The sequence below is a fragment of the Nocardioides islandensis genome, assembly GCF_015352455.1.
In the GTDB taxonomy this organism is placed as follows: domain Bacteria; phylum Actinomycetota; class Actinomycetes; order Propionibacteriales; family Nocardioidaceae; genus Nocardioides; species Nocardioides islandensis.
The window spans coordinates 335,637-391,709 of record NZ_JADKPN010000002.1; the positions used below are offsets into that span (position 1 = coordinate 335,637).

58 protein-coding genes (1 of these 58 cut by a window edge) are annotated in these 56,073 nt (G+C 71.5%); 22 read left to right on the forward strand and 36 right to left on the reverse strand.

Translation table 11 applies throughout. The features are described 5' to 3' along the window. Positions 1-431, forward strand: partial view of a hypothetical protein gene (locus ISU07_RS07120; protein ID WP_194706058.1) — the 3' portion only. The gene continues 226 nt to the left of window position 1, outside the view; 431 of the gene's 657 nt are visible here — the last part of the coding sequence; the start codon falls outside the window, past its left edge; it ends in the stop codon at positions 429-431. Positions 432-470: 39 nt separating this feature from the next. Here ISU07_RS07120 and ISU07_RS07125 read toward each other — a convergent pair whose 3' ends face one another. Continuing rightward, positions 471-671, reverse strand: coding sequence for a DUF5302 family protein (locus ISU07_RS07125; protein WP_194706059.1), 201 nt, complete (start codon positions 669-671; stop codon positions 471-473). 60 nt (positions 672-731) lie between these two features. Here ISU07_RS07125 and ISU07_RS07130 point away from each other — a divergent pair, with 60 nt between their 5' ends. Beyond that, positions 732-1,283 (forward strand): DUF6174 domain-containing protein, encoded by a 552-nt coding sequence (locus tag ISU07_RS07130; protein WP_194706060.1) that lies wholly within the window; start codon positions 732-734, stop codon positions 1,281-1,283. Between the two features lie 7 nt (positions 1,284-1,290). Here ISU07_RS07130 and ISU07_RS07135 read toward each other — a convergent pair whose 3' ends face one another. From ISU07_RS07135 to ISU07_RS07145, 3 genes are all read right to left on the reverse strand, one after another. Continuing rightward, positions 1,291-2,484, reverse strand: coding sequence for an acyl-CoA dehydrogenase family protein (locus ISU07_RS07135; protein WP_194706061.1), 1,194 nt, complete (start codon positions 2,482-2,484; stop codon positions 1,291-1,293). A 41-nt stretch (positions 2,485-2,525) separates the two neighbouring features. Then, positions 2,526-3,926, reverse strand: coding sequence for an exonuclease/endonuclease/phosphatase family protein (locus ISU07_RS07140; RefSeq protein WP_194706062.1), 1,401 nt, complete (start codon positions 3,924-3,926; stop codon positions 2,526-2,528). 153 nt (positions 3,927-4,079) lie between these two features. Further along, the gene (locus ISU07_RS07145) at positions 4,080-6,203 is read right to left on the reverse strand and encodes an acyltransferase family protein (RefSeq protein ID WP_194706063.1); all 2,124 of its coding nucleotides are present in this window, start codon (positions 6,201-6,203) and stop codon (positions 4,080-4,082) included. Positions 6,204-6,359: 156 nt separating this feature from the next. Here ISU07_RS07145 and ISU07_RS07150 point away from each other — a divergent pair, with 156 nt between their 5' ends. Beyond that, a complete protein-coding gene (locus ISU07_RS07150; RefSeq protein WP_194706064.1) occupies positions 6,360-7,415 on the forward strand; it encodes an endonuclease/exonuclease/phosphatase family protein in 1,056 nt (351 codons plus the stop codon). A 12-nt stretch (positions 7,416-7,427) separates the two neighbouring features. On the opposite strand, the gene ISU07_RS07155 is transcribed toward ISU07_RS07150, so the two are convergent. The 6 genes from ISU07_RS07155 to ISU07_RS07180 form a co-directional block, all read right to left on the reverse strand. Next, positions 7,428-8,447, reverse strand: coding sequence for a hypothetical protein (locus ISU07_RS07155; RefSeq protein ID WP_194706065.1), 1,020 nt, complete (start codon positions 8,445-8,447; stop codon positions 7,428-7,430). A gap of 10 nt (positions 8,448-8,457) precedes the next feature. After that, on the reverse strand, positions 8,458-8,682 hold the full coding sequence (locus ISU07_RS07160) for a DUF6752 domain-containing protein (protein ID WP_194706066.1): 225 nt from the start codon (positions 8,680-8,682) through the stop codon (positions 8,458-8,460). After that, positions 8,673-10,280, reverse strand: a complete 1,608-nt coding sequence (locus ISU07_RS07165) for an SAM-dependent methyltransferase (RefSeq protein ID WP_194706067.1) — start codon at positions 10,278-10,280, stop codon at positions 8,673-8,675. Before ISU07_RS07165 ends, ISU07_RS07160 begins: the two co-directional genes overlap by 10 nt. An 8-nt stretch (positions 10,281-10,288) precedes the next feature. Continuing rightward, complete coding sequence (locus ISU07_RS07170; RefSeq protein ID WP_194706068.1) at positions 10,289-11,683, reverse strand: phospholipase D-like domain-containing protein; 1,395 nt, start codon at positions 11,681-11,683, stop codon at positions 10,289-10,291. Positions 11,684-11,843: 160 nt separating this feature from the next. Continuing rightward, positions 11,844-12,206, reverse strand: a complete 363-nt coding sequence (locus ISU07_RS07175) for a hypothetical protein (protein WP_194706069.1) — start codon at positions 12,204-12,206, stop codon at positions 11,844-11,846. Then, the gene (locus tag ISU07_RS07180) at positions 12,166-13,329 is read right to left on the reverse strand and encodes a hypothetical protein (RefSeq protein ID WP_194706070.1); all 1,164 of its coding nucleotides are present in this window, start codon (positions 13,327-13,329) and stop codon (positions 12,166-12,168) included. The genes ISU07_RS07175 and ISU07_RS07180 overlap by 41 nt, the downstream gene beginning before the upstream one ends. Positions 13,330-13,369: 40 nt before the next feature. Between ISU07_RS07180 and ISU07_RS07185 the strand changes: the two genes are divergently transcribed. Together ISU07_RS07185 and ISU07_RS07190 are read left to right on the forward strand one after the other, a co-directional pair. Next, positions 13,370-14,617 carry a magnesium transporter MgtE N-terminal domain-containing protein gene (locus ISU07_RS07185; RefSeq protein ID WP_194706071.1) on the forward strand — a complete coding sequence of 416 codons (1,248 nt, stop codon included), beginning with the start codon at positions 13,370-13,372 and terminating at the stop codon, positions 14,615-14,617. After that, on the forward strand, positions 14,610-15,149 hold the full coding sequence (locus tag ISU07_RS07190; RefSeq protein ID WP_194706072.1) for a DUF1003 domain-containing protein: 540 nt from the start codon (positions 14,610-14,612) through the stop codon (positions 15,147-15,149). Before ISU07_RS07185 ends, ISU07_RS07190 begins: the two co-directional genes overlap by 8 nt. Here the strand turns inward: ISU07_RS07190 and ISU07_RS07195 are convergent. Both ISU07_RS07195 and ISU07_RS07200 read right to left on the reverse strand, forming a co-directional pair. Then, complete coding sequence (locus ISU07_RS07195) at positions 15,106-15,828, reverse strand: hypothetical protein (RefSeq protein ID WP_228521399.1); 723 nt, start codon at positions 15,826-15,828, stop codon at positions 15,106-15,108. The genes ISU07_RS07190 and ISU07_RS07195 overlap by 44 nt on opposite strands. A 5-nt stretch (positions 15,829-15,833) precedes the next feature. After that, a complete protein-coding gene (locus ISU07_RS07200; protein WP_228521400.1) occupies positions 15,834-16,535 on the reverse strand; it encodes a SatD family protein in 702 nt (233 codons plus the stop codon). 118 nt (positions 16,536-16,653) lie between these two features. Here ISU07_RS07200 and ISU07_RS07205 point away from each other — a divergent pair, with 118 nt between their 5' ends. The 4 genes from ISU07_RS07205 to ISU07_RS07220 are packed head-to-tail and all read left to right on the forward strand — an operon-like array spanning position 16,654 to position 18,615. Next, the gene (locus ISU07_RS07205; RefSeq protein ID WP_194706073.1) at positions 16,654-17,802 is read left to right on the forward strand and encodes an Mrp/NBP35 family ATP-binding protein; all 1,149 of its coding nucleotides are present in this window, start codon (positions 16,654-16,656) and stop codon (positions 17,800-17,802) included. A gap of 2 nt (positions 17,803-17,804) precedes the next feature. Beyond that, on the forward strand, positions 17,805-18,134 hold the full coding sequence (locus ISU07_RS07210) for a sec-independent translocase (protein WP_194706074.1): 330 nt from the start codon (positions 17,805-17,807) through the stop codon (positions 18,132-18,134). A gap of 23 nt (positions 18,135-18,157) precedes the next feature. Next, complete coding sequence (locus tag ISU07_RS07215; RefSeq protein WP_194706075.1) at positions 18,158-18,397, forward strand: hypothetical protein; 240 nt, start codon at positions 18,158-18,160, stop codon at positions 18,395-18,397. Further along, positions 18,397-18,615, forward strand: a complete 219-nt coding sequence (locus tag ISU07_RS07220) for a hypothetical protein (protein WP_194706076.1) — start codon at positions 18,397-18,399, stop codon at positions 18,613-18,615. Before ISU07_RS07215 ends, ISU07_RS07220 begins: the two co-directional genes overlap by 1 nt. Positions 18,616-18,623: 8 nt before the next feature. On the opposite strand, the gene ISU07_RS07225 is transcribed toward ISU07_RS07220, so the two are convergent. Further along, positions 18,624-19,166, reverse strand: coding sequence for a hypothetical protein (locus ISU07_RS07225; RefSeq protein WP_194706077.1), 543 nt, complete (start codon positions 19,164-19,166; stop codon positions 18,624-18,626). Positions 19,167-19,267: 101 nt separating this feature from the next. Between ISU07_RS07225 and ISU07_RS07230 the strand changes: the two genes are divergently transcribed. Genes ISU07_RS07230 through ISU07_RS07240 form a run of 3 tightly spaced genes read left to right on the forward strand, consistent with a single transcriptional unit; the run spans position 19,268 to position 20,879 of the window. Next, a complete protein-coding gene (locus ISU07_RS07230; RefSeq protein WP_228521401.1) occupies positions 19,268-19,906 on the forward strand; it encodes a LysM peptidoglycan-binding domain-containing protein in 639 nt (212 codons plus the stop codon). Next, positions 19,903-20,376, forward strand: coding sequence for an Rv3235 family protein (locus ISU07_RS07235; RefSeq protein WP_194706078.1), 474 nt, complete (start codon positions 19,903-19,905; stop codon positions 20,374-20,376). The genes ISU07_RS07230 and ISU07_RS07235 overlap by 4 nt, the downstream gene beginning before the upstream one ends. Before the next feature lie 14 nt (positions 20,377-20,390). Beyond that, a complete protein-coding gene (locus ISU07_RS07240) occupies positions 20,391-20,879 on the forward strand; it encodes an XdhC family protein (protein WP_194706079.1) in 489 nt (162 codons plus the stop codon). A gap of 57 nt (positions 20,880-20,936) precedes the next feature. Here ISU07_RS07240 and secA read toward each other — a convergent pair whose 3' ends face one another. Continuing rightward, positions 20,937-23,792 carry a preprotein translocase subunit SecA gene (gene secA, locus ISU07_RS07245; RefSeq protein ID WP_194706080.1) on the reverse strand — a complete coding sequence of 952 codons (2,856 nt, stop codon included), beginning with the start codon at positions 23,790-23,792 and terminating at the stop codon, positions 20,937-20,939. Between the two features lie 167 nt (positions 23,793-23,959). Here secA and ISU07_RS07250 point away from each other — a divergent pair, with 167 nt between their 5' ends. Then, entirely contained in the window at positions 23,960-24,565 is a 606-nt protein-coding gene (locus tag ISU07_RS07250) for a TetR/AcrR family transcriptional regulator (RefSeq protein WP_194706081.1), read from the forward strand. Next, entirely contained in the window at positions 24,565-25,683 is a 1,119-nt protein-coding gene (locus ISU07_RS07255) for a glycosyltransferase (RefSeq protein ID WP_194706082.1), read from the forward strand. Before ISU07_RS07250 ends, ISU07_RS07255 begins: the two co-directional genes overlap by 1 nt. Here ISU07_RS07255 and ISU07_RS07260 read toward each other — a convergent pair. The 13 genes from ISU07_RS07260 to ISU07_RS07320 form a co-directional block, all read right to left on the reverse strand. Next, positions 25,637-26,839 carry a winged helix-turn-helix domain-containing protein gene (locus tag ISU07_RS07260; RefSeq protein ID WP_323742476.1) on the reverse strand — a complete coding sequence of 401 codons (1,203 nt, stop codon included), beginning with the start codon at positions 26,837-26,839 and terminating at the stop codon, positions 25,637-25,639. The genes ISU07_RS07255 and ISU07_RS07260 overlap by 47 nt on opposite strands. Positions 26,840-26,888: 49 nt before the next feature. Then, positions 26,889-27,572 carry a response regulator transcription factor gene (locus ISU07_RS07265; RefSeq protein ID WP_323742477.1) on the reverse strand — a complete coding sequence of 228 codons (684 nt, stop codon included), beginning with the start codon at positions 27,570-27,572 and terminating at the stop codon, positions 26,889-26,891. Between the two features lie 90 nt (positions 27,573-27,662). Next, on the reverse strand, positions 27,663-28,274 hold the full coding sequence (gene hpf, locus ISU07_RS07270) for a ribosome hibernation-promoting factor, HPF/YfiA family (RefSeq protein WP_194706085.1): 612 nt from the start codon (positions 28,272-28,274) through the stop codon (positions 27,663-27,665). A 346-nt stretch (positions 28,275-28,620) separates the two neighbouring features. Then, the gene (locus ISU07_RS07275; protein ID WP_323742478.1) at positions 28,621-29,352 is read right to left on the reverse strand and encodes a ComF family protein; all 732 of its coding nucleotides are present in this window, start codon (positions 29,350-29,352) and stop codon (positions 28,621-28,623) included. 63 nt (positions 29,353-29,415) lie between these two features. Then, positions 29,416-31,155 carry an LpqB family beta-propeller domain-containing protein gene (locus ISU07_RS07280; RefSeq protein WP_194706086.1) on the reverse strand — a complete coding sequence of 580 codons (1,740 nt, stop codon included), beginning with the start codon at positions 31,153-31,155 and terminating at the stop codon, positions 29,416-29,418. Then, on the reverse strand, positions 31,155-32,759 hold the full coding sequence (mtrB, locus tag ISU07_RS07285) for an MtrAB system histidine kinase MtrB (RefSeq protein ID WP_194706087.1): 1,605 nt from the start codon (positions 32,757-32,759) through the stop codon (positions 31,155-31,157). The genes ISU07_RS07280 and mtrB overlap by 1 nt, the downstream gene beginning before the upstream one ends. A 16-nt stretch (positions 32,760-32,775) precedes the next feature. Next, the gene (gene mtrA / locus ISU07_RS07290) at positions 32,776-33,477 is read right to left on the reverse strand and encodes an MtrAB system response regulator MtrA (RefSeq protein ID WP_194706088.1); all 702 of its coding nucleotides are present in this window, start codon (positions 33,475-33,477) and stop codon (positions 32,776-32,778) included. Positions 33,478-33,580: 103 nt separating this feature from the next. After that, positions 33,581-35,026, reverse strand: coding sequence for an adenosylhomocysteinase (gene ahcY, locus ISU07_RS07295; RefSeq protein ID WP_194706089.1), 1,446 nt, complete (start codon positions 35,024-35,026; stop codon positions 33,581-33,583). 141 nt (positions 35,027-35,167) lie between these two features. Continuing rightward, positions 35,168-36,127, reverse strand: a complete 960-nt coding sequence (locus ISU07_RS07300) for a DUF808 domain-containing protein (RefSeq protein ID WP_194706090.1) — start codon at positions 36,125-36,127, stop codon at positions 35,168-35,170. Positions 36,128-36,177: 50 nt separating this feature from the next. Next, on the reverse strand, positions 36,178-37,209 hold the full coding sequence (locus ISU07_RS07305; protein WP_194706091.1) for an SIS domain-containing protein: 1,032 nt from the start codon (positions 37,207-37,209) through the stop codon (positions 36,178-36,180). Further along, positions 37,209-37,373, reverse strand: coding sequence for a Trm112 family protein (locus ISU07_RS07310; protein ID WP_194706092.1), 165 nt, complete (start codon positions 37,371-37,373; stop codon positions 37,209-37,211). Before ISU07_RS07310 ends, ISU07_RS07305 begins: the two co-directional genes overlap by 1 nt. Continuing rightward, entirely contained in the window at positions 37,370-38,740 is a 1,371-nt protein-coding gene (locus ISU07_RS07315; protein WP_194706093.1) for a phosphomannomutase/phosphoglucomutase, read from the reverse strand. Before ISU07_RS07315 ends, ISU07_RS07310 begins: the two co-directional genes overlap by 4 nt. Before the next feature lie 19 nt (positions 38,741-38,759). Beyond that, on the reverse strand, positions 38,760-39,119 hold the full coding sequence (locus ISU07_RS07320) for a DUF3499 domain-containing protein (protein ID WP_194706094.1): 360 nt from the start codon (positions 39,117-39,119) through the stop codon (positions 38,760-38,762). Between the two features lie 50 nt (positions 39,120-39,169). Between ISU07_RS07320 and ISU07_RS07325 the strand changes: the two genes are divergently transcribed. Further along, a complete protein-coding gene (locus ISU07_RS07325) occupies positions 39,170-39,607 on the forward strand; it encodes a metallopeptidase family protein (protein ID WP_228521402.1) in 438 nt (145 codons plus the stop codon). A gap of 14 nt (positions 39,608-39,621) precedes the next feature. On the opposite strand, the gene ISU07_RS07330 is transcribed toward ISU07_RS07325, so the two are convergent. The 4 genes from ISU07_RS07330 to ISU07_RS07345 all read right to left on the reverse strand — a co-directional run bounded on the left by ISU07_RS07330 (position 39,622) and on the right by ISU07_RS07345 (position 45,087). Then, positions 39,622-40,431: a TIGR02569 family protein gene (locus tag ISU07_RS07330; protein ID WP_194706095.1), complete on the reverse strand. Its 810-nt coding sequence runs from the start codon at positions 40,429-40,431 to the stop codon at positions 39,622-39,624. After that, positions 40,428-41,849 carry a DUF5719 family protein gene (locus tag ISU07_RS07335; protein ID WP_194706096.1) on the reverse strand — a complete coding sequence of 474 codons (1,422 nt, stop codon included), beginning with the start codon at positions 41,847-41,849 and terminating at the stop codon, positions 40,428-40,430. The genes ISU07_RS07330 and ISU07_RS07335 overlap by 4 nt, the downstream gene beginning before the upstream one ends. Beyond that, positions 41,846-44,734 (reverse strand): glycosyltransferase, encoded by a 2,889-nt coding sequence (locus ISU07_RS07340; protein ID WP_194706097.1) that lies wholly within the window; start codon positions 44,732-44,734, stop codon positions 41,846-41,848. The genes ISU07_RS07335 and ISU07_RS07340 overlap by 4 nt, the downstream gene beginning before the upstream one ends. A 98-nt stretch (positions 44,735-44,832) precedes the next feature. After that, positions 44,833-45,087 (reverse strand): WhiB family transcriptional regulator, encoded by a 255-nt coding sequence (locus tag ISU07_RS07345; protein ID WP_194706098.1) that lies wholly within the window; start codon positions 45,085-45,087, stop codon positions 44,833-44,835. Between the two features lie 189 nt (positions 45,088-45,276). Here ISU07_RS07345 and cofD point away from each other — a divergent pair, with 189 nt between their 5' ends. Genes cofD through ISU07_RS07365 form a run of 4 tightly spaced genes read left to right on the forward strand, consistent with a single transcriptional unit; the run spans position 45,277 to position 48,554 of the window. Beyond that, positions 45,277-46,323 (forward strand): 2-phospho-L-lactate transferase, encoded by a 1,047-nt coding sequence (cofD, locus tag ISU07_RS07350; protein WP_194706099.1) that lies wholly within the window; start codon positions 45,277-45,279, stop codon positions 46,321-46,323. Beyond that, complete coding sequence (gene cofE / locus ISU07_RS07355; protein WP_194706100.1) at positions 46,320-47,282, forward strand: coenzyme F420-0:L-glutamate ligase; 963 nt, start codon at positions 46,320-46,322, stop codon at positions 47,280-47,282. The genes cofD and cofE overlap by 4 nt, the downstream gene beginning before the upstream one ends. A gap of 58 nt (positions 47,283-47,340) precedes the next feature. Next, entirely contained in the window at positions 47,341-48,081 is a 741-nt protein-coding gene (locus tag ISU07_RS07360) for a DUF3105 domain-containing protein (protein WP_194706101.1), read from the forward strand. Beyond that, positions 48,081-48,554: an adenylyltransferase/cytidyltransferase family protein gene (locus ISU07_RS07365; RefSeq protein WP_194706102.1), complete on the forward strand. Its 474-nt coding sequence runs from the start codon at positions 48,081-48,083 to the stop codon at positions 48,552-48,554. Before ISU07_RS07360 ends, ISU07_RS07365 begins: the two co-directional genes overlap by 1 nt. Here the strand turns inward: ISU07_RS07365 and ISU07_RS07370 are convergent. Beyond that, complete coding sequence (locus tag ISU07_RS07370; RefSeq protein ID WP_194706103.1) at positions 48,532-48,981, reverse strand: DUF6326 family protein; 450 nt, start codon at positions 48,979-48,981, stop codon at positions 48,532-48,534. The genes ISU07_RS07365 and ISU07_RS07370 overlap by 23 nt on opposite strands. Before the next feature lie 159 nt (positions 48,982-49,140). On the opposite strand from ISU07_RS07370, the gene ISU07_RS07375 reads away from it, so the two are divergent. Together ISU07_RS07375 and ISU07_RS07380 are read left to right on the forward strand one after the other, a co-directional pair. Next, entirely contained in the window at positions 49,141-50,280 is a 1,140-nt protein-coding gene (locus ISU07_RS07375; RefSeq protein ID WP_194706104.1) for a sensor histidine kinase, read from the forward strand. Continuing rightward, on the forward strand, positions 50,277-50,933 hold the full coding sequence (locus ISU07_RS07380) for a response regulator (RefSeq protein WP_194706105.1): 657 nt from the start codon (positions 50,277-50,279) through the stop codon (positions 50,931-50,933). Before ISU07_RS07375 ends, ISU07_RS07380 begins: the two co-directional genes overlap by 4 nt. Before the next feature lie 66 nt (positions 50,934-50,999). Here the strand turns inward: ISU07_RS07380 and ISU07_RS07385 are convergent, their stop codons facing one another. The 3 genes from ISU07_RS07385 to ISU07_RS07395 form a co-directional block, all read right to left on the reverse strand. Then, complete coding sequence (locus ISU07_RS07385; RefSeq protein ID WP_194706106.1) at positions 51,000-51,374, reverse strand: hypothetical protein; 375 nt, start codon at positions 51,372-51,374, stop codon at positions 51,000-51,002. A 76-nt stretch (positions 51,375-51,450) separates the two neighbouring features. Continuing rightward, on the reverse strand, positions 51,451-51,843 hold the full coding sequence (locus ISU07_RS07390; RefSeq protein WP_194706107.1) for a YybH family protein: 393 nt from the start codon (positions 51,841-51,843) through the stop codon (positions 51,451-51,453). 141 nt (positions 51,844-51,984) lie between these two features. After that, entirely contained in the window at positions 51,985-53,673 is a 1,689-nt protein-coding gene (locus tag ISU07_RS07395; RefSeq protein WP_194706108.1) for an NAD-binding protein, read from the reverse strand. Between the two features lie 200 nt (positions 53,674-53,873). Here ISU07_RS07395 and ISU07_RS07400 point away from each other — a divergent pair, with 200 nt between their 5' ends. Further along, entirely contained in the window at positions 53,874-54,296 is a 423-nt protein-coding gene (locus ISU07_RS07400) for a DUF3237 domain-containing protein (RefSeq protein WP_194706109.1), read from the forward strand. A 102-nt stretch (positions 54,297-54,398) separates the two neighbouring features. Here the strand turns inward: ISU07_RS07400 and ISU07_RS07405 are convergent, their stop codons facing one another. Then, positions 54,399-55,415 carry a GNAT family N-acetyltransferase gene (locus tag ISU07_RS07405; RefSeq protein WP_194706110.1) on the reverse strand — a complete coding sequence of 339 codons (1,017 nt, stop codon included), beginning with the start codon at positions 55,413-55,415 and terminating at the stop codon, positions 54,399-54,401. Positions 55,416-56,073 lie beyond the last annotated feature (658 nt).

Genomic DNA, 56,073 nt, shown 5'->3' on the forward strand with positions numbered 1-56,073 from the left:
CGGCGTGGGAGACGATCCTGCGTGTCTTCCACGACGTGGCCGACGTAGCGGTGGAGCCTCAGGTGGTCATCCTCGACGACCAGGGCGCCTTCGTCGCGCGCGCCGACCTCGTGGTCCTCGCCACGGGCGACCTGCACGAGTACGACGGCGCGGTCCACAGTGAGTCCGGCCAACGCGCTCGAGACCTGCGTCGTTCCAGGCGACTGGCTGAGGTCGGCCGTGTGCGCCGAGGCTTCACTGCGTCGGATCTCGTCCGGCACCCTGCGGTCACCCTGCAGGAGCTCGACCGGATCCTTGGACGACCACACGATCCACAGCGGATCCAGGCGTGGACGACGTACTTGAACCAGTCCTGCCTCACCGCGGCCGGACGGATCCGCCTGCAGAACAGGTGGAACACATCACGCCATTGGTCACAAACGCCAGCCTGATCCCCCGTCCAGATGGCGTTTGGGACCAAACGCCAGGCCTCAGGACCCCCCGCCACCGGCCTTGCGACGGTGCATCTTGGGGGCGGCGCCGCCGGTGACCTCGGAGCCGTGGGCCTTCTCGCGCAGGGGGTTGTCGCCGCCCTTGCCCTTCGACCCGCCCTGCTTCTTGCGCTCGAGCGCCTCGCGCATCTTGGCCTTGATGTCCTCGTTGGCACCTGACTCGTCGCGGGACGCGGGCATCGTTCCTCCTCGAACGTGGCGGACTGTACGGCGCTTCCACCTTACGGGGCGGAACCGAGGGTGCGCCCCACGCGTCACACCGCCATGACCTCGCGCCGCGCCGTTCGGGCTCCCCTGGCCGTCATCGCCGCCCTCGCGGCGATCACCCTCTCGGCGTGCGGCGGTGACGCCGGCGACGTGGCCACCGACCCGGCGGCCGACGCACCGAGCACCAGGGCGACACCCTCGCCGTCCGGCCCGACCGAGGAGCCGAAGCCGGGGAGCCTGCCGGACTTCCCGTACACCGACTACTCCTACACGCTCCAGCAGCGCTGCTTCTGCGCCTTCGTCGACCAGAAGTACCAGGTCACCGTGGTCGGGGGCGAGGCCACCGAGGTCAGGTACGCGACGCCCGGCGAGGGCCACGAGGTCGGTGACGAGGTCCCGCAAGCCAGGTACCTGATGCTCTCGATCCAGGACATCATCGACCGCGGCAACGACAGCAAGGCTGCTCAGATCGAGGTCGACTGGCCCGCCGGCCAGCTGTACCCGACCAGCGTCTTCATCGACCAGGACAAGATGGTCGCCGACGAGGAGGTCACCTGGGTGATCTCCGACGTCCAGACGGCCTGACCGGTCCTCAGAGCTTGTAGTCCTCCAGCAGCCGGCGGCCGATGATCATCCGCTGGATGTCCGCCGTACCCTCCCCGATCAGGAGCATGGGCGCCTCGCGGTAGAGCCGCTCGATCTCGTACTCCTTGCTGAACCCGTACCCGCCGTGGATGCGGAAGGAGTCCTCGACGACCTGCGAGCAGTACTCGGACGCCAGGTACTTGGCCATCCCTGCCTCGAGGTCGTTGCGGGCGCCGGAGTCCTTCTTCCGCGCCGCGCGGACCATCATCTGGTGCGCGGCCTCGACCTTCGTGGCCATCTCGGCCAGCCGGAACAGCACCGCCTGGTGCTCGGCGATCTTCTTGCCGAAGGTCTCGCGCTGCTGGGCGTAGGCGACGCCGAGCTCGAAGGCCCGGTTGGCCACGCCGCACCCGCGGGCGGCGACGTTGACGCGGCCGACCTCGACGCCGTCCATCATCTGGTAGAAGCCCTGGCCGGGCTCGCCGCCGAGGACCTGCGACGCCGCGATCCGGTGGCCCTCGAACACCATCTCGGTGGTGTCGACGCCCTTGTAGCCCATCTTGTCGATCTTCCCGGGGATGGTGACGCCCTGGGCGGTCTCGCCGAACCCGGCCTCCTTCTCCACCAGGAAGGTCGTCATGTTCTTGTAGACCGAGTCCGCGCCTTCGTCCGTCTTCACGAGTACGGCGACCAGGTTGGCCGAGCCGCCGTTGGTCAGCCACATCTTCTGGCCGGTGATCTCGTAGGAACCGTCGTCACCGCGGACGGCCTTGGTCTTGATGGCCGCCACGTCGGAGCCGCACCCCGGCTCGGACATCGAGAACGCGCCACGCACCTCGCCGGTCGCCATCCGCGGCAGGTAGGACTGCTTCTGCTCCTCCGTGCCGTGCTGGAGCAGCATGTAGGCCACGATGAAGTGGGTGTTGATGATCCCGCTGACGCTCATCCAGCCGCGCGCGATCTCCTCGACGGCCAGCGCGTAGGTCAGCAGCGACTCGCCCAGCCCGCCGTACTCCTCGGGGATCATCAGCCCGAACAGTCCGAGCTCCTTGAGCCCCTCGACGATGTCGGTCGGGTACTCGTCCCGGTGCTCGAGCTCGGTCGCGACCGGCAGGATCTCCTTCTCGACGAACTGCCGGACCGCCTTGAGGATCTCGGTCTGGTCGTCGGTCAGTCCGTCGGTCTCACACAGGCGCGCCATGAGGCCGGACGCTATCCAGCAACGCCCGAGCGGGCTATGACCTAGATCTCCCGCCCGACCAGCAGGAAGAACCGGCGGAAGGCGCCGTCGTACGTCGCCTGGCTGGTCCACACCTTGGCGTTGGTCAGCGAGTGCGCCGTCGAGAACACGGCCGGCTGGTCGACGTCCATCCGGATGGCCGCGGTCACGCCGGACTGGCTCACCAGCAGCCGGGTCTGCGGGAGGTTGCCGCGCCGGTCGATCGCCTGGCACTCCTCGTCGCAGCCGACGGCCCAGTCCTTCTTCCAGACCTTGCTGCCGAGCACGTTCATCAGGTTGAGCTCCTGCTGCGTGGGGTTCGGGCGGCGGGTGAGGAACTGGACGTGCACCCCGCGGTCGATCGCCGCGCGCAGAGACCGGTACAGCGGCTTGTCGCCGAGCTTGGCCGTCGTCAGGTGGATCGAGGCGCCCTCGGCCGTGTTGTCGACGGCCTTCACCATCAGGTCGAGGACCGCGCGACGCGCGTCACGGGTGCCGCCGGGCTGGTTGGTGAAGTCGCCGGGCGTGAAGCTCACCGGCACCTCGATCGGCGCGTCGGTGAAGGCCAGGTCAGCGGTGACGGCGTCGTGGTCGGAGTACAGCTCCTGGTTGTACTGGCCCAGCACGCTGAACTGCGCGGCGGTCTTCAGGAAGATGTAGTCGATCGTGGCGCCGCGGTGGTCGCCGGTCGGGAAGTGCGTCCCGGTCACGTCATAGGTGGGGGTGAAGCCGTACGACGTCAGCAGCGTCCGCGGGTACTGCAGCGGGCCGTTGTAGTGGAAGTTCATGTCGCCCGCCATCAGCACCGGGCCGTACTGGGACAGCGTGTTGGCCAGCGCGCCCAGGTTGTTGATGCCGACCTCTTGCAGGCCGTGGGTGATCTCGCTGTCGGGGGCCAGGTGCGCGGAGATGATCGAGATGACGTGGCCGTCGATGCCCTGAAGGGTCACCCAGTTGGCGTAGCGGATGCCCCACTCGACCTTCTGGCCGGGGAGCTTGCCCTCCTTGTAGCTGACCGTGGTCGTCCCCTGGTTGATCGCCGTCCACTTGTCGGTGCGCCAGGCCACGGGGGTCTCGCCGGTGTACTGGCCGGGGGTCCGCCAGATCGCGTAGCCGGGGGGCGCCAGGAACACGTCGAAGCGGTAGGGCACCTCGTTGTAGGTGATGAAGTCGGGCTGGTTGCTGAGCACCGTGGCCGCGTCGGCCTGGAAGTTCAGCGCCGGCTGGCCGGAGAGCAGGTTGGCCTGGGTGATCCGGACGACGCCGGGCGCGGGGGGCGGGAGCGGCGCCGACATCGGCGCGACCGTGCGCGCCGCCGTGGCCTCCTTCGCCATCGACGGCGCGGCGACGCTGGTGCCGGCGAGTGCGGTCGCGAGGACGGCCACGCCGAGGGCGAGACGAGGGCTGCGGAAGTGGTCGAGCACGGGGAAGAACTTCCTGTCTGACAGGGGATTCTGCGGCCATTCGAGCTACTGGTGGGCTAATCCCACCAGTCACATCAGTCACACGCAATGCATTCCGGACAACTACAAACGTGTAATTCTCCTGGGGTTCCCACCCGCCGCCTGGGGTGGCGGTCAGGAGGTCAGACGCAGCTTGCGCGCGAGAGGTTCGGCCAGCTCCACGGCGTACTCCGGCGTCATGTGCTCGCTGTCGCGCATGGCGATGGTGCTCCCGATCACGGGCGGGCACATCAGCTCGAAGCAGAACCACGGCAGCGCGTTGACGAACTCGACGTCCTGCGAGGCCGCCGCCTGCTTGAAGTCCATCTGGATGGCGTGCGCGACCGGGCCGCGCCTGAACAGGCAGTCCTCGAGGGTGACGTCCCCGCCCTGCGACATGCAGACGCCGGGCTCGCGGGGCAGCTTGGGCGTGTTGCCCAGCACGACCAACCGGTCGGTGAACGGCTTCAGCTCGGCGAGCTCCTGGGCGAATCCGTCGGTCACCAACGAGCGGAACTCGTCGCGCTGGTCGAGGACGCCGACGGGGTCTCCGTCGGGTCCGACGATCGGCGACACGGCGCTGGTGGCCACCACGGTCAGGTCCGGGTGCAGCCGGCCGACGGTCTGGACGACCCAGTCCTTGAAGTCCTCGCAGTCCGACCAGGGCCGGAGGTTCTGCGGCTCCGCCTGGACGGCCCGGGTCGCCGAGCAGCCACTGAAGACCAGATAGTAGGTCGTGTAGCCCTGCTGCTGGCCGAGTGCCGTGAACGCCGGCGACCAGGCGCGGGCGTGCGAGTCGCCGACGAGCACGATCGTCTTGTCGGCATCGGTGTCGCCGTTCGCGCAGAGCCCCCGGGTGCCGGTGCGGTAGTCGCAGTCGCCCAGGGGCGCGGTGTCCTTGCGCAGCCCCAGCAGCGGCGGCGTGAGGTCGCTGGGGATCGGCGTGCCCGCCTCGGCGGCCTGCGCGGAGGCCTGCACGAGCGCGACGGCCGGGTCCTTGCTCAGGCGCTTCCCGTGGAAGTCGGCGGTCGTGATGGCCGGGTTGTCGCCGGAGACCCCCAGCTCGCGGTCGATCCACGCGCGGCCGGAGACGGCCATCACCAGCACCAGCGCGAGGCTGAGCGGGTACAGCGCGACACCGATCCGCGGTCGGGCCCAGAGCCGGCCGGTCCGGAACGGCGTCTCGACGTACCGGTAGGTGAGTGCGCTCAGCCCGACGATGAGCACCAGGCAGAGGAACAGGGTGTCCAGCGGGAGCCGGCGGTGGTGCAGGTGGTCCTCGGCGATCCGCAGGACCGGCCAGTGCCAGAGGTACAGCGAGTACGACCAGTCGCCGACCACCCGCGCCGGCGTGAGGGACATCAGCCGCGAGACGGCCCCCTGGTCGGTCGCTCCACCGGCGTACAGCAACGCGGCGGTGCCGAGCACCGGCAGCAGCGCCTGGTAGCCCGGGAAGCGGGTCTCCGGGGTGTACCAGAAGCAGGCGAGCAGGACGGCGCCGAGACCGACCAGGCCGAGGGCCTGGACCAGCCAGCGCGGCGCCCGTACCTGCCCGCGGGACATCAGCACCCCGAGGCCGGCGCCGACCCCGAGCTCCCAGGCCCGCGTCAGCGTCGAGAAGTACGCCGTGGTCGGGGACTGGTACGTCGCGTGCACCGACCATGCGAACGACAGCACGCTCAGCACGCCGATCATGAGCAGCGGCGTACGCCGTCCCCATCCATCGGCCAGGCGGCGTCCACGGGTGGCCGCCAGAGCGATCGCGCCGACCAGCAGCAGCGGCCAGACGAGGTAGAACTGCTCCTCCACCGACAGCGACCAGTAGTGCTGGAGCGGGGAGGCGGGCTCGCCCTTGGCGAAGTAGTCGGTGCCGACGACCGCGAACCGGATGTTGGCGCCGAAGGCGGCCGCCCAGATCGAGTCCTTGATGATCTCGACCGCCCGCACCAGGGGGAGGAAGAGGATCGAGGCGACCACGGTCGCCATCGCGACGAGGGCGGCGGCCGGCAGGATACGGCGCGCCCGGCGGGCGTAGAAGCCGAGCAGGGAGATGCGCCCGGTGCGGTCGGCCTCGCGCATCAGCAGCGAGGTGATCAGGAAGCCGGAGATCACGAAGAACACGTCGACGCCGACGAAACCGCCCGAGACGGTCCCGAAGCCGGCGTGCGCGAGGATCACTGTGCCGACCGCGAGGGCCCGCAGGCCCTGGATGTCGGGACGGAAGTGCCGTGCCGTCGACGAGCGGGTCTCGGAGGGCACGTCCCAGGGTAAAACGGCCCGGATCTCCCCGTTGAATCGTGGGGCTGGCGCGGCGCGGTTAGACTGCCGCGCATGCCCGGGCGGCACAGCGACCAAAGCCACCGCCGTGGGACCCCCGCAGTCAGGACCCTCCTCCCCCTGGTCACGGTCCTCCTCGTGTGCGTCACCACGGCTGTCGTGGTGACCGTCGGGATGCGCAACCAGTCGCAGGCGACCACCGACGCCACGCTGGACCTCGCCTCGCAGGTGCCACTCGCCCCGCCGACCAAGGACGTCAACCGCGGCGCCTCCGCGGCCCGCTCGTCCACGCTGATCTCCCGCGGCGCCGAGGCCGGCCGCGGGCGGGCCGGCAAGCAGCAGGCCGCCAGGCCGCAGCCCCAGAAGGTCGTGGGCGGCGGGCTGATCGTGCACAAGACCAAGGCCCAGATCAACGCGTCGCTACGCCGGGCTGCCGAGCGGGAGGCCGCACGGCAGACGATGACCTTCCAGATCGGGACGTTCAACGTGCTGGGGAGCCAGCACAGCACGCCGACCGGAGACCACCGCAAGTACCCGCCGGCGAGCGTCCGCTCGCCCCGCGCCGTGCAGCGGATCCGGTCCTTCGGCGTCGACATCCTCGGCACCCAGGAGCTCCAGCCCGACCAGCTCAACGCCATCCAGTCGATGACCGGGTACGCCGCCTACCCCGGATACGCCTTCGGCCCGCGTGAGACCGACAACACGATCTTCTACGACGACTCGCGGTTCGAGTTCGTGTCCGGCAGCTCCTTCACGATCCACTTCATGCACGCCGACCGGCCGCAGACCATCCTGCGGTTGCGCGACAAGCAGACCGGCCGCGAGTTCTACGTGCTGAACATGCACGCCTCCGCCGGCTTCGGCCCGTACGCCGTCACCCGGCGCGCGGGTCACTACATCGCGGCCAACACCGTCAACCGGCTGAAGGGCGAGGGCATCCCGATCTTCCTGACCGGCGACATGAACGACCGCGCCGAGTTCTTCTGCCGGGTCGCCCCGATGACCGGCATGGTGGCCGCGATCGGCGGCAGCATCTCCGGCGGCTGCCACCCGGCCGGTGCGCTCGCCGTCGACTGGGTGCTGGGCTGGGGCAACGTCAGCTTCAGCAACTACATCGAGGACCGCAGCACCATGCGGACGACGAGCGACCACTACTTCGTCTCGGCCACCGCCACCGTCGGCCCCATGAGCTGAGCAAGCCGGGCGTCAGTCACCCTGCTTGAGCTCGCGCACGTCCTCCAGCATCCGCGCGACCAGCCGCACGGCCACGTCGGCCACCTCCGCGTCTGTCACCGACGTCACCGAGCGTCGTTCCTCGAGCACGTCGGGCACCAGCAGGTCGGCCAGGTCGCCTCGAACGTCGAAGCCGTGCCGCTGCACGAACCGCACCGCCCGCCGCCCGCGCTCCCGGCACTCCTCGACCTGGTCGGGCTCCGGCCAGTACCGGTCGCCGCCGCGCGGGACCAGCCGCTCGTCGGCCAGGAAGGTGCGGATGTAGACGCCGCGGTCGAAGGCCCGCTCGAAGGACCCCAGGTGCTCGTTCACGCGCCGGAGCGTCTCGGCCTCGACGACGCCCATCGACTCGTTGGGGAACGACAGCGCCGTGTCGTACGCCGCGGGGTCGACGCCCAGCAGACCCGCGAAGGTCTCCCAGATCGCCTCGCGGCGCCCGCCCGTGTGCAGCGGCAGCACGTGCACCTGCTCGGGTGGCAGCGTCCGGGCCCAGCGCCGCAGCACCAGCCGCAGGTCGAGGGTGCGCCAGTTCCAGATGGCGCTCGGGCTCTTCGAGACCGTCCGGGCGTACTCCGGCAGCGGCACGGTGTTGCGGTTCTTCAGGCTCTCCTGCCAGCTGGCCGTGAACAGTCCCAGCGGCTCGCGGGCGGTGGCGACCAGGTGCACCTCGGCGGGTGCCAGGTCGGCGATCGTCCGGGCGGCCTGCTGCGCGGTCGCGGCGGCGAAGAACTCGTGGCTGACCAGCCCGTCCCCGTCCCAGTCCGCCAGCTCGCGGCGCAGCCGCGCCCAGGCCGTGCGGTGCCTCTCGGGGTGCTTGTCGAGGTTCGGGTCCTCCCGCACCACGCGCGACGCCCACAGGTGGTCGCGACGCTCCTCACCGGGCAGCAGCACCCCGTCGGCGCGCAGCCGGTCGCGGGAGGCCCAGAGGATCGTCTGGAGGTAGGTGGTCGCCGTCTTCGGCAGGCCGAGGTGGAGGAAGACGCGTCGCGCCACGGGCCGCGACCTAGAGGCTCTTCGAGAACTTCTCGATGGCCTCGTCGATGCGGGCCTGGTCGCGCGAGGCCAGCGGCACCAGCAGCTCCTGCACCACGTCGGCGACCTCGGCCAGCCGGACGTTGTGGCGCCGCAGCTCCAGCACGTCGGCCTCGAGGGCCTCGACCCGGCGGGCCAGCTCCTCGTCGCGGCCGAGCCGGCCCGTGAGTCGGCCCGCGACGTCCTTCAGTCCCATTGGGCCACCAATCGTCCTCGGCTGGAGCGACGCGACCCGGACGGCTGGCCGGCCTGCGAGCCGGCGCGTGCGGGGCGCTCCCTGGTCACCAGGATTCTGGCACCCTGCTCCTCCATCAAGCGAGCCACCTCCCCGACCGGCACCGGGTGCACCCGCTCGGGCGTGCGCCCGGGGGTCGACCACACGTCCAGGAAGAGCCGGCCGCCGCCGCGCAGGGCCATCGACGCGAAACGCGCGAGCGACTCCCGGCCGAACCGGTCGGTGGCGTCGGCGACGTGGCGGGCGATCATCACCTTCGGCCCGTCGACCCGCGCCATGCGGGCGCCCTCAGCCAGGACCGAGCGCCACTCGTCGAGGTTGAGCATCCGCACCTCGAGGTCCAGTCCCTCGGCGGCAGCGGCGTCCTGGACGGCGTGCGAGGCGGTGGGCACGTAGTCGTAGGCGTGCACGGTCAGGCCCTGACGAGCCAGCCAGAGGCTGTCGCCGCCGCGCCCGGCACCGACGTCGATGACGGTGCCTCCGCCCCGACCTGAGCCCTGGAGGCGTCGCTGGGCCTTCCGCGCCACCGGTGACGGCTTCTCGGACGGCAGGCGGCCGCGGTTGCCGCTGTAGGTGCGCTCCCAGGCCGCGCGGTTCGTGGCCGTGCCGCGGAACCACCCGTTCAGCTGGCGCACGGTGCGCGGGTCGGTCTCGAACTTGAAGGCCGGGTCGGGCACGGCCCACGTCGGGCCGTACGCCGCCTCGAGCCACGGCTCGGGGACGGCCGGGGACGGGAACGTCTGACCTTCCAGCGTGCAGGTCGTCAGCGGGTAGACCCACTCACGACGGAAGTCGGCCCCGATCTCGCCCATCTGGTAGAGCCGGCTGCCGGTGCCCGACGACGGGTCGGCGTCGTCGATGAAGCCCCCGAACACGTCGAGCCCACGCACCGCCCCGTCACCCTCCACGACGTCGACCCGGAAGGCCGCCCCGCTGTAGCGGTAGGTGCGGAAGCCGCGCTCGTGCACGGCGCGCTGGATCCGGAAGGACTCCCGCACCACGTCGACCGGCGTACCCGCCGCGCTGACGTAGGCGACGTCGGCATCCGAGTCGTGCCCCAGGAGCTTCTTCTCCCGCACGGCGCCGAGCAGGGTGCCGTACGCCAGGAACGGCTCGATGCCGGCCGACCGTACGGCGTCGAGCACCGTGTCGATGGCGCGCAGCAGCGGGAGGGTGTCCTCGGCGGTCCGGGTGTCGAACGTCGGGCTGATCCGGCCGGACTTGTCGAGGCTGATCGGCGCGCCCGACCGGCCGACGACCTGGATCCGGTCGGCGGACGTGCCGAACGACGTCTCGCGGTCGAACAGGACGCGGCCGCTGACGTGCTCGGTGATCCCCAGCCTCGTGTTCCCGTCGAGGAACTTGCGCAGGGCGCTCGGCCACTCGATGGACCGCAAGCCGCTCAGCCGTCCGGTGACCGACGCCCGCGTGTCACGCTCCAGCCAGAACGACCAGACCCTCCGTCCGTCGAACAGGACGTCGAGGGCCCTGTCGCCGAAGCCCCACAGCGCGATGCCGTCGGCATCGACGCGGCGTACCGAGACCGGAGTCGTGGGCAAGCCGTGACTCAGTCCATGTCGACGTGGGCGTACGGGTCGACCACGCCTCGCATCCGGCTCAGCATCGGCGGCTTGCTCTTCGGGAAGTTCTCGTACCAGTAGTCGATGAAGCGCTGGTACTTCATGGTGGTGGCGCGTCGCTTGATGATCCCGAAGTTCTCGTCGGAGACCGCGGCGAACCCGGACCAGTTGGACGACCCGTTCAGGGTCAGCCAGGCACCGGTGATCCCGCCCCAGACGCCGTTGATCGTCAGCGCCTTCAGGTGGAAGTAGTTGTCGAACTCGCCGTCACCGTCGAAGTCCTGCACGAGGTGCTTCTTCGGCACCACGCCACGGGCCGTCGGCTGGTTGAGGAACCGGAAGATGGCCACGCCCATGACGGTGTAGGCGATGCGCACGTCGCAGCCCTGCGCGTAGAGCTCCTTGAGCCGCGCGGCGATGGCCATGCCACGCTCGTTGCGCATCACGTCCGGAGCGGCGCGGATGACGGTGCGGCCGCCCTTGCCGGCGCCGTCGGTGGCGCCGAGGCACTGCACCTTGCTGAGCAGGTCCTGGACCGGGTCGCCGGTACGGCCGCCGGGGCCGACGAGGGGCGTGAACCCCCACAGGTCCTTGCCGGTGTCCTTCTCGACGAACTGCTGCGCGACCGGCTCGTCCTGCCACATCTCGTGGTAGGTGTGGACGCCGAACCGGTACAGCTGCTTGTTGTCGATCCAGGTGTAGAGGTCGTTCCACTGGTTCACCGCGCCCGCCACGGTGAGGTTCGCCGAGCCCTGCATGACGACGTTCTTGGCCTTGCCGGTCTTCGAGAAGAGATAGAACTTCGAGTGCGCGGCGCCCCCCTGCCCCCGGCACGAGTCGATGCAGGTCTTGGCGTAGCTGCGCCGCCGCTGCGGCAGCTTCTGGTTGTTGCGCTTGAGCGTCGCCTTCAGCCGCACGAAGCCGGGGTTGGGGATGTCCACCAGGTTCGTGTTGTCCATGAGAACGCGGACCTTCACGCCGCGGAGCTGGGCGCGGATCAGCGCGTCCACCGCCGTGCGGGACATGATGTTCCAGGACATGATCCGGATCCGCGACCTCGCAGGCGCGTGGTTGATCGCCGCGATGATCTTGCCGAAGACGCGGTTGCGGTCCTCGCGCCGGCCCAGTGCGGCGTTGAACACGACGCCCGGCGCGGGCGAGTAGCGCTTCGGCTTCTTGTCCGCGGCCAGGGCCCGTTCGTTGGTGACCAGGCTGTCGTCGAGGCTGCTCGTGGCCGGCCCGGTGAGCGAGGGCTCCTCGGCCGAGATGGTCGGCGTCCCCGACCTGGCGGGCGTGCCCGCGGGGTCGGCGTTGCTGGTGCCACCGAGAGCGAGCACACCGGCGACGAGCGCGAGCGCGATCAGGAACCGTGCAGGACGCACGAGCCACTCCTTCGAAGAAGATCGGTCGTTTCTTGGGGGCGGCGAGCCCCGTTCAACGGCGTGCCTCGATGCCTGGGAGGGCGGCTCAAGTGCCGAGTTGGCACTATAACTGGACAGCCGTCAAGCCCGACAAATCAGGCGACCGACCCCGTGGGCGGTGTCACGCCCGGCAGGAGCGCACCATCTTGAGGTAGCCCTTGTCCTTGTCCAGCGGGCCGCTGGCCTCGTAGATCTTCCCGCCGGCCACGCCGTAGAAGCGGTCCGCGTAGCGGACGATGTGCTGGCCCGAGGAGCAGGAGAGGTTGTCGGCCGCGACCTGGTCGCTGCCGTCGAGGCAGCCCTTGTAGCCGCCTGGGATCTTCTGGCCCGCGACCCAGACGCTGTCGCACGCGGGCCAGTCCGGCGCCTCGGACGTGGCCTCGGTGCTGGCCGGGGTGTCGCTCGGCGTGGCCGAGGAGCTGGTGGACGTGGTGTCGGCCGGGTCAGCGGCGGACGATCCGGAGTCGTCTCCGCAGGCGCTCACCAGCGCGAGTGGGACCACGAGCGCTGCCACGACTGTCGTCAGCATTCCCCGTGCCTTCATGGCTGGAGTCTACGTCGGCTTCGGCGACCCGGCGGAGGACGTCGTCGACGATCTGGTCCACCTCGGCGGGGTCCGGGACACCGGCGGGCACCTCGTCGGGCCGAGGGTCACCGGGTGCTCCGAGCACGGGCTCCAGGTCGGTCAGGTCGCCGTGCACGCGGTACCCCGCGGCCTCGACCTCGGCCCGCCAGGCCGCGGTCGCGGGGACGAACACGTCGGCCAGGTCGGCCGGCGTCCGGGCCGGCGTGCCCGGTCGTCCCGCGAGCCGGTCCTCGGCGAGGTCCCGCTTCACGTACCTCGCGTGCTGGCGCGGGGTCAGCCGCCCGGCGAGACCGCGGTTCACGGCCCGGAGCAGGGCGACCGACTCGACGGTCAGCGACGGGTTCGCCGGCGGGACGGCGCGCGGGTCGACCACGCCCGGCGGGATGCCGCAGGCGTCGGCGAACCGCTGCCACAGGACCTCAGGCGCGGCCCCGGGCGGCGGGGCCGGGACCAGGTGCACGCGCTCGGCGGGTACGGCCGTCGCCCAGCGACGCAGCGCCGCGGCGTGGTCCTGGGCGTGCCAGAAGTGCGGACGAACCGCTGGCGTCGAGCGGTCGTCGGCGCGGTACTGCTCGCGCTCGAAGTCCGCGAACGAGCCGACGTCGCCGAGCTTGACCTCCTCCTGCCAGTGCGCCGTCGCCTGCCGCCCGAGGTCGCGCGCGGTGACGACCACGTCGACGCGCATCCCCTCCAGCGGGGCGAGAGCCGCCGCGATCTCGTCCGGCTCCGCGCCGCCGAGGATCTCGTGGCTGATCACCGACACGCCGTCGTAGGACCGCACCCGGTCGCACAGCGCCTGCCAGGTTCCGGCGACGTCCTCCTCGGCCAGCCCGAACTTCTCGCGGCTCCCCCGCACCTCGACGGCACCCAGAAACATCGCCTGCGGCCTCACGAACGGGTACAGCACCCCGGCCTCGCGCAGCGCGTCGCGATGGCCGGCCAGCAGGGCCTGGAGGTACGTCGTGCCGGTCTTGGGCAGCCCGACGTGCAGCACCACTCGTGCGGCGTCTCGGGGCGTCATGCGCCCATCGTGGCACCGCGCCCGAGTAGCGTTCGCACACGTGAGCACCAGCCCGTCCCGCGTGTACGCCGCGCGGCTCGTCGGACTGCCGATCTTCGACCCACAGGGCGACCAGGTCGGCAAGGTGCGCGACCTGGTGGTGGCCATCCGGTCCGAGGGCAGCCAGCCGCGGGTGCTCGGCCTGGTGGCGGAGGTGTTCGGACGGCGCCGCATCTTCGTGCCGATGACGCGGGTGACCAACATCGACAGCGGGCAGGTCTACACGACCGGGTTGCTGAACATGCGCCGCTTCGAGCAGCGGCCCACCGAGACTCTGGTGGTCGGGCAGCTCTTCGACCGCACGGTCACGGTCAAGACGACCGGCGTCACCGGCACGATCTACGACGTCGCGATGGAGCAGGCCCGCACCCGCGACTGGGTGCTCAGCCGGATCGCCGTCCAGGAGCCCGCCAAGGGCCTGCGTCGCCGCGGGCAGACCCACGTCGCCGAGTGGGCCGAGGTCGAGGGCCTGAGCCGGCGCGAGCCCACCCAGGCCGCCACGCAGCTGATCCACGCCCTCAACGAGCTCCGCCCGGCCGACGCGGCGAGCGTGATCCACGACCTGCCGCTCGAGCGCCGTACCGCTGTCGTCGCCGCCCTGACCGACGAGCGCCTCGCCGACGTCCTCGAGGAGCTGCCCGAGGAGGACCAGGTCGAGATCCTCGGCTACCTGGAGGGAGAGCGGGCCGCCGACGTGCTCGAGGAGATGGACCCCGACGACGCGGCCGACCTGATCGCCGAGCTGCCGCCGGAGCGGGCCGAGGCGCTGCTCCTGCTGATGGAGCCGGAGGAGGCCGAGGACGTCAAGCGGCTGATGTCGTACGTCGAGAACACCGCCGGCGCGATGATGACCTCCGAGCCGGTGATCCTCGGTCCGGACGCCACGATCGCCGACGCCCTGGCCCACGTGCGCAACCCCGACCTGACCCCGGCGCTGGCCGCGCTGGTGTACGTCTGCCGCCCGCCGCTGGAGACGCCGACCGGGCGCTTCCTCGGCGTGGCGCACATCCAGCGCCTGCTGCGCGAACCTCCCTCGACGCTGGTGGCCGGCGCGCTGGACGACTCGATGGAGAACCTCCGCGTCGAGGCCACCATCGACGAGGTGGCCGCCCACCTCGCGACCTACAACCTGGTCGCGGCGCCGGTCGTCGACGAGGACGGTCACCTGCTGGGCGCGGTGACGGTCGACGACCTGCTCGACCACATGCTCCCCGAGAACTGGCGGGACCGGGCGGTGCGGCATGGCTGACGTGTCCCGCGCCTCGCGCCGCGCCCGGCTCGACACCCCCCGGGAGGCCCGTCGCCAGCTGGTCCGGCGGCCGACGTACGACTCCGACAGGTTCGGCGTCTTCGCCGAGCAGTTCGCCCGGTTCATGGGCACCGCCCAGTTCCTCATCTACATGACGCTGTTCGTGGCGGCCTGGCTGCTGTGGAACGTCCTGATGCCCCGGCGTCTGGTGTTCGACGACCCGCCGTTCATCGCGCTGACCCTGATGCTCAGCCTCCAGGCGTCGTACGCCGCTCCGTTGATCCTGCTCGCGCAGAACCGGCAGGAGGCCCGCGACCGGGTGGTCGCCGAGCAGGACCGGCAGGCCGACGCGCGGGCGCACGCCGACATGGAGTTCCTGGCGCGCGAGGTGGCGTCGCTGCGGATGGCCGTCGGCGAGGTCGCGACCCGCGACTTCCTCCGCTCCGAGCTGCGCTCGCTGCTGTCCGAGCTCGAGGAGCGGACGGACGTCAGCCCAGAAGAACCAGGCCAGCCAGAGGCACCAGCCAGCTGACGAACGATCCGACGAGGAAGTACTCCGTCAGCCGGTGCACCTTGTCCTGCTCGGCCGGCGAGGACAGCTCCGGCCAGCGGAGCAGGCCCTTCGCGGCCACCACGATCGCGGCGGCGGTGAGGTTGCCGGCCAGGCCGAGGCCGAGGATGAACAATCGCTCCAGCGGCCCGAGCAGCCGCCCGCCCTTGAGCGTGCGCGCCGGCCCGGACAGCCCGCCGGCGGCGTCGGGCCGCATCGTGCCGGTCGCCGACAGCACGAGGCGGACCAGCACGTTGCCGGTCGACAGCTGGACGAGCAGCACGCCCGCGAGCAGCAGCGCCCGGTCGGGCTCGAGCCCGGCGAGCACCGGGGCGTCCGCCTGTGCCAGCCAGTCGGCGTAGGGCCCGGCCGCGTCCGCGGCCTGGCCCGACAGCAGCACCACGACGACCAGCCCGGCGGCGAGCATCGCCAGGGGCACGACCGCCCGGTGCGCGCGGAAGCCGAGGGCGACGACCCGCTCCCACGCACAGGCGTACGCCGCCAGGACCAGCACCGCGAGCAGGTCCGGCCAGCCGGTGAGTCCGGCAAGCAGACCCAGGCCCAGGGTGACCGCGGCGGCGATGCCTCCCGGCACGAAGCGGGTGGGCCGCACCGAGTGGACCAGGTCGGCGCACCCGATCCCGACCAGCAGCAGGGCCAACCAGCTCAGTGGATCTCTCCCATCAGTCGTTCGCTCGCGACGAGCGCCGCGAGGCCGTCGTGGCGGACCCGCTGCGACACCGCGGAGGGCGAGACGTCCTCCTTCTCCGCGATCTCACGCTGGGTCCTCCCGGACAGCAGACCACGCAGCACCCCCAGGGACCGGTCGGACAGGCCGCCGACCATCTCGTCGCGCAGCACGAGGGCGGCGTTCACGGCGGCCTGGTCCGGGCCGTCGCATCCCTCGGCCACGCGGTACGCCGTCCGCCGGCGCCGGTGCCCGGCTCGCGCGGCGTCCTGCTCGACCTCGACGACCGCCGCACGAGCGGCCCACCAGCCGGGCCCGTCCTGGATCCTCGGGTCCTCGTCGAGGACCTCGACCGGCCCCCAGCCGATGCCCTGACGGACGTCGACCTCGGGCAGCAGGGCCAGGCGCAGCCACCGGGTCGCCCGCAACGCGGCGCCCACGGTCGCGAAGACGCCCTGGTACTCGTCGCCCGCCGTGATCCACAGCGGCGCGACGAGCAGGGTCCGGCCGTCGCCGTCGGCTCGCCGCTCCTCGGCCCGCAGCAGGTCGTTGACCTCCTCCAGGCGGCCGGCGAGGCGGCCGTGCAGGTCCTGGCGGTCGGCGAAGCCGCGCGACCCGACCACGTCCCCGATGACCGTGGCCACGGCGACGGGTGAAGTCATCTCCTTCTTTGGCACCATGGTGAAGAGGATACCTTACTCTGAAGTAAGATGAAGCCCTGCGCTTCCGTTCGCACGAGGTCCGCCGCCGGCCACCGAAGCGGGGATCCCCGTGCGCACCGCCTAGACTCGCGGCACCATGAGCATCTCACCCGAGGCGGTCGACGCCGCGCTGGCCCGCGTGCACGACCCCGAGATCAAACGGCCGATCACCGAGCTCGGCATGGTCGACACCATCCACATCGACGGCGGCGTCGTACGACTCACCGTGCTGCTCACCGTCGCCGGGTGCCCCCTCAAGGACACCATCGACCGCGACGTCAACGCGGCCCTCCGCGCGGTGCCCGGCGTCACCGACGTCGACCTCACCCTCGGGGTGATGTCCGCCGAGCAGCGCGCGGGTCTCCAGCAGCAGCTCCGCGGCGGTCAGGCCCAGCGCGACATCCCCTTCGCCCAGCCGGGCTCGCTGACCCAGGTCTTCGCGGTGGCCAGCGGCAAGGGCGGCGTCGGCAAGTCCTCGCTCACCGTCAACCTCGCCCTCGCGATGGCCGCCGAGGGCCGCGCGGTCGGCATCGTCGACGCCGACATCTACGGCCACTCCGTGCCCGCGATGCTGGGGGTCGCCGACGCGCGGCCGACCCAGGTCGAGGACCTGATCATGCCGGTGCCCACCGCGTCCGGAGTCAGCGTCATCTCCATCGGCATGCTGAAGCCGCGGCGCGACCAGGTCGTGGCCTGGCGCGGCCCCATGCTCGACCGGGCCCTGGTGCAGATGCTGGCGGACGTCTACTGGGGCGACCTCGACGTGCTCCTGCTCGACCTGCCGCCGGGCACCGGCGACGTGGCGATCTCGCTGGGCCAGCACCTGCCCGGCGCCCAGGTGCTGGTGGTGACCACGCCACAGGAGGCCGCCGCGGAGGTGGCCGAGCGCGCCGGCACGATGGCCTCGATGATGCACCAGCGGGTGGTCGGCGTCGTGGAGAACATGAGCTACCTGACCTGCCCGCACTGCGGTCCGTCCCACCAGATCGAGATCTTCGGGGCCGGCGGTGGGGAGCGCGTCGCGAGCACCCTCGCGAGCCGGTTCGGCTACGACGTGCCGCTGCTGGCCCGCATCCCCTTCGAGCCGTCCCTGCGCGAGGGTGGCGACGCGGGCAAGCCGGTGGTCGAGGCGGACCCGACGAACCCCGCAGCCGTCGCGTTGCGAGAGGTCGCCACCCGTCTAGTGGGGCGGGGCCGAGGTTTGGCAGGACGCCAGCTGGGCCTGACTCCGACGGGTAAGTTCTAGGCGTGTTCGGCGTCGGCCTTCCGGAGATGATCACCATCGCGCTCGTCGCGGTGCTCGTCTTCGGACCCGACCGGCTGCCCGACCTGGCCCGCCAGGCCGGTCGGATGGCCCGTCAGCTCCGCACGTTCGCCCACGCGGCGCGCGACGAGCTGCGCACCGAGCTGGGGCCGGAGTACGCCGACCTGCAGCTGCGCGACCTCGATCCGCGCGTGATCGTGCGCAAGCACATCATGGAGGCGATGAACGAGGAGGACGACGTCGAGCAGAGCAAGCGGCGCCAGCGTCCCCTGCACGAGGGCGAGGCGCCGCCGTTCGACCTGGACGCGACCTGACGGACTCTTGGGGGACACGGAACATGGCAATCTCACGGTGGTGGCAGCTGTCGCTCGGCGTTTTCGTCGGCGCGTACTTCGTCCTGTTCCTACCCCGGCTCTCCTTCTTCGTGGCGATCATCATCGGCCTGGTGCTGGCGTGGGCGAGCCTGAAGAGCGACGGTGACGACGCGATGACCGCCGTGGGCGCCGGCTTCCTCACCGGCGTGCTGGGCGTCGGTCTGTTCCACGTGGCCTCGATCCTCTTCGGCTCACCCTTCTGATGGTTCGCGTCGCCCAGGGCGTCGGTGGCTTCGTCCTGGGCGCGCTGCTGATGATCCTCGTGCCGCCCATCGGCCTGGCGATCGCGCTCGTGCTGGGCGGCATCCTCGCCTGGGGGCGGCTGCGTCGTCACGACGTCACCGCGCTCACCCCCGCCGCGGCCGGGTACCTCGTCGCCGCAGCGGCGTACGTCGTGCTGGCCGTGCTCGCGGCGCTGTAGGTCCCGGGCTAGGTCCCGTCGCTCTGCACGGCGCCCACCGTGCCGAGCGGCAGCAGGACCGATCGGGGCTCGTCGCCCACGGTGCGTGCCTCGACGAAGTCCGAGCCCACGCGTACGAGCACCACGTCGTGCCGGGTGCCGGAACGGGTCACGACCATGCACGGGGCTCCCTCGTCGGCGAGCCGGCGCAGCACCGAGCCGAGGCCGAGCCGCGCGACCGGCGACCAGGCCACCTCCGGGATCGCACGGCCCGAGAGGCCGCGGACGGCCTCGACCGCGTCGGTCGGCACCAGCCACTGCCGGACGCCGCCGGCGACCAGGCACCAGCCCGGGCCGACGCGCTGGAGCTCGCCGGCGACCCGCCCGGCCCCGGCCACGTCCAGCGTCACCTCGTCGCCCACCGAGGCCATCAGCCGCGCCGCCAGGGTGACCGCGGCGTACTCCGCGCGGCTCCGGTCGGCCAGCTCGGCGTCGCGGTCGGCGGCGTACAGCGCCTCGGCCTGGCCCTCGAGGTCGTCGAGCAGGTCGAAGAGGCGTTCGTCCCAGGCCACGACGCCGAGCCTGCCACGTCCGGCGGGCTGTGGATGACCACTTGTCAACCGGGTCTGTCGAGCGTTGACTAAGGCAAACAGATGCAAACGAAAGGTTCGGCATGGATCTCGGGACGCCGCTCTCGCGCACCCGCTGCGCGCTGGTCTGGGTTCTCACGACGGCGTTCGCCGTCCTGCTGGGCGGGTGGCTGTGGCCGGTCGTCGCGGCACCGGGGGCGGCAGGCTTCGAGTCGGCGCTCGTGCGGGTCTGCGCGTGGGTGGCTACGGCGGTCACGGTCTGGCTCTGGGTGGGGGCGACGCTGGTGGCGACCGACGCGGCGCGCGGTCGGCCGGGTCCGCGGCGCGGGGTGCCCGAGGTGATCCGTCGCGGGGTCCTCGTGCTCTGCGGGGTCGCGGTCACCGCCGGGCTCGCCACCCCGGCGCTGGCTGCGGGTGGTTCGGCGCCCGAGCCCGGCGTGCTCTCCGGGCTCCGGCTCCCGGAGCGCATCGCGGTCAGCCGGGTGCCGGCCGCGGCCCGGCCCGCTCCCCCGCCGCCTGCCGACGACCACGTCGTGGTGCGGCCGGGCGACTCCTTCTGGTCGATCGCCGCGCGGCGACTCGGACCGGGAGCCACCGCGGACGAGACAGCCCGCGCCTGGCCCCTGCTGTACGCCGCCAACCGCGAGGTCGTGGGCGCCGACCCGGGGCTCCTCGAGCCCGGTCAGCGCCTGGTCGTCCCGCGCGAGGGGCTGACCCGATGACGATCACCCAGCTGCGGCCGGTCCGGGTGGCCAGCGTGCAAGGCGCCCTCGCTCTCGACCTCACCGCCCACCAGGACCCGCCCGACGCACCGGTGGCCCCGGTGGTGGACCTCGGCCGGGTCGCGCGCGGGGAGTTCGAGCGGTTCGCGGGGCGCATCATGCAGGCGGTGGTGGAGATCGTGGGCGGCGACCGGCCGGTCACCCAGCTGCTGCGCTGGACCTCGCCGGAGGTCTACCAGGACCTCGGGCGCCGAGCCCTGCTCGTCAGCCGGTCCGTCGGCCGCCGCCCCGGCCAGGGAGGCGTCCAGGGCACGCGGCCCCAGGTCATCGGCCTGCACACGTGCTTCGTGGCCGAGGGGGTCGCCGAGGTCAGCGCGCACGTCCGCTACGGCCGGCGCTCCCGCGCCGTCGCGGCGCGGTTCGAGCAGCGCCGCGACCGGTGGTTCTGCTCCGCGCTCGAGTTCGCCTGAGCGACCATGGGCGGGTGACGCAGACACACCACGGCGTGGACCGCGAGCAGCCCTGGCGCGACGACGAGGTCATGCGCGGGCGGGTCCTGGTCCTGACGGACAACCCCATCGCCCGGGCCATCGAGACCATCGCCACCGCCGTCGGCCACCAGGTGGTCGTGGTGCCCGAGGACGACGGCGGCCCGAGCCTGGCGTCGCTGTCGGTCCGTGCCGGCGATGCCGTCGTGCTCTGCGACCACGACGCCCCGGACGCGCCGGCCTGGCTGCGTGACGCGCTCGCCTCGGAGGCGTCCTACGTCGCGATGATGGCCAGCCGACGCCGGGCCGAGGGCCTGCTCGCCGACCTCGAGGCCGAGCACGTGCCCGGCCTGGCGAAGCTGCACGTCCCCGCCGGCCACGACCTCGGCGGCAAGGGTCCCGGCGAGATCGCCCTCTCCGTCGTGGCCGAGATCGTGGCCGAGGCCCATGGCCGGCCCGGCGGGCCGATGCGCGGTGCGCGGTGAGCCTGGAAGCGTTCGGCGTCAGCGGAGAGCCAGTCGGTGGGTTCTGGAAGCGCCTGTTCAGCTGACGCGCGCGGTGAGGCCCGTCGGGCCGCCCGGCGCGCCGTGGCAGCGCTTGTACTTCTTGCCGGAGCCGCACGGGCACAGCTGGTTGCGGCCGACGTCGGCGAACTCGTCGCCGGCGTTGGTGACCGTCGAACCCGCCACCTCCACCTCGCCCTGCTCGGACGGGGCCGAGTAGGAGAGGTTCTGCGGCTGCTTGGGCTTCTCGAGGCCCTTGGCGCGGATCTGCGGCGTCTCGCGGCCGACGTTCCCCGGCTTCTTGAGGTCGATGAGGCCGGGATCGGCCAGGTCACGGGACGCGGTCGGGAGCTCGGCGCGCATCGGCTCGAACGCCTCCTCCTCGGCGGGCTCCTCGTCGTCCTCGACCTGGACCTCCAGGTTGAACAGGAAGCCGACCGACTCCTCCTTGATGCCGTCCATGACGGCGGCGAACATGTCGAAGCCCTCGCGCTGGTACTCGACCAGCGGGTCGCGCTGGGAGTAGGCGCGCAGGTAGATGCCCTCGCGGAGGTAGTCCATCTCGTAGAGGTGCTCGCGCCACTTGCGGTCCAGCACCGAGAGCACGACGCGTCGCTCGAGCTCGCGCATGACCTCGGAGCCCACCTCCGCCTCGCGCCGGTCGTAGGCCTCGTGCGCGTCCTTGGTCAGCACCTCGATGAGGTGGTCGCGGTCGATGTTCGCGACATCGCCCGCCTCCTTCTCCAGCACCCTGAGGTCCACGCCGACCGGCCAGATCTGGCGCAGCTGGACCCACAGGTCGTCGAGCTGCCACTCCTCGGCGAAGCCCTCGGTGGCGCCTCGGACGAAGCCCTCCACGACGTCGTCGATGAACGAGCTGATCTGGTCCTCGAGGTCGGCGCCCTCGAGGACCTTGCGGCGCTCGCCGTAGATGACGTGCCGCTGGCGGTCCATCACGTCGTCGTACTTGAGGACGTTCTTGCGGGACTCGAAGTTCTGCGACTCGATCTGGCCCTGGGCGTTGGCGATCGCGCCGGTGACGCGCTTGTTCTCGATCGGCACGTCGTCGGGGATCTTGAGGACCTGGAGGACCCGGTCGACCCAGTCGGACTTGAACAGCCGCATCAGCTCGTCCTGGAGCGACAGGTAGAAGCGGGACTCGCCCGGGTCGCCCTGACGGCCGGAACGACCACGCAGCTGGTTGTCGATGCGCCGGGACTCGTGACGCTCGGTGCCGACGACGTACAGGCCGCCGAGCGCCTTGACCTCGTCGTGCTCGTTGGCGACCTGGGCCTTGATCTTCTCGACCATGTGCGGCCAGGCGGTCTCGTAGGCCTCGCCGTCCTCGAACGGGTCGAGTCCCTGCTTGCGGAGCTCGGCGTCGGCGAGGAAGTCGACCGAGCCGCCGAGCATGATGTCGGTACCGCGGCCGGCCATGTTGGTCGCGACCGTGACGGCGCCCTTGTGACCGGCCATCGCCACGACCTGCGCCTCGTCGGCGTGCATCTTGGCGTTGAGGACCGTGTGCGGGATGCCGCGCTTCTTCAGCTTCTCCGACAGGTGCTCGGACTTCTCGACCGAGACGGTGCCGACGAGGATGGGCTGACCCTTCTCGTGGCGCTCGGCGATGTCCTCGACGACCGCGTCGTACTTGGCCTCCTCGGTCCGGTAGACGAGGTCGGCCTGGTCCCTGCGGATCATCGGCAGGTTGGTCGGGATCGGGACGACGCCGAGCTTGTAGATCTTGTCGAACTCGGAGGCCTCGGTCATGGCCGTGCCGGTCATGCCCGAGAGCTTGTCGTAGAGGCGGAAGTAGTTCTGGAGGGTGACGGTCGCGAGCGTCTGGTACTCCTCGCGGACCTGCACGCCCTCCTTGGCCTCGATCGCCTGGTGCAGGCCGTCGTTGTAGCGGCGGCCGGCGAGCATGCGGCCGGTGTGCTCGTCGACGATGAGCACCTCGCCCTCCATGACGACGTACTCCTTGTCGTTGCGGAACAGCTCCTTGGCCTTGATGGAGTTGTTCAGGAACGAGATGAGCGGGGTGTTCGCCGACTCGTAGAGGTTCTCGATGCCGAGGTGGTCCTCGACCTTGTAGATGCCCGGCTCGAGGACGGAGATGGTGCGCTTCTTCTCGTCGACCTCGTAGTCGACGTCCCGGACGAGCGTGCGCGCGATCTTGGCGAACTCGGCGTACCAGCGCACCTCGTCCTGCGTGGGGCCGCTGATGATGAGCGGCGTGCGGGCCTCGTCGATGAGGATCGAGTCGACCTCGTCCACGATCGCGTAGGGGTGCCCGCGCTGCACGCACTCCTCGATCGAGGAGGCCATGTTGTCGCGCAGGTAGTCGAAGCCGAGCTCGTTGTTGGTGCCGTAGGTGATGTCGCAGGCGTAGGCCTCGCGGCGCTCGTCGGGCCGCATGTGCGGCAGGATCACGCCGGTCGTCAGGCCGAGGAAGTGGTGGATGCGACCCATCCACTCCGCGTGGTACTTGGCCAGGTAGTCGTTCACGGTGACGACGTGGACGCCGCGGCCGTTGAGGGCGTTGAGGTAGGCCGGCAGCGTGGCCACCAGGGTCTTGCCCTCACCGGTCTTCATCTCGGCGATGTTGCCGAGGTGCAGCGCCGCGCCGCCCATGACCTGCACGTCGTAGTGCCGCTGGCCGATGACCCGCTTGGCCGCCTCGCGGACCGTCGCGAAGGCCTCTGGCATCAGGTCGTCGAGCGTCTCGCCCTTCTCCAGGCGCAGCTTGTACTCCGCGGTCATGCCCTGCAGCTCGGCGTCGGACATCTTGACGAAGTCGTCCTCGATGGCGTTGACGGCCTTCGAGATCGACTCCAGCTGACGCAGGATCTTGCCTTCGCCGATGCGGAGCAGTCGGTCGAGAATCGCAGGCACGAGCGTGCACTCCTTGGGGCTGACGAACGTCTGGGAACGGCCCCGCCACTCTACCGAGCGGCTCCTGGCCATCCGTCATCGTCAACGGGCGCCCCCAGGCGGGAGTTCCACCTTTCGTGTGCATACCCATTGACACGAATCTCTCTTTGGTGTCAACTACCACTGACATGAAAACGACCCGCAAGTACACGATGGGCGCCCGCGCCGAGGCCGTCGAGGAGACCCGGCGGCGCATCATCGACGCCCTTGTCCACCTCGCCGAGACACGGCCGTTCGCGGACATCTCCCTCGACGACGTCGCCGGGGGCGCTCAGGTGAGCGTGCAGACCGTGCTGCGCCGCTTCGGCAGCCGCGACGCGCTGTTCGCCGAGGCCATGCGGACGGCCCAGTCGAACGTCCAGGCCGAGCGGCGTACGCCGCCGGGTGACGTCGAGGCGGCCGTGCGCACCGTGGTCGACCACTACGAGAAGCGGGGACGGGTGGCGCTGCTGATGCTGGCCCAGGAGGACCACGACCCCTTCGCCCGCAGGGTCACCGACTTCGGCAAGGCACTGCACCGCACGTGGGTGCGCGACGCCTTCGCCCCCCAGCTCGCCGAGCTGACCGACGACGAGACGACCCTCGACCTGCTCGTCGTGGCGACCGACGTCTACACCTGGAAGCTGCTGCGGGTCGACCGCGGCCTGTCCCGCGCCACCGCCGAGCGACGGATGCGCATCCTCGTCGACGCCGTCCTGGCGTCCGCCACCACCCCACGGAAGGACACCCTCTGATGGCCGACATCCTCGTCGTCACCTGGGACGGGGGCGGCAACGTCGCGCCCGCCCTCGGCATCGCCACCGAGCTGCAGGCCCGGGGCCACACCGTCCGGTTCGCCGGGCACGCCCGTCAGCACGAGTCGCTGACCCGCGCAGGCTTCGAGGTCGTGCCCGCCCGCCACGCTCGCCCGTTCTCCGCGCTCGACGCCAACTCGGTGCCCACGATGGTCAAGACGTTCGGCGACCGCGGGCTCGGTCGCGACGTGATGGGGGCGCTCGCCGAGCGGCCGGCCGACCTGGTCGTCGTGGACTGCCTGCTGTTCGGCGTGATGGAGGCGCTGCGCGAGTCGCGTACGCCGTACGTCGTCCTCGAGCACCTCTACGACGAGTACTTCCGCAAGGGCTGGATGCGTGGCCCGATGGGCATCGGCATGCGCGCGATGCGGCTGAAGCCGGACGCCTCGCTGACGGCGGCCAGGGCGACGTACGTCGCGAGCCTCCCCTCGCTGGACCCGGCGGGCGCCGTGGCCCGCACCGGGGTCGAGTACGTCGGACCGGTCGTGCCCTTCTCCCCGCACATCCCCGCGGACCCTGCGGTGCTCGTCAGCCTCAGTACCTTCCGCTTCCCCAAGATGCAGCAGTGCCTGCAGACCGTCCTGGACGCGACGGCCGGGCTCGACGCCCGCGTCGTCGTCACCACCGGGCCGGTGGTCGACCCCGCCTCGCTGCGGACCGCGCCCAACCACGAGGTGCACCGGTTCGTGCCGCACGCCGAGCTGATGCCGCGGATGTCGCTGGTCGTCGGGCACGGCGGTCACTCCACGACCATGCAGGCGCTGGCCCACGACCTTCCGCTGGTCGTGATGCCGATGCACCCGATGCTCGACCAGCCGATGGTCGGGAAGACCGTCGAGGCCGCCGGCGCCGGGCGCCTGGTGCCGAAGAAGATCGACGCGGCGGCGCTGCGGCCGGTCGTCGAGCAGCTGCTGGCCGACGGACCGCACCGGGCCGCGGCCGCCCGGCTGGGCGCCGAGATCCGCTCGATGCCCGGCGCGACGAACGTCGCGGACCGGATCGAGGCGCTGGTCAGGAACGGAGCAGCGGCGCCAGATCGCCACGGGGCTCGACCGTGAGGGAGTCCATCCCGAGCCACCCGGCGAGGCGGACGAGCTCGGCCGACAGCTCCTCGGCCGTCTCGAGGGGTGCGTGCGGCTCGGTGTAGGCCGCCTTGACGACCAGCCGCCCGGACTGCCGGTCGGCCTTGAGGTCGACCCGGCCGACGATCTCCTCGCCCAGCAGGAACGGCAGGACGTAGTAGCCGAACTGCCGCTTCGGCGCAGGCGTGTAGATCTCGATGCGGTAGTGGAAGTCGAAGAGCTTCTCGGTCCGCTCGCGCAGCCACACGACCGGGTCGAACGGGCTCAGCAGGCTGCGCGCCCCGACCTTGCGCGGCCGGCGGGCGTCGCGGTGGAGGTACGCCGGGCGGTTCCAGCCCTCGATGCGCACGGGCTCGAGCTCGCCCTCGTCGAGGAGGTCCTGGATGGCACCCTGCGTGGCACGGTTGCCGGCCCCGGGCTGGAGGCGCATCCGGTAGTAGTCGGACAGGCAGCGGGCCGTCGCCACCCCGTGGGACCGGGCCGCCCGCCTGACGAGCTCGCGGTTGGCCTCGTCGAGGGTCGGCGTCGGTGCGGCGAGGACCTCGGGCGGCAGCACCCGCTCGGGCAGGTCGTAGCTGATCTCGAACTGGCTGTTGCGCCCGGCGATCGCGACCTCCCCGACCATGTAGAGGTAGTCGAGCGCGCGGCGGGTCGCCGACCAGTTCCAGCCCCAGTTCTCCTTGCTGCGCGGCAGCCCGTCGTCGAGGTCGCGCGCGGTGGAGGCGCCGCGGTCCTTGATCTCGGCCATCAGGTTGGCGATGAGCGCCTCGCTGACCTCGCTCCCCCACCACTTGTGCTTCTGGGTGCGGTACGACGCCATCCGGTGCCGCATGACCGGCCACAGCTCGACCGGCATCAGGGCCTGGACGTGCGCCCAGTACTCCACGAGCCGCCGGGGCTTCCCCGCGCTGGCCCGGGCGAGCAGGTCGACGTCGTAGGCGCCCATCCGGGAGTACAGCGGCATGAAGTGCGCTCGCTGGAGCACGTTGACCGAGTCGACCTGGAGCACGCCGGTGCGCTCGACCGTGCGGTTGAGCGTGCGCATGGTCGGCGCCTCATGTGGCTTGTCCAGGAACCCCTGCGCCGCCAGCGCGATCCGCCGCGCCTGCGACTGGCTGAGCGTCGTCACCACCCGAGAGACACTAGTGAGCCGCACCGACATGACTCGTCGGTCGAGGCAGCTAGGGCAGGTCCAACAGCTTTTCTCGCACGGCGTACATCACGGCCTCCATGCGGGAGTGGAGCTGCAGCTTCTCCAGGAGGTTGCGGACGTGGTTCTTGACGGTGTTCTCGGAGATGAAGAGCTGCTTGGCGATCTCGCGGTTGTTGAGGCCCTTCGCGACCAGGCGCAGCACCTCGAGCTCGCGCTCGGTGAGGCGCAGGCCGGGAACGGCCGAGCGGTCGGGACGCGACATCTGCTTGAACTCGTCGATCAGCTTGACCGCCATCGACGGACTGATCAGCGACTGCCCGTCGGCCACCACGCGGACGGCCTGGGACACCTCGTCGATCGAGGAGTCCTTGAGGAGGTACCCCGAGGCGCCGCTCTTGACGGCCTCGTAGAGGTCGGCCTCCTCGTCGGACGAGGTCAGCATGATGATCTTGGCGGCCGGCACGGCCTCCTTGATCTCCTGGCAGGCCTCGATGCCGGAGCGCTTCGGCATCCGGATGTCCAGCAGCACGACGTCGGGCGCGGTGCTCGCCGCGAGGGCCACGCCCTCGACGCCGTCACCGGCCTCGCCGACCACCTCGATGCCGTCCTCGGCACGCAGCAGCATGGTCAGGCCGCGGCGGAACAGCTCTTGGTCGTCGACGACGAGGACCCGGGTGGGCTCGGGGGGAGAGGCCTCCTGGTTCACTGACACCACGGCATCATGACACGCCAGGGCCATCGCCGAGGCCGCTTCACCAACCTCGGGCACTAGGGGTCAATGGCCCGAACGGGCGGTGCGTCCCTAGTCAGGTCCCTCGTCACCCACGTCCAGCGAGATCACGCCGTAGTCGTAACCGCGGCGCCGGTACACCACGCACGGACGCTCGCTGTCCTTGTCGACGTACAGGTAGAAGTCGTGGCCGACGAGCTCCATCTCGTACAGCGCCTGCTCCAGGGTCATCGGCGTGGCGGCGTGGGTCTTCTCACGCACGACCAACGGCCCGTCGCCGGTCACCGTGATGGGGCCGACCTGGTGCTCGGAGACACCCGGCTCGGCCTCCTCGACCTCGGGGATCTCGAGCACGTCGGCGACGCGCTCGCGCCGCTCGCGGTGCACGCGCCGGCGGTCGGCCGCCTTGCGCATCTGCGAGGCCATCTTGTCCAGGGCCAGGTCGAGCGCGCCCATCTTGTCCTCGGCGGACGCCTCGGCGCGGATCACCGGGCCCTTGGAGAACGCCGTGAGCTCGAGGCGGACGGCCCGGTCGGACTGGCGCGGGTTGCGTTCCTGCTCCACCTCCACCTGGACGCGGATGATGCGATGGTCGTGCTTCTCGAGCCGTGAGAGCTTCTCGGTGACATGACTGCGGAATCGGTCAGAGAGCTCACAGTGCCGGCCGGTGACGACCACATCCATGCGTTGACCTCCAGTACCACTAGGGGATGGGGAGAGGGGAAACCAGGGATGGAGCCCGTCCGGCCGACCTGGTCTTCGACCCCACAACCGCCTGCTGAGGGGCTCGCAGCTCGTCTGCCACTACTGCCCTTCTCCCGACGTGCGCCATGTCTGATGACGCCGGCGAGGCAGGACTTACCTCTAAGCCGCACCGTGATCCCATCCGGCCCGTGAGGGACGGCTGGTTACGTGGACCGTTTCGCCTGCGACTGGCTTCGGCTAGCCACCCGGCTGGTACATCCACTGGCCGGGTGGTGCAACCACGGACCCGGACGGACTCCATGATGAGACGTTAGGCCATGACCCCTCACCACGAAAGCCCGGTGCCGCTCTGCGGGAGACGCCGGCGGGTGGCGGCGGCGGTGGCCACGGCGACGACGGTGGTCCCGACCTCGGCGAGGGCGCGCTGGGCCTCGCGCGCGGTGGCGCCGGTCGTCAGCACGTCGTCGCAGACGACCAGCACCGCCTCGGGCGAGCGGCGCACCAGGCGCCGCAGCGAGGAGGTCGGACAGCACATCGACCCGTCCAGGTTGGCCGCCCGCGCGACGGCGTCCAGCCCCGACTGGTCGGCCACGCGGGCGCGGAACCTCAGCAGGCGCAGGGCACGGACGTCGTACGCCGCGTGGCGCAGGAGGCCGGCCGCGCGGCGGGTGATCGTCCAGGTGGGGTCGTGCCCGCGCGCCCGGACGGTCGCCGGCCGGGAAGGTACGGGGACCAGCACCACCGGCCGACGGGCGAGGCCGGCGTCCTCCAGGGCCGCGGCCACGGACCGTGCCAGCAGCCGGGCGAGCGGGCCGCGCAGGGCGTGCATGGCTCGCTCCTTGTGACCGACGACGAGCGCGCGGGCCGTCCCGGCGTACTCCGCCGACGTCCACGGCACGACCAGCCCGGCCGGTACGGGAGTCGGCCAGGCGACCCGGGCGGGCTCGTCGACCGCGTCGGCACACGCCGGGCAGAGCAGCCGGCCGGGCCGGTCGCAGCCGACGCAGCGGGACCCGAGCAGCAGGTCCGCGGCCGCGTCGGCGAGCTGGTCGAGCACGTGTCCGATCGCAGCACCTCGCGGGCCGGTCGGCGAGGTCCGGCGGCCGGCCTGTGGAGGAGGTCAGCCGACGTACTGGATCGAGGTGAAGCCCAGCGGCAGCGTGATCGGACCGCCGTCGAGGTCCAGCAGCCCATCCGGGGTCCTGGTGTAGAGCGTCGAGCCGTCCGGCGCCGACACCAGCGCCGTCGCCTCCTGGGCCTGCGCCACCCGCTCCTGGGGGCCACCCGCGCCGTCGACGGAGATCGTGGAGACCTGCCAGACCTGCTGGGTCAGCCGGTGCAGCACCGCGACCTGGGTCGGCGAGCGCCAGCCGATGTCGAGGATCCGCTGGGTGTCGCCGCTGCTCCACGAGACGGCGCGCGAGGCGGCGACGCCGATCACCGCACCGGCCGAGCTGTGCCGGATCCGGGCGATGCGGAGCTCGTCGCGCTCCGCTCCCCGGACGACGGCGACCAGCCGGGTACCGTCGCGCGACACGAGGAAGCGCTTGACCTGGCGGCCCGTGATCCCCCGGACCTCCACCTGCGTCGGGACCGACCCACGGGTTGCGTCCAGGTAGCTGACCAGCGCACCGGAGGTGGTCCGGTCGACCAGCCACATCCGGTCACTGAAGTCCCACGCCGGCCGCAGCAGCTCCGTGGCGTCGCTGACGACCGGCACGACCGGGTGCTGGTCGTCGTTGACCGAGCCGCGCAGCACGGTGTGACGGTCATCGACGACCGCCGCGGCGTACGTCGCGGTCAGGCTGACCCCGACCGACTCGATGCCGCCCAGGGTGCCGAACGGCCCCTCGACCGGCTGGAGGTCGCCGGCGGTGTCCCCGGCCTCGAGCAGGCCGCTGCGCAAGCCGTACAGCTGCCCGCTCGCCTGCACCTCGCTCGGGTTGAACTCGGAGCCCAGGTCCACGCTGAAGGTGTTGCTGGAGCCGGTGAAGGAGACCGGGTTGCCGCCGATCGAGATCGTGAAGCCGGAGAGGCCCAGGTCCTGGTTCAGCGTCCAGGCGAACTGGTAGACCATCAGCTTCGCCTCTTCGGCGGTGAGGCTCTGGGTGCCGTCGAGGTCGATGGCCGCCACCTCGCGCGCGTCGACGGGCACCGAGAGGCCCAGGGTCAGCCCATCCGGCACGAACGAGCGGACCACGTCCTCCAGCCGTGGCCCGGGGCCGTCGAGCAGCGCCTGCACGAGGGCCGGGATGCGCTGGTCAGCGGGCACGAGGACCGGTTCGGCGACCAGGATGCTGGCGGTCGGGTCGAAGTAGTAGACCGACGAGGCGACGTAGTGGGCCTGGAACCAGTCGTCGGGCACGACGAACGAGTTCGGCGCCGAGGAGATGCGCCACTCGCTGTTCTCCTCGACCAGGGTGAAGTGCAGCTGAGGGCGGCCGTCCCCTCGTTGGCCGCGCCACGCGCCCCGTGAGTCGATCCAGCGGGCGCCCTTGAGCCGCACCGTGATCGTCCCGCCGTCGCCCTTCTGCGTGGAGGGGCCGTCGTAGGTGATCGTGCGCTTGGACGGGTCCCAGCTCTGCTGCTCCTCGGTGGTGAGGAACTCGCGCGCGACCTGGAGGCTGACGGGGTACGCCGTCATGGCCAGGAGGAAGCCGTTGACGATGTTCTGCGGGGAGTCACCCTCCTGCGGAGGTTGCGCGCGTCGCTCGACGCCCGCCTCGGGCAGGGCCGGCGCCTGCGGGTCCGCGGTCACGACGGGACCGGCGTCCGGCATGCCGACACAGGCCGTGGTGGTGGCGGCCAGCGCCAGCAGGGCCGCGACCAGGGCGAGGGGACGGCGTACGGCGGCGCGCATCAGCCCACCGCCTCCCGGGCGTCGACGGGCACCAGCGGCAGCGGGCTCTGCCGCAACGGCGCGCCCGCCCGGCGTGGAAGGGTCAGCCGGAACTGCGCTCCCTCGCCGATCCGCCCCCACGCCTGCAGCCACCCGCCGTGCAGGTGGGTGTCCTCGAGCGAGATCGACAGGCCCAGGCCGGTGCCGCCGCTCGTCCGGGCCCGCGCGGGGTCGGCCCGCCAGAACCGGTTGAACACCATCGCCGACTCCCCCGGCCGCAGCCCGACGCCGTAGTCGCGGACCGCGATCGCCGCCGAGTGCTCGTCGGCCGCCACGTGCACGACGACGTCGCGGCTCACGCCCGAGTCGCCCTGGGCGTGGTCGATGGCGTTGGTGACCAGGTTGCGCACGATCCGCTCCACCCGGCGTACGTCGGCCTCGGCCAGGCAGGGCTCGTCGGGAGCGTCGACCACCACGTGCGTGAACCGCTGCTGCGCCAGGACCTGGGTCTGGTCGACGACCCGGCGCGCGACGTCGGTGAGGTTGACCTCGTCGAGCTCGAGCACCGCCGCACCGGCGTCGAACCGGCTGATCTCGAGCAGGTCGACCAGCAGCGTCTCGAACCGGTCGAGCTCGGTCTGCAGCAGCTCGGCGGCGCGTGCGGTGACCGGGTCGAAGGACCGCCGGGCGTCGTGCAGGACGTCGCCGGCCATCCGCACCGTGGTCAGCGGCGTGCGCAGCTCGTGGGAGACGTCGGAGACGAACTGCTGCTGCACGCGGCTGAGCTCCTCGAGCTGGCGGATCTGCCGCTGGAGGTTGCTGGCCATCTGGTTGAAGGAGGTGGCCAGGCGCGCGAGGTCGTCCTCGCCGGAGACGCGAACTCGCTCCTGGAGCTGGCCGGCCGCCAGCCGTTCGGCCACGCGACGGGCCATCCGCACAGGGGTGACGACCTGGCGGGTGACCAGCCACGTGATGCCGGCGACCAGGGCGAGCAGCAGCAGCGCGGCGGTGACCAGCGCCCGGGTGACCAGGCCCAGCGTCTCCTGCTGCTCGGTGAGCGGGAACAGGAAGTAGAGGGTGTAGTAGTCGGCGTCGGCGGGCAGCTTGATCTGGGTGCCGACCACGATGCCCGGCACCGAGGCATGTCCCACCTGGCTGATGCGGGTGTAGGTCCACGCGGTGTCGGCCACCTCGCCGAAGTGCTGCCGCAGGGAGACCGGCACGCTCTTGTCGACCTCGAGGCCCTCGGTGTAGATCGCCCCCTGGTCGAACTCGGCCGTGGAACCCAGGGCCTGGGGTGAGACGACGGTGAATCCGCGGGAGGCTCCCCGGGCGATCAGCCCGTTCACCACCTGGGTGCGCTGGTCGTTGGCCGTCGTCGAGGCGCTGAGGGACCCCTCGAGCTGGCGGTTGGTGTCGGCGACGACCGTGTTCACCTCGGTCAGCACGTTGTCGACGCGGTGGTCGAGCAGGCCGCGCTGCGTCTGCTGGAGCAGCAGCCAGCCGACCCCGCACACGACGACGGCCGAGAGCACGACGGTGCTGACGACGACGCGTGCCTGGATGGACCGTCGCCAGAACGTCAGCGCGCGGTGCCAGGTGCGGGGTCTCGTGGAGGTGGCCATGGGCGGCCCTCGGGGCCTACGCGGTCCCGGCCTTGTAGCCGACGCCGCGGACGGTCACGACGATCTCGGGGCTCTCCGGGTCGTGCTCGACCTTCGAGCGCAGCCGCTGCACGTGCACGTTGACGAGCCGGGTGTCGGCGGCGTGGCGGTAGCCCCAGACCTGCTCGAGCAGCACCTCGCGGGTGAACACCTGCCACGGCTTGCGCGCGAGGCAGACCAGCAGGTCGAACTCGAGCGGCGTCAGGTTGATCTGCCGCCCCTCCCGGGTGACCGAGTGACCGGCCACGTCGATCGAGAGGTCGCCGATCGCGAGTGCCTCGTGGTCGGTGGTGTCGAAGCGGCGTACGCGCGCCCGGATCCGCGCCACCAGCTCCTTGGGCTTGAACGGCTTGACGACGTAGTCGTCGGCCCCGGTCTCGAGGCCGACGACCACGTCGACGGTGTCGCCCTTGGCCGTCAGCATCACGATCGGCACGCCCGACTCGGCGCGGATCTCCTTGCAGACGTCGATGCCGTCCTTGCCCGGGAGCATCACGTCGAGCAGCACCAGGTCCGGCCGGAAGTCGTGGAAGGCGTCCAGCGCCAGGTCTCCCCGCGGGCAGATCCTGCTCTCGAAGCCCTCCTGCCGCAGGACGATCATCAGCATCTCCGCAAGGGACGCGTCGTCGTCCACGACGAGGACCCGGCCCTTCGAGGCGAGGTCGGTGCCGTTGGTCATGCCGCCAATCTTGCCAGCGAAGGGTTCGGAATCCGGCCGTACGGCGACACGCAGCCGCTCGGGCCGCGTCAGCTCGGCGTACGTTCCCTGAACGCGGGCGAGATCAGTACCTGTACTCGTCGGACTTGTAGGGCCCCTCGACCGGGACGCCGAGGTACGACGCCTGGGTGTCGGTCAGCTCGGTGAGCTTCACGCCCAGGGAGTCGAGGTGCAGCCGCGCGACCTCCTCGTCGAGGTGCTTGGGGAGCACGTAGACGCCGACGGGGTACTCCTCGGGCTTGGTGAACAGCTCGATCTGGGCCAGCACCTGGTTGGTGAAGGAGTTCGACATCACGAAGCTCGGGTGACCGGTCGCGTTGCCGAGGTTCATCAGGCGACCCTCGGAGAGCACGATGATCGAGGTGCCCGGCTTGTCGTCGGTGCCGGGGAAGGTCCACACGTCGACCTGCGGCTTGACGTTCTTGCGCTCCGCGACGCCCGGGGCCTCGAGGCCGGCCATGTCGATCTCGTTGTCGAAGTGGCCGATGTTGCCCAGGATCGCCTGGTGCTTCATCCGCGACATCTGGTCGACGGTGACGACGTCCTTGTTGCCGGTCGCGGTGATCACGATGTCGGCGATGCCGAGGACGTTCTCCAGGGTGTCGACCTGGTAGCCGTCCATCGCGGCCTGCAGCGCGCAGATCGGGTCGATCTCGGTGACGATCACGCGGGCGCCCTGGCCGCGCAGCGACTCGGCGCAGCCCTTGCCCACGTCGCCGTAGCCGCAGACGACCGCGACCTTGCCGCCGATGAGGACGTCGGTGGCGCGGTTGATGCCGTCGATGAGCGAGTGGCGGCAGCCGTACTTGTTGTCGAACTTGGACTTGGTGACCGAGTCGTTGACGTTGATGGCCGGGAAGAGCAGCGAGCCTTCCTTCATCATGTCGTAGAGGCGGTGCACGCCCGTGGTGGTCTCCTCGGTGACGCCCTTGATCTCGGCGGAGATCTTGGTCCAGCGGTCGGTGCTCTCGCCGAGGCTGGCGTTGAGGACGGCGAAGATGACCTTCTGCTCGTGGCTGGTGGCCGTCGTCGGGTCCGGCGCGACGCCGGCCTTCTCGGCGTCGAGGCCGAGGTGGACCAGCAGGGTGGCGTCACCGCCGTCGTCGAGGATCATGTTGGCGAACTTGCCGTCCGGCCACATCAGGATCTGCTGGGTGCACCACCAGTACTCCTCGAGCGTCTCGCCCTTCCACGCGAACACCGGGACGCCCGCGGGGGCGTCGACCGTGCCGTTCGGGCCGACCGCGACGGCGGCGGCGGCGTGGTCCTGGGTGGAGAAGATGTTGCACGAGGCCCAGCGGACCTCGGCGCCGAGGGCGACCAGCGTCTCGATGAGGACGGCGGTCTGGATGGTCATGTGCAGCGAGCCCGCGACACGGGCGCCGGACAGCGGCTTGGAGTCCCCGTAACGCGCACGCATCGCCATCAGGCCGGGCATCTCGTGCTCGGCGAGCTGGATCTCGGTGCGACCGAAGTCGGCGAGGGACAGGTCGGCGACCTTGAAGTCCATCTGGTGTCTCCTTGTGAGGCGTGGAGTCAGGTCTGCGCCGCGCATCTGCGCGTTGTTGGGATCTCCCACGCGGACATCGGCAGCGTAGGCCCGCAGTCCGGCGAAGGTGGAATCCTCGAGCGCGTCCTCACGCCCCTCGCGTCAGTGCGCGGCGGCCTGCCTCCCGGGCAGCGGAAGCACGTGCACGACGGCCACGACGACGGCGCCCCAGACGGCCCCGATCGCCAGGGAGACGGCGGTGTTGACGCACCAGCCGAGGGCCGCGCCGACGCCCTCCACGGCGTGATGCACCTCCTCCTCCCAGTGGTGGACGCGGTCGTAGGGCCAGTGCCAGCCGAGGTCGTCGACACCGACCAGGAGGATGTGGCCGCCGACCCAGAGCATGGCGGCGGTGCCGACCACGGAGATCACCGCGAGCAGGCGCGGCATCGCCTTCACCAGGCCGCGGCCGATCCGCTGCGCGGTCGCCGAGGTCCGCTCGATGAGGTGCAGACCGACGTCGTCCATCTTCACGATGAGCGCCACCACGCCGTAGACGAGGATGGTGATCGCGACCGCGACCACGAGCAGGATGATCGCCCGCGAGACGAACGCCTCGTCCGCCACCTCGTTCAGCGCGATCACCATGATCTCGGCCGACAGGATGAAGTCGGTACGGATGGCCCCGGCCACCATCGGCCCCTCGTGCTCCGGCCCGAACTGCTGCTGCGGGGTCTCGTCGGCCTCCTGGTGGCCGCCCCGGCCATGGGTCAGGCGCTCCCAGACCTTCTCGGCCCCCTCGTAGCAGAGGTAGGTGCCGCCGAGCATCAGCAGCGGCGTCAGCGCCCACGGCAGGAACTCGCTGAGGAGCAACGCAGCGGGCAGGATGAAGAGGATCTTGTTGCGCAGCGAGCCCTTGGCGATCTTCTTGATGATCGGCAGCTCGCGCTGCGCGGCCACGCCGGCGACGTACTGCGGCGTCACGGCCGTGTCGTCGACCACGACGCCCGCGGCCTTGACGCTCGCGCGGCCCGCGGCCGCACCCACGTCGTCGGCGGACGCGGCGGCCAGGCGGGCCAGCGCCGCGACGTCGTCGAGCAGCGCGAAGAGACCACCGCTCATGGGCTGTCCAGGGAGGTCACGGTGTCAGCCTAATGAGCGCCGGCGAGGCGTCAGTCGCTGACCAGCCCGATGCTCAGGTACTCCGCCGCGTAGCGGCCGCTGAGCAGCAACGACGCGTAGCGGGCCACCTCCGACGTGGCGTCCGCCTCGACGACCTCCGTGCGGACGCCGTGCTCGTTGGCCGTCGCCATCAGCCGCCCACGCAGCTCCCGGACCACCGCGTCGTCGGCGCCGTCGTCGAGGACCACCAGCACCGGGCGCAGCTCGGCGGGCTCGTCGGTGAAGGGGTCGTCGAAGACGTCGCGGGGCTGCGTGGCCTCGATGACGGGCAGCAGGTGCTCGGCGTCACCGGCGATGGCGGTCCGGCCGCTGGCCCGGCGGATCGACTCCGCGACGCGGCGCGCGGCGCGGGCCGCCAGGACCGAGCCGCCCCAGACGACGGGGTTGGCATCGGCGAGGGCGATGGCCAGGATCTTCGCGGGGTTCACCGCGATGTCGCGGTGCGGGGAGCAGGAGAACGCGACCCGGTCGAGCGCGTCGGCGACCTCCTCGTGGTCGGCGGGCGGGCCGAGGTCGACGCGGTCGAGGTACTCGAGGACCACGACCGCGGTGGCGAGCTGGTCGCGCGAGGCCGACGGGAGGACCGTGCTCCAGCGGCCCGCCGCGTGGTCGGCGACCAACGAGCGTTCCGGCGCCGCGACGACGACCTGGCAGCCACGGCGTACGGCCTCGGCCACGGCGGACGCGGTGCCCACGTCGCCGCCGTCGGGCGCGAGGACGACTACCAGGTCCAGGCCGCCGGCCCAGCCGGGCAGGCCGGGGTTCGGCCAGGCCACGAACGGCACCGGGCACCACGGCTCGATGGCGGCGCGCAGCAGCCGGGAGTCCGGACCCGCCGCCACCACGGCCCGCGGCCGGTCCTGGTCCCGCGCGATGCCGACGGCCTGGGCCAGCGCCGCCTCGGCCTCGACGGCCTCACGCCGGACGCGGGCGCCGGACTCCGCGAGCGCCCGGAGGCGCAGGTCCGCCTGGGCCAGCGCCGTCTCGTCGTCCAGCCGCGACTCGTCGAACCAGGTGGCCATCAGGCCGGCTTACGAGCCTCGTCGACCAGCAGGACGGGGATGTCGTCGCGGACCGGGTAGATCAGTCCGCATCCTGTGCAGACCAGCTCCTCGGTGCCGTCCTCCAGCTGCGCGTGGCAGGCCGGGCAGACGATCAGCTCCCGCAGGGCGGGGTCGATGTTCATGCGCTCCTCCTGATCCGGGCCAGCACCTCGTCGCGCACCCGCTCCATCGTCTCGCGATCCTTGCCCTCGGCGTTGAGCCGCAGCAAGGGCTCGGTGTTGGAGGGGCGCACGTTGAACCACCAGTCGTCGGTGGTGACGGTCAGCCCGTCGAGGTGGTCGAGGGTGACGCCGTGGTCACCGGCGTACGCCGCCTCGATCTCGGCCGTCACCGCGGCGGCGTCCGCGACGGTCGAGTTGATCTCGCCGCTCAGGACGTACCGCTCGTACTCGGCCGCCAGCGCCGACATCGGGCGGTCGGTCTCCGCCAGTGCGGCCAGCGTGTGCAGCGCGGCCAGCATCCCGGAGTCGGCGCGCCAGAAGTCGCGGAAGTAGAAGTGGGCGCTGTGCTCGCCACCGAAGACCGCGTCGGTCTCGGCCATCGTCGCCTTGATGTAGGAGTGCCCCACCCGGGTGCGCACCGGCGTGCCGCCGAGCTCGGTGACGATCTCGGGCACCGACCGGCTGGTGATCAGGTTGTGGATCACGTTGGCGCCGGGGTGGCGGGCCAGCTCGCGGGTCGCGATCAACCCGGTCAGCGTCGAGGGCGAGACGGCCTCGCCCCGCTCGTCGACGACGAAGCAGCGGTCCGCGTCGCCGTCGAACGCCAGCCCGACGTCGGCTCGCTCCTCCACCACCCGGGCCTGCAGGTCGCGGAGGTTCTCCGGCTCCAGCGGGTTCGCCTCGTGGTTGGGGAAGGTGCCGTCGAGCTCGAAGTACAGCGGCACCAGGTCCGCCTGCTCCTCGCCGATCGCGTCGAAGACCGCCGGGGCGGTGAGGCCGGCCATCCCGTTGCCGGCGTCGACGACGACCTTGAGGCGTCGCCCGGTGACGGGCGCGAGCGACAGCAGGTGCGCGACGTACGCGTCGAGGAGGTCGACCTGCGTGATGGTGCCCGGCGCCGACGCGGTGGGGGTGTCCCCGGCGATCGCCCCGTCACGGATCTCGGCCAGCCCGGACTCCAGCCCGATCGGCTGCGCGCCGGCGCGGCACAGCTTGATGCCGTTGTACTGCGCGGGGTTGTGGCTGGCGGTGAACATCGCGCCCGGGACGTCGAGGTGGCCGGAGGCGAAGTACAGCCCGTCGGTCGAGCAGAGCCCGATCTGCACCACGTCGGCGCCGGCCGCGGCGGCTCCCTCGGCGAACGCCTGCGACAGTGCCGGCGACGACGGCCTCATGTCGTAGCCGACCACGACCTTGCCGGCGCCGGTCTCCGCGACGAACGCCGCGCCGGTACGCCGCGCGAGGTCCTCGTCGAGCTGGTCGGGCACCGTGCCCCGCACGTCGTACGCCTTGAAGATGGCGCGCGCGACGTCGGGGTCCACGGTCATGCTCGAACCCTAGCCAGCGTCAGTCGGTGGTGAGCATCCGCAGGTGACCCTTGCGAGCCACCTCGCGGCCGGTCTCGGCGGCCGGGCGGGTGACGGTCACCGGAGCGGGTCGCGCGGCCTCGCGCACCGCGTCGGCCAGGGCCAGCAGGTCGTCGGTGGTCGGGCCGGCGGCCGCGGGGTCGGCGGCCAGGCGCAGGACGTCCCAGCCGCGCGGGGCGCTCAGCCGCTCGGCGTGCAGGTCGCACAGGTCGTAGGCGTGCGGCTCCGCGTAGGTCGCCAGCGGGCCGAGCACGGCGGTCTGGTCGGCGTAGACGTAGGTGAGCGTGTGCACCGCCGGCCGGCCGCAGGCCGTGCGCGAGCAGCGGCGGGTGAGACTCACGTCGCCGACCGTACCCGGCGACGCCGACGTCGAGGATTAGGCTCGCGGCCATGGCACAAGCGGGTCGTCGGGCCGGCGTCCGGGACCGCCGCGGCCGCGGCATGCGCGGGCCGGCCATCCTGCCGGAACGGCCCGGCGAGCCGATGCTGCCGACCCCGCGCGAGCGGTTCGACGACCTGGTGCTCGACCTCGTCGGCGACCTCGAGAACCGATGGGCCGGCCGGCTCGGCCTGGTCGAGTACGCCGTGGAGGACGCGCCGCAGATCCCCGACGACTGGTCGTCGGGGACCGTGCCGCTCTCGTCGCTAGTGCGCGGCAGCGGTGGCCAGCCGACGCGGCTGGTCCTCTTCCGGCGCCCCATCGAGCACCGCAGCGAGACCCGCGCCGACCTCGAGGCCCTCGTGCTGACGGTCCTGGTCGAGCAGGTGGCCGAGCTGCTGGGCATCGAGCCGGGGGACGTCGACCCGAGGTACGACCCGGGCGACTGACCGCTCGCCCACGTTCAGGCCGAACAGATCGCGGCGGCCGCGGCGGCGTAGGCGAGCGCCTCGCCCTCGAGGTCGTCGAGGCCGACGCCGGCCGTCACCCGCTCGTGCGTGGTCCAGAGGCGGAACAGCATCGCGCGGGCCACCGCCGGGACCGGCACCCCCAGGTCGTCGAGCAGGCGCGCGTCGCCGCCGTACCAGCACAGCGCGTCGGCGACGAGCACGCCCTCGGCGTACGCCGGCGGCCGCCAGTACGGCGAGACGTCGATGACCGCAGGGTCGAGCTCCTCGGCCAGCAGCACGTTGCCGCCGAGGTCGGCGTGCACGACCTGGGACTCCCCCAGCGGCCGGCAGGTCCTCTCGAGCAGGGCCGCGGTGGCCGCGAGCGGGGCGACCGGCTCGGCCGCTCCGGCCGCGCCCCACGCCCGGCGGTCGGCCCGGGCCCACCAGCTGTCGCGGCGGTCGATGAAGGAGGGGCGGCGCAGACCGGCGACCGAGCGGTGGAAGGCTCGTCCACCCTCCAGGGCGAGCGCCCAGCGCTCGGGCGTCGGACCGGCCTCGGGGACCGAGGTCCCCTCGACCCACCGGCTGGCCGCCCACCCGTCGACCACCCACGAGCCGTCGACGGCGGCCAGCGCCTCGGCCATCCGGTAGCCCCGCCGCTCGACGCCCGCGACCTCCGTGCCGAGCCAGGCCTGCAGACCGTGGTCGGTCTCGGGCTTGAGCACGACGTCGTCCACGACCCAGGTGGGAGCGACCAGCGGTCGCGGCTGGTTCGCCAGCCCGAACGCCGCCAGCACCGTGGGGGTCGGGGGCGGTCCGGTCATGGCAGGGCGGGTCGTACGTCGGGCACCAGGCCCGTGCGCACCAGCTCGTGCAGCCCGGTCACCGAGGCACCGCCGTCCTCGACGACCAGCGCGCCACGGACGGTCGTGCCGGACGGCGCCACGTCCACGAGGACGGTCTTCGCCGGAAGCTTCACCCGGGCCGTGGTCCCCGGCTTGAGGTCGACGGCGATGACCTTCTCCCCACCGCCCTCGAGGTGCGCCGTCACCTGGGCCGAGCCGACGGAGTCGCCGCTGAGCGCGACCGTGCCCCGGCCCTTCGGGCCCAGCTCCGGCAGCAGCACCTGGGTCGGCTCGGTCACCGGCGGGAGCGGGACGGCGTGCGAGACGTCGCCGCCGACGAAGGAGCGCAACGTCGCGGTGACCGGGTGGGTGGCCTCGACCTGCACGCCGAGGGCGCCGTCGTCGACGGCCTTGCCGAGGATCGCGCTGAGCGGGACACGGACGACGGTGCCGGGCGGCACCCGTACCTCGTCCAGGCCGCGGGGCTCGAACGCGGAGTCCTGCGTCACGACCTTGATCGTCGCGCGCACCTCGTCGTCCCCGTCGTTGGCGACGACCAGGGCCCGGGTGCCCTGGCCGCGGGGCAGGCCGAGCATGGTCAGCTGCTGCGCCGGCAGCTGCGGGGCCAGCCAGTCGGTGCCCGCCTCGCCGCGGCCGAGCTCGTCGAAGGTGTCCACGGCATGGACGCCGAGCCGCCCCCGCGAGACCTCGACGTGCGCGGCCAGCTCACCGCGCAGCGGGATCTCCCGGGAGAGGTCCAGGCTCAGGCTGCGGCCGCCGGGCACGGTGATGCCGCGCAACGACGGCGCGTCGACCGGCCCGCGCGGGCCGATGACGGTGATGTCCGCGACCGCGGGACCGGGGTCGGGGTTGACCAGCTCGATGACCGAGGTGTGTCGCGCGGCCGCGCCGAGCCCGGTGAACCACTGGTCGGACTCCGGGACGCGGCAGGACACCGCCGCCGGACCGGCGTCGAAGCGCGCCGACACCAGCCCGGCTGCCATCTCGTCGACGGCCCGCACGACCAGGGGCCGCTTGCCCGCATCGACGGTGACGGGAGCGTCAGAGGGGACCTGGACCGGGGTGGGTACGTCGGAGCCCGCCTCGGTCACCTCGACCGGACCGGAGGCTCCCTCGGCGCTGGCGACGGCGACCTGCCCGGCCTTGCTGAGGCCGCCGGGGCAGGTCTGGATGGCCAGGTTGAGGTCGGTCTCCCGCGGCGGGTGCGTGGCGTCGTCGGGCTGCGGCTCCGACACCAGCGACAGCGCACCGACGGTGAGGGCGGGGAGCACCACGGCGAGGACGGCGGTCAGGTTGAGGCGCGCGCGCAACCCGCGCGCGACCCGCTCGGGTGGCGGCAGCGCCATCCGGCGACCCCGCGACTGCTGCCGGCTCACGAGTCCGCCTCCTGCCGCTTGATGCCGGTACTCGGCGCCGACAGCACCAGCACGACGACGATCGCGAGCCCCTGGACGGCGAGCAGGACGACCCGCACCCACGACGCGTCGCCGTCCAGCGCGTGCTCGTCGACGGGCCGGCTGACCTGCCAGGCCCGGGTCGACCGGTCCTCGGCGCTCGCCTGGTCGAGTCCGCCCGACGCGTCGAGGCCGGCGGCCACGACGCCGTCGGCGGGCGACGGCAGCACGATGTACTGGATGCCCTGCTCGGCGAGCCGGGCGACCACGGCGGCCCGCGGGCGGGACGTGAGCGCCTGGACGGTCGCGTCGAAGTCGGGGTCGGGCTTCGTGGCGGCGAGGATCTCGTCCTCGCCGATCGTCACGCCGTCGCCGCGACGCACGGCGTACGTCATCCCGTCCTCGACGCTGCCGCGGATGACGAGGATGCCGTGGGCGGCGCCGCGCTCGGCGTCCTGGACCATGTAGGTCGGGATGCCGGTGTCGCGGTCGTCGGTCAGCTCACCGGGTCCCTCGAGGACGAACCAGGCCAGGCCGAACACCGGCACCACGGCGGCCAGGGCCGTGAGTGTCACCGGGACGAGCTTGCGGATCGTCGTACCGGTGCGGCGCGCGCGGGTCGCCAGGCCGTGGATCGCGAGGAACGCCGCCACCACGAAGGCCCCGCGCAGGACCACGAGGAAGAAGCCGAGCCCCGGCCGGGCCTCACCGACCGGGAGGGTCAGGCTCACCGCGCCGAGGGCGGCCGAGGTGACCGCCGCGACGAGCGCGACGATCCACACGACCAGGACCGGGATGCGGGAGCGCGACGGGACGAGCGCCAGGACCGCCATGACTGCCAGCGCGACGCCGAGCCACCAGGGCGCCCCCAGGTCGCCCGGCAGCCGACCGCCGAGCAGGTCGCCGAAGTCGAGGGCCGGGTCGGGCAGCCGACCGGAGTCGAGCAGCAGGCTGCGGCCCGCGCCGTACCGGACCGCCGGCAGCCACCACGGCGCCAGCAGCACGGGCACCGACACGATCGCGGCCGAGGGCGGGCCCCACACCGAGCGGTCGCGCATCAGCGCCGGGGCGATCGTGAACCCGACGCCGATCATCGCCACGCCCAGGGCGGCCGCGAAGAACCAGGCGACGGGCGTGAACGCCGCGACCAGCGCGAGCAGCAACCCGGTACGCCAGGCCGCGCGCCACCGCCGGTCGCCCTCGGGGTCGGCGAAACCGAGGGCCGCGTGCCCCAGCCACGGCAGCACGGCCGTCACCACCACGATGCCGAGCCGTCCGTCACCCCAGGCTCCGCTCACGACGGGCACGAGGGCGTACGTCGTGGCGGCCACCGCGAGCAGCCACCGGGGTGCGCCCGCAGCGTCGCTGAGGTGGCCGACCACGCGCAGGAACCGCCAGGCGCCCCAGAGCGCGACCGGCACGGCGAACAGCAGGATCGAGGAGATGGCCGCGGTGACGCTGCCGCCGAGCACGGTGGACAGGATCGCGAGCGGGAGCACGTACGCCGGCGCCGGGATGGCCGTCCCCTGCCCGAGCGCGTGCCAGGACTCGGTCTGCAGCCGCCACAGGTCACGGGCCTGGTCGGGAGCGGCAGAGAGGCCGCCGCCACTGACCGGACCGATGGCCTCGCGGGCGCCGAACAGCACGAGCAGCACGAAGACCGCGACGCCGAGCGCGACCGGGTTGGTGAGGAAGCGGGCCACCACGCCGGTGTCGACCGCGGGAGCGTCCTCGTCCTCCACCGTCGTGCGTCGTCGTGGGGTGACGGGGTGGTCGGGCTCGGCCGCGGCGGCCGCCGCGCGACGGCGTTCGGCGACGTCCTGGGCCTGCAGGGTCAGCGCCGTGACCAGGTCGCTGACGGCGTCGAGACCGTGGCGGTAGGGCAGCCATCGCGGCGCGAGCAGGGGCCGGACGTCGTGGGCCTGCGCGGGTCGTCGTTGCCGTCGCTCGCGGCGGGCGGCCAGCACCTGGCGCGGCGAGCCGTACAGGGAGACCAGAGCGGCCAGCTCGTCGAGGGCCTGGCCGACGGCCCGGACCAGCAGGAAGCCGAGGACGCGCAGCAGGGTCCCGAACCCGAGCCGGACCACCTGCCAGGGCAGCGAGCGGGTCGAGGCGTTGGCGAGCAGCGTGTACAGGGCGGCCCGGCGCTCCTGGTAGTGCGTGTGCCGGCCGGTCAGCGGGGTACGGCGGACGCCGCGGTGCGCGGCCTCGACGTGGAAGACCACCGCCGAGGGCACCACGATCGTGCGGTGCCCGGCCGCAGCGGCCCGCCAGCCGAAGTCGATGTCGTTGCCGAACACGGCGAGCTGACGGTCCAGGCCGCCGAGCTCCTCCAGCACCGAGCGGCGCACGAGCATCCCGGCGGTGTTGACGGCCAGCACCGTGCGGATCTCGTCGTGCTGGCCCTGGTCGTACTCCGCCCGCTCGAGGCCGGTCTCGCGGCGTCCCGTGGCGGAGATGGTGACGCCGACCTCGAGCAGCCGGCGCAGCGAGGGCCACTCGCGGAGCTTGGGGCCCAGGACGTCGGCGTCGGGGTTCGCGTCGGCCGCGGCGAGCAGCTCGCCCAGCGCGTCGGGGGCGGGGTTCGCGTCGTCGTGGATCAGCCAGACCCAGTCCGCGTCCGCGATCTCGGCCAACCCGAGGTCGACGGCCTCGGGGAAGGTCGTGGAGGACGGGGCCCGGACGACGTGGCCGAACGCCTGCTCGAGCAGGTCGGCCGACGCGTCCTTGCTGCCGGTGTCGACGGCGTGCACCGCCGCGGGAGGCACCCGCTGGGCCTGGATGCCCCCGATCACCGACGGCAGCCACCGGGCGCCGTCATGACTGACGACGAGCGCGACGACGCGCTCTCCCGGGGCCGGATTCACGGGGGTTCACGCTAACGAGGGACTGATGACCCGACGAATCCGCGCAGGTGAGGCATGACTCTCACCCGCGCTCGCGACGGCGAGCGAAGCGAGCGGTGCTACACCGCTTTCTTCTTCAGCTTGCGACGCTCGCGCTCGGAGAGTCCGCCCCAGATGCCGAACCGCTCGTCGTTCATGAGGGCCGACTCGAGACACTCGTTGCGCACATCGCAGGTGAGGCAGACCTTCTTGGCCTCACGGGTGGAACCGCCTTTTTCGGGGAAGAACGCCTCCGGGTCCGTCTGGGCGCACAACGCGCGCTCCTGCCAGCCCCCGTCCTCGGCGTCCCCGTCGAGGAGAAACAGTTCTCTCACGGCACTCGCCCTTTCGACCCGGTTCTCCGGCCCCCGACTCTCTGCCGGTGGTGCCGGAACAACACTGTGGGAATTACATGCCTGTCGTACACCGGAAGTCAAGCCCGCGTCTGGTATATGCAGAAACCCGATCCACCGATCCTGGGGGTGGTCCAGACCGCCGGAAACCCCTGCGGCAGGCTGTGCGCCATGCCCAGTCCGGTGTCCAGTCCGGTGTCCGGTCCGGCCACTCGCATCACCGTCTTGTCCGGCGGTGTCGGTGGCGCCCGGTTCCTGCAAGGACTCTGGCACGGCATCGAGCAGAGGCTGGTTCCGGGGGTCTCGCCGGACGCCCGGGTGACCGTGGTCGCCAACACCGGCGACGACTGGTGGGTGCACGGGCTGAAGATCTGCCCCGACCTCGACACGGTCATGTACACCCTCGGCGGCGGCATCGACCACGAGCGCGGCTGGGGCCGGCGCGAGGAGACCTGGCACGCCAAGGAGGAGCTGGCGGGCTACGGCGTCGAGCCGACCTGGTTCGGCCTGGGCGACCGTGACCTCGCCACCCACCTGGTACGCACGCAGATGCTGGACGCCGGGTACCCGCTCTCCCAGGTCACCGACGCGCTCTGCCGACGCTGGCTCGAGCCGACGTACGGCGACCGCGTCCGGCTGCTCCCGATGACCGACGACCGGATGGAGACGCACGTCGCCATCGCGGACCCCGACTCTCCGAGTGGCCGCCGGGTCGTGCACTTCCAGGAGTACTGGGTGAAGCTGCGCGCGCAGGTCGCTGCCGAGGCCCTGGTGTTCGTCGGGCTCGAGGAGTCCTCGCCCGCGCCCGGCGTCATCGACGCCATCACGGACGCCGACCTGGTCGTCGTCCCGCCGAGCAACCCGGTCGTGTCCGTCGGCACCATCCTCGGGGTGCCGCGCGTGCGCGAGGCGCTGGTGGCGACGCGGGCCCGCGTCGTGGGCCTCTCCCCCATCGTCGGCGGGCACCACCTGCGCGGCATGGCCGAGCAGCTGCTCACCACGATCGGCGTGGAGGTGAGCGCGGCCGGTGTCGGCCTGCACTACGGCGCGCGCTCCGACGGTGGCGTGCTCGACGGCTGGCTGGTCGACGAGGGCGATGTCGCCGACGTCCGCCGGGTGACCGAGGCCGGCCTCGCCTGCCGGGCCGTCCCGCTGCTGATGACCGACCTCGACGCGACCGCCGCGATGGCCGCGGCGGCGGTCGACCTGGTGTCGTGACCCTGTCGGTGTGGGCGCCGGACGGCGCGCCCGGGGTAGGTGAGGGCGACGACCTGGCCGCCATGCTCGTCGGGCTGGTCGGCGCGGGCGGCCTCGAGGACGGCGACGTCGTCGTGGTGACCAGCAAGGTCGTCGCGAAGTCCGAGGGCCGCGTCCGGGCCGGCGACCGCGCCGAGGCGATCGCCGAGGAGACGGTGCGGGTGGTCGCCCGCCGCGGCGGCACCGCGATCGTGCGCACCCGCCAGGGCCTGACCATGGCGGCGGCAGGGGTGGACGCCTCCAACGTCGAGCCGGGCCAGGTCGTGCTGCTGCCCGTGGACCCGGACGCGTCGGCTCGCGGGATCCGCGCGCGGCTGCACCAGCTGACGGGTCGGGTCGTCGGCGTCGTCGTGACCGACACGGCCGGTCGCGCCTGGCGCGAGGGGCAGACCGACATCGCGGTCGGCGCCGCGGGGCTCCTCGTCACGCAGAGCTTCGCCGGGCAGGTCGACGGCTACGGCAACCCGCTCGCCGTGACGGCGCCCGCCGTGGCCGACGAGATCGCGGGCGCTGCCGAGCTCGTCCAGGGCAAGCTCGGCGGCCGGCCCTTCGCCGTGGTCCGCGGCCGTGCCGACCTGGTGCTGCCCGCCGGCGAGGAGGGTCCCGGGGCGGTCGCCCTCATCCGGCCGGACGGCACCGACATGTTCGGGTACGGCGCGCGGGAAGCGGTCATGCACGCCCTCGACCAGGACGGGGACCCCGGCGCCTTCGGAGCTCCGATGCCGGCGGCCGAGCTACGGGAGCTCCTGGACACCTGGATCCGGACCTGGGTCCAGGTCCAGGGTGACGAGATCCTCGTCGAGGACGTCGAGGGTCCCCGTCAGCTGGCGGTCGTCGTCGCGGCGTACGCCCACGGGTGGGAGGTCGCGTCCCGTAACGATTCGAGCGTCCGCCTCCGGCCGTCTGGTCCCTTTACGTAGACTCTCCCGACGTTCCCCCTGTCTGTAGCCCCCTCCTGAACCCGCGAGGACCCCGCACGTGGCGAAGCAAGCCAAGACCGACCGTCAGGCGGTCATCGAACAGATCCGCAGCCAGCAGAAGAGTGCTGAGAAGCGCCGCGGCCTGGCCATCGTCGGCGTCTGCGCGGTCGTCGCGCTGCTGATCGTGGCCCTCGCGGCGTACCGGCCGATCAAGAACTGGTGGGACCTGCGGCAGTTCCGAGACGTGGCGCTCGACAAGATCGGCGCCCCGGCGTCGGTGTGCGGCAAGGAGACGACCAAGAAGGCGACCGGCAACCAGCAGCACGTGCCGGACGGCCAGGCGATCTTCTACGACGACGCCCCGCCGGCCTTCGGCGAGCACTACGGCACGCCCGACCCGATGACCCGCAAGCTCTACACCGAGGGCGACCGGCCGCAGCTCGGCACGCTCGTGCACAACCTCGAGCACGGCTACACGATCCTCTGGTACGACCAGAGCGTCGCCGACGACAGCGACCAGATGAGCGAGCTGCGCGGCATCGCCGACAAGATGGCCGGCACCAGCAACTTCCGCTTCAAGTTCAAGGCCGTGCCGTGGCTCGAGTCCGACGGCAAGGCGTTCCCGAAGGACCAGCACATCGCCTTCACCCACTGGTCGATCGGCGGCGCGGACAAGGACCCGAGCGGCGACGGCCAGGTCGGCGTGTGGCAGTACTGCAGCTCGGTCTCCGGGGCGGCCCTCAGCGACTTCATGATCAAGTACCCCTACATGGACTCGCCCGAGCCCAACTCGATGTGATGTCCGCGCTCCCTCCCCTGCCGGCGTCGGTACGGCGGGTGGCCGTCGTCAGCGGGTACTTCAACCCGCTGCACATCGGGCACCTCGACATGATGGAGTCCGCCCGCGCGCTGGCCGACGCCCTCGTGGTGATCGTGAACAACGATGCCCAGCAGGTGATGAAGAAGGGCAAGGTCATCACCGACGAGACCGACCGGCTGCGCATCGTCAACGCCCTCCGCGTCGCGGACGCCGCGCTCGTCGCGGTCGACGAGGACGGCTCGGTCGCCGCGTCGCTGGAGGTCATCCACGCGGCGTACCCCGGTCTCGAGCTCACCTTCTGCAACGGCGGCGACCGCTCCCCCGGGGGCGACCCCGTGCCGACCGCCGAGTCCTCGGTCTGCGAGCGCCTCGGGATCACCATGGTCTGGGGCGTCGGCGGCGAGGCCAAGGCCGACTCCTCCACGCGGATCAACGAGGCGCTGGGCATCTGACCCTGCCTCGGGGCCAGGTCCAGGCGTACCGCACGACGAGGGCGAGGAGGATCAGCTCCAGCACGATGCCGAGGCCGTAGAAGTACAGGTAGTTGCCGCCCGCCGCGTTGAAGATCGTGACGGGGACGTAGACGGCGGCCACGGCGAGGTTCGTGGCCCGGCTCGCCCGGGCGGGCAGCGTCATCGACAGCACGATCATGGAGATCGGGATGGCCACGAGGCTCAGCGCCGCCGTCGAGAAGGTCTGGGAGAGGTCGAACTCGAAGACCCTGCCGTCGAGGATGTCTGCGACGGTGCCGGGTGTGTAGAAGTTGAGGATGTCCACGTAGGCGTACAGGAACATGAAGCTCGTCCACGTGGCGGCGAGCTTGGCTCTCACCGGGATCGGCTGCTCTTCGAGTGTGGTGCTGGGCTGGCCTGTGCTCATCGTGGCTCCTTGTGGTCGTGAGGATCGGTAGGTCCACGCTCGCTGGGCCCGGCAGCGTGAGCATCGGCCCTGAGGCCGGATTCGCCCGGCCGAAGGCACGACCTCCGTCTTGTACTTTCGGCGGACCTGCCGAGGCGCGCCGATCCCTAGGCTGGAGCCGTGGTCTCTGTCCGGCACTCCATCTGGCACGAGCCACGGCCTGCTGACGCCCCACCCATCGGTCGTCTCGACTGGCTGCTGGCCGGGGTGTTCGCGACCGCCGCCGTGGTCGAGGGCGTCGTGCGGCCGGGCCTGGTCTGGCGACCCCTGGTGACGGTGCTCGCCCTGGCCCTGGTGCCGGCGCTGCTCTGGCGGCGGGAGCGGCCCCTGGTGGCCGCCCTGGCCGGGTGGGGCGTCGCCGCGCTGCTCTCGGTCCTCCAGGCGACGGGGCACCGCGGGGACCTCGGCCTCTACTCCATGATGGCCGTCCTGATCCTGCTCTACTCCCTGGTGCGGTGGGGCTCGGGACGGGAGATGGTCGTGGGGACGGCGTTCGTGGCAGTCGTCGTCGCGCTGGGGATGTACGTCTCCTCCGCGGGCTGGGCCGACGCCTTCGGCGGGAGCTTCTTCGTGCTGTTGTTCGTCGCCCTCGCGGCGGTGTTCCGATACCGCGCGGACCTCTGGCACCGCCAGCAGCGCGAGATCCGCAACCAGGAGCGGGTGGCGCTGGCGCGCGAGCTGCACGACACCGTGGCCCACCACGTCTCGGCCATCGCGGTGCAGGCGCAGGCCGGTGGCGTGGTCGCCGGGGTCCAGCCCGAGAAGGCTGTCGAGGTCCTGGCCGCGATCGAGTCCGAGGCGTCGCGAACCCTTGCGGAGATGAGGTCCATGGTGCGGGTGCTGCGTGAGGAGGAAGCCGTCGCCTACTCACCGCAGCCGGGTGTCGCCCACCTGCCTGGTCTGGCGCGCGCCGACGCGACGCCGACCGTCGAGGTCCTGCTGGAGGGTTCGTTGTCCCGGTTGCCGCGATCCGTGGACGCCACGCTCTACCGGCTCGCGCAGGAGTCGCTGACCAACGCCGTACGGCACGCCCGGGGCGCGACCCGCGTCGGGATCGACGTACGCCGGGAGGGCGACGCCGTCACGCTGCGGGTCAGCGACGACGGACAGACCGAGCCGGGGCTGGCGCCGGAGCCTGGATTCGGCTTGCTGGGCATGGCCGAGCGCGCCCAGCTCCTCGGCGGGTCGCTCTCCGCGGGACCCGGGCCCGCGGGTGGCTGGGTGGTCGAGGCCGTGCTGCCGGTGGACGCGCCGGCATGAGCATCCGTGTGGTCGTGGCCGACGACCAGGACCTGGTCCGGGCCGGGCTGGTGATGATCCTCGGCGCGCAACCCGACCTCGAGGTCGTGGGGGAGGCAGCAGACGGGCTCGCAGCGCTCGACCTGGCGACCCGGCTGCGTCCCGATGTCCTCCTCGTCGACATCCGGATGCCCGGGCTCGACGGCGTCGAGGTGACGCGGCGTCTGGCCGGGCCGGACGTGCCGGACCCGATGGCGGTCGTCGTGATCACCACCTTCGACCTCGACGAGTACGTCCTCGGAGCCCTCCGCGCCGGCGCCCGCGGCTTCCTGCTCAAGGACGCCGGGCCGGAGCTCCTCGTCCAGGCCATCCACGCGGCCGCCGACGGGGACGCGCTGATCGCCCCCAACGTCACCCGCCGGCTGCTGGCGACCCTCGCCGAGACGGCGCCGGTCGTACCGGTCCAGCCCATCGATCCGCTCACCGAGCGCGAGGAGGAGGTGCTCGCGCTGGTGGCACGGGGCCGGACCAACGCCGAGATCGCCACCGAGCTCTTCGTCGGCCTGAGCACGGTCAAGACCCACGTCGCATCGTTGATGACCAAACTCGGCGCCCGCAACCGCGTCGAGATCGCCATGTGGGCCTACGACACCAGACGCGCGAGAGCCGACTAGGGCGCCGCGCAGTCAGTCCCGCTTCGACCGACGGGTCTGGAGATCGGCATGACGATGAGCGGGCGTTCAGCGTTGCGTCACGATGCGCCGGTCGGGGTCGATCCACAGGAGGAGCAAGAAGCTGGGAACGACCCAGAGACCGAACAGAGCGGTCCCCAAGAACCCGCCGAGAAGGATGGCCTCCCCCACCAGCGCATCCATCGCATACTCCAGCATGGCCATCGCAAGCACCGCGACTGCCCACGCCGCCAGAAGAACCGCCCCTGTGGGAAAGCGCGTGGATGCGATAGCGGGTGCAAAGGCCAAGACATAGGCGGCGCCCAGCACGAGGCCTTGGCCTCCCAGGAGGAAGAAGACGGCCAGGCCAAGAACCCAGAGGATCCCCACGACGCCGAAGGCGACGAGCACCAGCCGGTCAAAGATAGGTAGCTCCGGGTCCACAAGGACAGTATGTCCGCCCGTCCGCTCATGCCCGCTCATGCCCGCTCGGACCATCCGGACGTGCCGCACTGGGCTGCTAAGCGATGTGCTCCATCGCCACCCGCCACACGCCGTCTGGCTCCTTGCGCCACACGATCACCCCCCGCACATGTGTGGTCGTCGACTCGCTCCCCACCGGACCACTGACCCAAGACCCCTCGACCCAGACAGCCGCCAGGGCGCCATGTCCCTCGGTTCGAAGCGGCCGGATCGAAACCGACCTCAGCGGAGTCATGGAGCGGGCCATCGTCAGCAGCGAGTCCCGACCGGTGACCGCGTGCTCGCCACCTCCGTCGAAGACAGCATCCTCGGTGTACTCCAAGACCCAAGCCGTGGGGTCAACCGCCTCGAGCGCAGCCTCGAGGCGATGCTCTGCCGCGCGTAGCTCGGACTCGTCGAAGATCGCCTGCGGATCCATGGCCACCACCACCCGTCCAGGCCACAGCCCGCTCCATTGGTACGGCCCTCTGGCCGCTATCAGCATTGTGGAGTCCGAGCGAGGCGACAGACAGCCTCGGCGCGTCCGCTCGTGCCGCCGCACGCGCGCCTCAACGACCCGGACGCGCGTGGCTCAACCTCGACGCACCTCCAGACCGGCGCGGGCGAGGATGCCGGGCATCGCCTGGATGCGGGTGATGTTGTACTCGACCCACTCCGGCCTCAGCTCGGTGTAGGGGACGAGCTGCGGGGTGACCTTCTCGCGCGCATCGCGCACGGCGCTGTACCTCCAGCCGTCAAGGCCGCGGCGAGCACGCCAGCGGTCGTGGTCGCGCTCGGCCATCCGGTCGGTCTCCTCAGGGGTGAGCTCGACGGGGGCGGCTCCCCAGTGGCGCAGCGGCAAGAGCTCGAATCCGTTCTCGTGGAGCGCGTCGATGAGGCCGTCTGCCGCATCGCGGCCCGCTTCCCGCTCGTCGTCGCTCAGGTCTGCCCACGCCGGGTCCTCGACGCCGCGCGCTGCAGCCCGGGCCAGGTGATCGGCGTACAGCGCACGGGCGAGCTCCTCGCGCACACCGCCGTCGATGAGGGCCGGCGAGCATGCCCGGTCGAGCATCGGGAACAGGCGCAGGCCCGGGAAGCGGGAGTTGCCCTGATCGTCCTCGACCGCATCGCTGAGCCCTTCGTCGCCCCTGGTGCGCACGACGACGGGGACCGTCTCGTCGTCGATCGTGGCGTGCAGGTAGAGCCCTGTCGCGAGCGCTGTCGACTCGTCGTCGAGCATGATCGCCACCACCGTGGGCCTGATCTCCTCGAGGCGGTCGGTGAACTGCGACAGCCCGGCGCGGGTCGGAGCCTCCACGTCGAACGTGAGCAGTACGGCGTCAACGGCATCCACCAGACCGGGATGCTGCATCTCCATCGCCTGCCACCTCATCGGTGCCTCGCGGTCGACCAGGGTCGCGACCAGCGGTCCCTCCCCGACCTCCGACCACTGCTGTGCGGCGGAGAGAACGATCGCCCGTCCCAGTTGTCCGAGCCCGATCACCACCAGGTGTGGCTTGGTCCCTTTCTCGAGGACGACGTGCTCTGCGACGAGCGCACGCGCCGCGCGTTCGTGCATGTTGAAGAACTCGATGCGCACGACATCGTGGCCGCCGATGCCCGAGCCCCTCAGGAACTGGGTGAGCTCTGCGTCTTCCAGGTGCACCGAGCATCGCAAGTCGACGGCCCGCCTCGTGCGGGGGATCCCGCGCGCGGCTGCGGCGATGGCGACGTTCAGCGAGTCGCTCTTGCAGAGGGCGACCAGGCTCGAAGCCCGGTCGATGCGGACCGCCCGGAGCACTTCCGGGTCCTTGGGGTCCCCGACCAGTACCGGGACCTCGCGCGCACGGAGCGCTCCCAGCTCGACGCCGTTGGGGTCCGGATCGACGCCGACCACCTTGCGCCCGTCCGACTGCAGGGCCAGCGCGAGCCGGGCGCCAGAGATCCCGAGCCCACACACGACCGTGTGGCCGCGGAAGTGCCCGAGGCGGAACCGCTGGAAGTTCTCGCGGAACACCACCGACGCGGCCTGGACGAGCGTGCCGGTGGCCATGAGCGGGGCGGCGAAACGGGCGATCTCCAGCCTCCAGTTCAGGTCGCCGCCGCTGTCGCCGTACGAAAGCACAGCCAGCTGAAGCGTCAGGTAGAGGTTGTCCAGGAAGCCGCGGCCGAGATCGGCCGCGCGCGACTGCTCCACGAAACCGCCGTAGCCCAGGATGATCAGCACCACCCACGCGAACGCGAGGAGGTGCCAGCGTCGACGGGCGCTGAACAAGCCCACCAGCGAAGTATCGTTTCCGCGGGCCTGGTGTGACTACGGACGAGAACGTGGATTGCTCACTGCCCCTGGATCGGGCCCCCCGATGGGGCCACGAGGCCGAGTGCGGGCCTCCGTAGCGGCGCCCTTCTCCAGCGCGGCCACGTCCGGGCCGGTGTAGCGTCATGAGACAGGGTCGGTTCCGGAGACCACGAGGTTCGGACATGCAACTGGAACATCTCTGCGACGTCAGCTGGACCTACGACTTGCTCCACGAGGTCGAGCCTTCGCAAGGTGCCGACGGCCGTGTCTACGGTCAAGGCACGGCCACCTTTGATGGTCGGTTGTCGGGGTCGGCGCGGTGGTCGAACTTTCCACGGATCCGCAACCACGTCGCGCTTCCAGATGCTCGCGGAGTCATTCATGCAGGCGAGAGTGCCGTGCTGTTCGCCCTGACAGGGTTGTCGTCGCTCGACGACGGTCAAGGGGTCCATGTCATGACGTTCCAGACCGCTGCCCCGACCTACCTCTGGCTCAACGACGTCCTCGCCGTAGGCGAGGGAACGATTGACGTCGAGCACGCGCGTCTTGAGATGCGCTACTACGAGTGCCGGGTTGAACTTCCCCTGGCGCACTTCACGTCGTGATTGCTGTGGCTGCCGGGCGCCTGGCATAGCGACCGCGTGACCGCAGGGTGTGAGGGCCGGCTTGCCACGGGACGGTCGATGCGGTTCGTCCGAGCGAGAACCCTATGCCGGAGTCCCCTGCACCAGGTGGCGGACGAAGGATGGGGCAACGGCGAGGATCTCGAAACCCAACCGCTCGTTGATCGAGACCATCCACGAGTTGGTCTCGGCGTTCGACGTGTCGATGCGGCGGATGTCGGGCCGCTCGCGTTGCAGGGCGCGGAGGTTGGCGACCTTGACCGCCGCCCCCAGCCGGTGTCCTCGGTGTCCGCGGTGGACGTACGTGCCCCACTGCACCGCGGTGTCGCCCTCGGTCTGCAGGGCCAGATCGGAATGCGCCACCGCCTCGCCGTCACGGATCGCGAGCGAGCGGTAGACGCGTCGTCCGATCCTGCGCTGGACGGCCAGCTGCTCGCGCATGCTGTCTGGGGTCATGCTGTTGGCCTCGTAGTCGACGTCCCCGGTGGGCGCGTCCACGACCAACTGGTTGACCAGGGCGCAGTACGACGGCAGCAGATCGTCGGGGAGGTCATCGACGAACGTCGTGACGGTGTAGCCGCTCCGGTGCGGCTCGCCATCGGCGTCCACCTCGTCCAGGAGGGCGTCGTCCACCGGCAGCCGGAGTTGACGCTGGATCTCGGTGTTGGCGACCTGGAAGCCATGCGCCGCAGCGAAACGCATCGGGGGCGAGTGGTGGTCTTCGGGACCGGCGTAGGCCGCGCCGGAAGTGATCGTCCTGCGGCCAGCCGCGCGGCCGACCTCGATCATGGCCTCCAGGAGGGTCCCGCCGACACCGTTTCCCCGCGCCGGCGGGTCGACCATGGGAAAGACGAACATCTTGTCGAGATTGTCGGCCTCGGACCACATCGAGATGCCCGCGCCGATCAGCCGGTCCTGGTCGTACGCGGCGAGGCCGGCGGCCCGATGGTCCGGCGTGGTGTCGCGCAATTGCGAGGCGAGCTCGTCGTAGGTCCAGTGGCCGTTCCAGGGCCGGCCGTCGTCCATCTCGGCGCGCCAGGACACGTCGTAGAACCCACGCATCTGAGTGTCGTCGTGCGGGTCCAGCGGTCGCACCTCCACGTCCTGAAACCTAGGCGCCGGGACCGACATCGGCACCCGGTTTACCTTCTCCCCGCGACCCTTGCCCTCCGCGTTCGCCCGACCGCAACGCGTCAATCCATCGTGCCTAGCCCGTGGCGAGTTGACACACGTCACCACCGCGGGGCCTGGTGCGACAACCCCCCGGGAGCTGGAGATGTGTCCATCCGCCGCCTGCGGGACGCACTCTTATGCCGATGAGCGATCGAGTTAGTCCGCCACCACAACCACATCGAATGGACCGATCACTTCTTCGATAGCAGCCGAGGCTTGCTCGGGTAGCGCGTCCGTAGTGCCCCAGATCTGGACCACAACGAACGGTTCGCCGTCCGGGTAGGACACGTGCTCAACGCCAAGACGACTGACGAGGCGTCGCCCGAGCCTCACTGTCTCCGCGTCCGTGAGCGGCTTCTGCCGCCCTCGCGACACGACTCGCAGTCCTGAACTCGCCACGGCCCGGATCTTGGCACATCCAGCACGTCAATCGACCGCTCATGCCGCGATGCGCGCAGTCATGCCGATGAGCGGGCGGCCGCGGTCCTGCAGACCATGGCGAAGCAGGGCTAGGGCCGACACCTGACGCTGGCACCACTGGCCGCGCTGGAGGTCCTCCAGAGCGGCGTGGACGCCGATGCGGGCG

Coding starts and splice junctions, on each gene's coding strand:
- ISU07_RS07125 (WP_194706059.1), bottom strand. CDS start 671: ATGCCCGCGTCCCGCGACGAGTCAGGTGCCAACGAGGACATCAAGGCC.
- ISU07_RS07135 (WP_194706061.1), bottom strand. CDS start 2,484: ATGGCGCGCCTGTGTGAGACCGACGGACTGACCGACGACCAGACCGAG.
- ISU07_RS07160 (WP_194706066.1), bottom strand. CDS start 8,682: ATGGGACTGAAGGACGTCGCGGGCCGACTCACGGGCCGGCTCGGCCGC.
- ISU07_RS07180 (WP_194706070.1), bottom strand. CDS start 13,329: ATGACGCCCCGAGACGCCGCACGAGTGGTGCTGCACGTCGGGCTGCCC.
- ISU07_RS07190 (WP_194706072.1), top strand. CDS start 14,610: ATGGCTGACGTGTCCCGCGCCTCGCGCCGCGCCCGGCTCGACACCCCC.
- ISU07_RS07200 (WP_228521400.1), bottom strand. CDS start 16,535: ATGGTGCCAAAGAAGGAGATGACTTCACCCGTCGCCGTGGCCACGGTC.
- ISU07_RS07205 (WP_194706073.1), top strand. CDS start 16,654: ATGAGCATCTCACCCGAGGCGGTCGACGCCGCGCTGGCCCGCGTGCAC.
- ISU07_RS07215 (WP_194706075.1), top strand. CDS start 18,158: ATGGCAATCTCACGGTGGTGGCAGCTGTCGCTCGGCGTTTTCGTCGGC.
- ISU07_RS07220 (WP_194706076.1), top strand. CDS start 18,397: ATGGTTCGCGTCGCCCAGGGCGTCGGTGGCTTCGTCCTGGGCGCGCTG.
- ISU07_RS07230 (WP_228521401.1), top strand. CDS start 19,268: ATGGATCTCGGGACGCCGCTCTCGCGCACCCGCTGCGCGCTGGTCTGG.
- ISU07_RS07235 (WP_194706078.1), top strand. CDS start 19,903: ATGACGATCACCCAGCTGCGGCCGGTCCGGGTGGCCAGCGTGCAAGGC.
- ISU07_RS07250 (WP_194706081.1), top strand. CDS start 23,960: ATGAAAACGACCCGCAAGTACACGATGGGCGCCCGCGCCGAGGCCGTC.
- ISU07_RS07255 (WP_194706082.1), top strand. CDS start 24,565: ATGGCCGACATCCTCGTCGTCACCTGGGACGGGGGCGGCAACGTCGCG.
- hpf (WP_194706085.1), bottom strand. CDS start 28,274: ATGGATGTGGTCGTCACCGGCCGGCACTGTGAGCTCTCTGACCGATTC.
- ISU07_RS07280 (WP_194706086.1), bottom strand. CDS start 31,155: ATGCGCGCCGCCGTACGCCGTCCCCTCGCCCTGGTCGCGGCCCTGCTG.
- mtrB (WP_194706087.1), bottom strand. CDS start 32,759: ATGGCCACCTCCACGAGACCCCGCACCTGGCACCGCGCGCTGACGTTC.
- mtrA (WP_194706088.1), bottom strand. CDS start 33,477: ATGACCAACGGCACCGACCTCGCCTCGAAGGGCCGGGTCCTCGTCGTG.
- ahcY (WP_194706089.1), bottom strand. CDS start 35,026: ATGGACTTCAAGGTCGCCGACCTGTCCCTCGCCGACTTCGGTCGCACC.
- ISU07_RS07300 (WP_194706090.1), bottom strand. CDS start 36,127: ATGAGCGGTGGTCTCTTCGCGCTGCTCGACGACGTCGCGGCGCTGGCC.
- ISU07_RS07305 (WP_194706091.1), bottom strand. CDS start 37,209: ATGGCCACCTGGTTCGACGAGTCGCGGCTGGACGACGAGACGGCGCTG.
- ISU07_RS07310 (WP_194706092.1), bottom strand. CDS start 37,373: ATGAACATCGACCCCGCCCTGCGGGAGCTGATCGTCTGCCCGGCCTGC.
- ISU07_RS07315 (WP_194706093.1), bottom strand. CDS start 38,740: ATGACCGTGGACCCCGACGTCGCGCGCGCCATCTTCAAGGCGTACGAC.
- ISU07_RS07325 (WP_228521402.1), top strand. CDS start 39,170: ATGGCACAAGCGGGTCGTCGGGCCGGCGTCCGGGACCGCCGCGGCCGC.
- ISU07_RS07330 (WP_194706095.1), bottom strand. CDS start 40,431: ATGACCGGACCGCCCCCGACCCCCACGGTGCTGGCGGCGTTCGGGCTG.
- cofD (WP_194706099.1), top strand. CDS start 45,277: ATGCCCAGTCCGGTGTCCAGTCCGGTGTCCGGTCCGGCCACTCGCATC.
- ISU07_RS07365 (WP_194706102.1), top strand. CDS start 48,081: ATGTCCGCGCTCCCTCCCCTGCCGGCGTCGGTACGGCGGGTGGCCGTC.
- ISU07_RS07370 (WP_194706103.1), bottom strand. CDS start 48,981: ATGAGCACAGGCCAGCCCAGCACCACACTCGAAGAGCAGCCGATCCCG.
- ISU07_RS07380 (WP_194706105.1), top strand. CDS start 50,277: ATGAGCATCCGTGTGGTCGTGGCCGACGACCAGGACCTGGTCCGGGCC.
- ISU07_RS07400 (WP_194706109.1), top strand. CDS start 53,874: ATGCAACTGGAACATCTCTGCGACGTCAGCTGGACCTACGACTTGCTC.